Raw genomic sequence first — 51,396 nt, forward strand, 5'->3', positions numbered from 1 at the left:
CGGTGGGGCCGTGCGCCGGGCCGGCGGTGGGGCCGTGCGCCGGGCCGGCGGTGGGGCCGTGCGCGGGGTCGGCGGCGCGCCCGGCGGGGGTTCCGGAGGCGCCGGCGGCGGGTCCCGAGGGGGGCTCGGCGGCTTCGGCGAGGGCCGCGCCGGAGATCCCGTACAGGGTGAAGGCGCAGGCCAGCGCGGGGGCGAGGGCGGTCCTCCGGATCCTCCGGAGTGCGGGGCCGGACCGGGCGGCCCGTGCCGCCCGCGTCCGCGCCCGTGCGCGGCGGTGTCCGCCACCGCCACCGCCGCTACCGCTGCCGCGCCTGCCGGTCCCGCCGCGTGTGGGAGTCACCGGGAATCCCTCCCCTGCCGTGCCGCCGAGGTGTCCGACTCAGCGTCACATAACGGGACAGGCCCGGCATCCGGGGCGGCTACTTCTGGGGGTCGCCGGTGGAGATCTCCAGGGTGAATTCGGCGTCGGCGTCGCTGATGTCCGTACCGGCCGGCGGGTACTGGGCCAGGATCGTGTCCTCGCCGTAGGTGTTCTCGTCCACCGGGGTCTGCTTCTTGATCTTCCACCCGGCGGCGTGCAGGCAGTCCTTCACCGAGGTGAGGTTCTTGTAGGTGAAGTCGGGCGCCTCGAACTTCTCGGGGTCGTCGCTCGACTCCCGCGGCTCGGTGCACTCCTTCGTGTCGATGGTCTTCGACAGGTCCGGGCCCTTGTGGCCGGGGCCGTCGGTCTCGGTCTGTCCCCCGCCCGTGGGGGCGCCGGTGGTGCCGGTGGTGCCGGTGGCGCCGGTGGTGCCGCCGGGCTCCTCCTTCATGTTGATGGCGGTGATCACGCCGCCGACCGCGATCAGGGCGACGAGGACCGCGCCGACGATCACCGGCATGTTCCGGCGCGGGGCGGCGGCCGGGGCCGGGGTGGGCGCGTAGGAGGCGGGCTGCGGGGTCGGGTAGCCGGGGGCGGGCGTGTGGGGCTGCTGCGGGTAGCCGTACGCGGGATTGGGCACCGGCGCGGGGGCCGGCGTCGGCGGCCCGTACGGGCCGGGCTGCGGGGTGTGCGCCGGGTACGGCTGCTGCACCTGCGAGGGGTGCGGCGGCGGGGTCTGGCCGACGGGCGGGAAGACGGCCGAGCCGACGCCCGCGCCGCTGCCGACCGGGGCGCCGGGGACGATCACCGGGGCCGCGGACTGGCCGGCCGCGAGCACCCGCAGGCACTCGTCGCGCATCGCGGCGGCGCTCGGGAAGCGCTCGTTCGGGTTCTTCCGCAGCGCGCGGGCGACCAGCGCGTCCATCGCGGGCGTCACCGACCGGTTCACGGAGGACGGGGCGACCGGCTCCTCCTGCACGTGCGCGTAGGCGATGGCGAGCGGCGAGTCCGCGTCGAAGGGCAGCCGGCCCGTCAGCAGCTGGAAGAGCATGATGCCGACCGAATAAAGGTCGGAGCGGGCGTCCACGGCCCGGCCCAGGGCCTGCTCGGGGGAGAGGTACTGCGGGGTGCCGACGACCATGCCGGTCTGGGTCATGGAGGTCACGCCGGACTGCATGGCGCGGGCGATGCCGAAGTCCATGACCTTCACGACGCCGCGCTTGGTCATCATCACGTTGCCGGGCTTGATGTCGCGGTGGACCAGCCCCATCTCGTGGCTGACCTCCAGGGCGGCGAGCACGTCCGCCGTCACCTTCAGCGCCTTGTCGGCGGGCATCGCCCCGTACTGGCGGACGTCGGAGGCGAGCACCGAGCCGAGCGGCTGCCCCTCCACGTACTCCATGACGATGTACGGCATGAGCCCGCCGTCGAGGGTGTCCTCGCCGGTGTCGAAGACCGAGACGATGTTGGTGTGCGAGAGCTTCGCCACGGCCTGCGCCTCGCGGCGGAACCGCTCGCGGAAGGACGCCTCGCGGCCCAGCTCGGTGTGCAGCGTCTTGATGGCGACCTGACGGTCCAGCGCGCTGTCGTACGCGAGGTAGACCGAGGCCATGCCGCCCTCGCCGAGGAGGTCGCGCAGCTGGTAGCGGCCGTTCGCGACCGAACCGCCCGCGTAGCGGCCGCCCTGAGCGCCGTCGTGGCTCATGTGTGCTGTCCCCCTGCGCCCCGCGGCGTCGGTCCGTCGTCTGCGGCCGGACCTCGAAATCCCGCCGATTTTCTGGGCCAAGTCTGCCCGAGGCCCCTGACACGTCAAGCCGGGTGCCCGTTCCGTGACCCTCCGTACCGGTGGAGCCGCGCGGGGGCGGGGCGAAACCCGAGGAATTTGCACAGGCGTACACGAGAAGGGTTGGATGGCCGGTCATCGCGAACCGTGATGTCGCACGAAGCCTGTAGCGTGACGACTGACCCACGGCACGGACAGACGACGGCGAGGACTCATGGAACCCGGATCCGACGCAGGTGGCGGTGTGCCCGGCGCTGCCGCGGAGTCATGGGGAGTCGGCCGCGTCGTCGGCGACGGCCGCTACCGTCTGACGCACCGTCTGGGCCGCGGCGGCATGGCCGAGGTCTTCGCGGCCGAGGACGTGCGGCTCGGCCGCACCGTCGCGGTGAAGCTGCTGCGCTCCGACCTCGCCGAGGACCCGGTCTCCAAGGCCCGGTTCACGCGTGAGGCGCAGTCGGTCGCCGGCCTCAACCACCACGCGATCGTGGCGGTGTACGACTCCGGCGAGGACATCGTCGACGGCCGCCCGGTGCCGTACATCGTGATGGAGCTCGTCGAGGGCCGCACCATCCGCGACCTGCTGGTCAGCGCGGAGGCCCCGGGGCCCGAGCAGGCACTGGTGATCGTCTCCGGCGTCCTGGAGGCGCTGGCCTACTCGCACCAGCACGGCATCGTGCACCGCGACATCAAGCCGGCCAACGTGATCATCACGAACACCGGCGCCGTGAAGGTCATGGACTTCGGCATCGCCCGCGCGCTGCACGGGGCGCAGGCGACGATGACGCAGACCGGCATGGTCATGGGCACGCCCCAGTACCTCTCCCCGGAGCAGGCGCTCGGCAAGGCCGTCGACCACCGCTCCGACCTGTACGCGACGGGCTGCCTGCTCTACGAACTCCTCGCGCTGCGGCCCCCCTTCACCGGCGAGACGCCGCTGTCGGTGGTCTACCAGCACGTGCAGGACATCCCGGTCCCGCCGTCCGAGGTCCGCGGCTCGACGCCGCCCGAGCTGGACGGCCTGGTGATGCGCTCGCTCGCGAAGGAGCCGGACGACCGCTTCCAGAGCGCCGAGGAGATGCGCGGGCTGATCCAGTACAGCCTGGAGATGCTCGGCCAGCAGGGCGGTCACACCGGCACCTGGAACACCGGCCCGGTGACCGTCCACGACGGCGGGCACACGCCCGTGAACGGCATGGCCGCGACGACGGCCATGGGCCACCCGCCGCTCGGCGAGACCGCGCAGGGCCGGATCGTCCCGCTGCCCAACCCCGACGACGGCGGTTACGGCGGCTACAACGGCTACGACGACGGCACGGGCGGCACCGGCGGCTACGGCCAGAACGGCGGCTACGGTGGCCACGACGACGGCCGGGGCCGGCGGACCAGGATGGTGCTGTTCGCGGCGCTCGCGCTGGTCGCGATCGTCGCCGGCGTGGTCTTCGCGGTGAAGATGGCGGGCGACGGCGAGAAGGAGAAGGACCCGATCACGACGCCGACCACGGTGTCGCAGTCGCCGTCCACGGCCTCCGAGGAGCCCACCCCGTCCGAGGAGCCGTCCGAGGACCCGCACACCGAGCAGCCGAGCGACTCCAACGGCGGCGGCAACGGCGGCACCACGCAGCAGCCGTGGAACCCGGACCCGACGACGGCCCCGACGACGGCTCCGACGACGACGCCGCCGACCACCGAGCCGACGCCCACCGAGGAGCCGACGACGGCCCCGACGGAGACCGGCGAGCCGACCACCGAGCCGACGGCCACCGAGGAGCCGACGGACCAGCCCACGGACGGCGGCGACGCCGGCGGCCAGACCGACCCGACCGGCGGCGGCAACGGCGACCCGAACACGCCGCCCACCGACGACTCGGGCGGCGGCGACACCGGCGCCACGACCCCGTAAGCCGGGCTCACGCGGAGAAGGCGTCGCGGACGGCGTCGTACTCCCGGGTCCACCACACGGCCAGGGCCGACACCGCGGGAAACTGCGGGTCGGCCCTGCGGTCGTTCAGCTGGTAGCGCCAGCGCAGCGTCCAGAAGTCGTTCAGCCGCTCCCACCACACCCGGTGCACCGCCGCCGCCAGCTCCGTGCCGTCCGCGCCGGTGGCCCGCCGGTACGCGCGCGCGTAGGCCCGCACCTTCTCCAGGTCCAGCTCGCCCCCCGGCCGTACGAAGAAGATCGCGGCGGCCCGGACGGCCTCCTCGGCCCGGGGGCGGACGCCGAGGCGGTCCCAGTCGACGATCGCGGCCGGTTCGGCGCCCCGGTAGAGCAGGTTCAGCGGGTGGAAGTCGCCGTGCACCCAGCCGGCCGTGGCGGGCGCCGGAGGGCGCCGGTGGGCGTGCTGGGCGATCAGCCGGCGGCGCTCCCGCAGCCGGTGCTCGGCGAGCGCGTCGAAGCCGCCGTACGGGCGGTGGGCGCGGGCCAGCCGGATCAGCTCGGCGATGTCGCGGAAGGTGTCCTCGGGGCGGGCGCTGTCGTGCCGGTCGCCGGCCGGCGGGGGCTCCATGACCCGGTCCAGGGTGGTGTGGACGCGGCCGAGGAGGGCGCCGAGGCGGCGGGAGCCTCCCGTGGTGAGCTGGGCGCCGTCGCGGTGCCGGCCCTCGACCCAGGGGTGCAGGGCGTAGCAGCGGCCGTCGATGACGGCGACCGTGCGGCCGCGGCTGTCGGGCAGCGGCGGGGCCACCGGCAGGCCCAGCGCGTGCAGCCGCTGGGTGGCGCGGTGCTGGCGGGCGATGGTGGCCCGGTCGGCGGTGGGGGCGTCCAGGTGCTGCTTGAGGAAGTAGCGGCCGCGGGTGGTGGAGAGGCGGTAGCCGCGGTTGAGCAGGCCCTCGGTGACGGGGACGCAGGACAGCGGCTCGCCGGCGTGCGGATGGCGGCGCAGCAGGGCGCCGACCGGAGGTGCGGGGTGTTCAGATGAGCGCGGCACTCCGCAGATGTTAGATCACGCTGCGTGGTGAAGTCGGCGCGGTGCGGAACCGGCCGCGGAGCCGTAGTCGATGCTGTGCACCGTGACGAACTGGGGTTCGATCCGCAGGTAGACGGGGGCGAACGGCTCGCCGTCCACGCTCAGCGGTTCCGGGCCGAAGGCGGCCAGCTCCGCCGGGGTCGGCTCGACGATCTCGGCGGTGCCGGTGAACTGCACCGACCACAGCACGCCGGAGACCGGATCGAGGTCGTCCGCCCCGTAGGCGACGACGCTGCCGCTGCACGCCTGGTGGTAGCCGAGGCCCTCGTGCATCCGGATCACGACGGCGCCGCCGTCGGAGACGATGTGCCGGGCGGGCGCGACGAAGGGCATCGCCCGCATGCTCGTGGCGACCCGGCCGTACGACGCGCGGCCGAGCAGTTCGATGGCGCGGATCTCCTCGGTGGACATGGTTCCACTCTCCGCCACCGGCACCCCGTCGGGAAAGGGGCGCCGGCCCCGTGTCCCCGGGGACGTAGGTCCCGAGAACCGGCGACGGGCCCGCGCTGCTCCCTCCGGGTGAGACCGGCGGAGGGGACGGCACGGGCCCGGCGGGGACCGGCGGCTCAGTGACGCTCGGCCTGCATCCGCGCGACGTACGCGGCGGCCTGCGAACGGCGCTCCATGCCCAGCTTCGACAGCAGGCTGGACACATAGTTCTTGATGGTCTTCTCCGCGAGGTGGAGGCGCTCGCCGATGGCCCGGTTGGTCAGGCCCTCGCCGATCAGATCGAGGATCCTGCGCTCCTGCTCGGTGAGGTTGGCGAGCTTGTCGTCACCCTTCGGATTGTTTCCGTCCCGCAGCCGCTCCAGGACCCGCGCCGTCGCCACCGGATCGAGCAGCGACTTGCCGGCCGCCACGTCCCGGACCGCGTTCAGCAGTTCGTTTCCCCGAATGGCCTTGAGGACGTATCCCGAGGCCCCGGCCATGATCGCGTCGAAAAGCGCTTCGTCGTCCGCGTACGAGGTGAGCATCAGGCACTTGATCGACTCGTCCTGGGAGCGGACCTCGCGGCAGACCTCCACCCCGCTGCCGTCGGGCAGCCGGACGTCGAGCACCGCCACGTCGGGGCGGGTCGCCGGAATTCTGACCAGGGCGTCGGCCGCGGTTCCGGCCTCGCCGACCACCTCGATGTCGTCCTCCACGGAAAGCAACTCGTGGACGCCGCGCCGGACGACTTCATGGTCATCCAGCAGAAATACCCGGATTTTTCCTTCTTCGCGCACGCAGCCAGTCTCACATATTGGCTCTTCCGGTGCCCGGGGTGTGCGGGTTACGGTGCCGGATGTTCCGACGACGGCGTCGGGCCGCTGCTCAGCGCGCTGACCTGGGTGAGCTCCCGCTTTTCTCGATTTACTTGGAAATCCAAGCAAAATCGCAGGTCAAGTGGGGTTTCGCAGGAATGCCGCGCTATGGGTAACGTGCCTTACGACGGCGCTCGCCGGGACACCTGTCACGCCGACCCCGGCCGCGTCGCACCCACCCCGTGCGCAGGGTACGGATAAGGCGGAGAGCCGCACTGGCCTTACCGGCGAACCCGGGGGCCGGACCGACGGAGGAGCACGCACGTGACCGTGGAGAGCACTGCCGCGCGCAAGACGACGCGACGCAGCAGCGGCGCCAAGCGCACCACCGGCGCCAGCGCCGGAGCCAAGAAGGCCGACCAGGCCCCGGCCGGGGAGCCCGAGCTCGTTCAGCTGCTGACGCCCGAGGGCGAGCGCGTCCAGCACCCCGACTACGACATCGACCTGAGCGCCGAGGAGCTGCGCGGTCTCTACCGCGACATGGTCCTCACCCGCCGCTTCGACGCCGAGGCGACCGCCCTGCAGCGCCAGGGCGAGCTGGGCCTGTGGGCCTCGCTGCTCGGCCAGGAGGCCGCCCAGATCGGTTCCGGCCGGGCGCTGCGCGACGACGACTACGTCTTCCCGACGTACCGGGAGCACGGCGTGGCCTGGTGCCGCGGCGTCGACCCCACCAACCTGCTGGGCATGTTCCGCGGCGTGAACAACGGCGGCTGGGACCCCAACAGCAACAACTTCCACCTGTACACGATCGTCCTCGGCTCGCAGACCCTGCACGCCACCGGCTACGCCATGGGCATCGCCAAGGACGGCGCGGACTCCGCGGTGCTCGCCTACTTCGGCGACGGCGCCTCCAGCCAGGGCGACGTCAACGAGTCGTTCGTCTTCTCCGCGGTCTACAACGCCCCGGTCGTCTTCTTCTGCCAGAACAACCAGTGGGCGATCTCGGAGCCCATCGAGAAGCAGACCCGCGTCCCGCTCTACCAGCGCGCCCGCGGCTTCGGCTTCCCCGGCGTCCGCGTCGACGGCAACGACGTCCTCGCGTGCCTGGCCGTCACCCGGTCGGCCCTGGAGCGCGCCCGCCGCGGCGAGGGCCCGACCCTGATCGAGGCGTTCACCTACCGGATGGCCGCCCACACCACCTCCGACGACCCGACCCGCTACCGCCGCGACGCGGAGCGCGAGGCGTGGGAGGCGAAGGACCCGATCCTGCGCCTGCGCGCGTACCTGGAGAACGAGGGCCACGCCGACGCGGCCTTCTTCGAGGAGCTGGAGGCCGAGAGCGAGGCCCTCGGCAAGCAGGTGCGCGAGGTCGTCCGCGCCATGCCCGTCCCGGACCACATGGCGATGTTCGACCACACGTACGCGGACGGGCACGCGCTCGTCGACGAGGAGCGCGCGCAGTTCGCCGCCTACCAGGCGTCCTTCGCGGACGGAGAGGCCGAGTAATCATGGCTGTTCAGAAGCTTCCCCTCGCGAAGGCGCTCAACGAGTCGCTGCGCAAGGCCCTGGAGACCGACCCCAAGGTCGTCGTCATGGGCCTGGACGTCGGCAAGCTCGGCGGCGTCTTCCGGATCACCGACGGCCTGCAGAAGGACTTCGGCGAGGACCGGGTCATCGACACCCCGCTCGCCGAGTCCGGCATCGTCGGCACCGCGATCGGCCTCGCCCTGCGCGGCTACCGCCCCGTCGTGGAGATCCAGTTCGACGGCTTCGTCTTCCCGGCGTACGACCAGATCGTCACCCAGCTGGCGAAGATGCGGGCCCGCTCGCTCGGCACCGTGAAGATGCCGGTCGTCATCCGCATCCCGTACGGCGGCGGCATCGGCGCCGTCGAGCACCACTCCGAGTCCCCCGAGTCGCTCTTCGCGCACGTCGCGGGCCTCAAGGTCGTCACCCCGGCGAACTCCTCCGACGCCTACTGGATGCTCCAGCAGGCGATCCAGAGCGACGACCCGGTCATCTTCTTCGAGCCCAAGCGCCGCTACTGGGACAAGGGCGAGCTCGACACCGAGGCCATCCCCGGCGAGCTCCACAAGGCCCGGGTCGCCCGCGAGGGCACCGACCTCACGCTGGTCGCCTACGGCCCCATGGTGAAGACCTGTCTGGAGGCGGCCGCGGCCGCCGCCGAGGAGGGCCGCTCGGTCGAGGTCGTCGACCTGCGCTCGATCTCCCCGCTGGACTTCGACACCATCCAGGCGTCGGTCGAGAAGACCGGCCGGCTGGTCGTCGTCCACGAGGCCCCGGTGTTCTTCGGCTCCGGCGCGGAGATCGCCGCCCGGATCACCGAGCGCTGCTTCTACCACCTGGAGGCCCCCGTCCTGCGGGTCGGCGGCTACCACGCGCCGTACCCGCCGGCGCGCCTGGAGGAGGAGTACCTGCCGGGCCTGGACCGCGTGCTCGACGCCGTCGACCGCTCGCTGGCGTACTGAGGAGAGCACGACCATGACGATCCGCGAATTCAAGATGCCCGACGTGGGCGAGGGCCTCACCGAGGCCGAGATCCTCAAGTGGTACGTCCAGCCCGGTGACACCGTCACCGACGGGCAGGTCGTCTGCGAGGTCGAGACGGCCAAGGCCGCCGTCGAGCTGCCGATCCCCTTCGACGGCACCGTCCACGAGCTGGTCTTCCCCGAGGGCACCACGGTCGACGTCGGCCAGGTCATCATCTCGGTGAACGTCGGCGGCGGCGCCCCCGCCGAGGCCCCGGCCCCGGCCGCGCCGGCCCCCGCCGAGGCCCCGGCCCCCGCGCCCGCGGCCGAGGAGCCGCAGGGCCGCCAGCCGGTCCTCGTCGGCTACGGCGTGGCCGCGAGCTCCACCAAGCGCCGCGCCCGCAAGACCGCGCCCGCCGCGCCCGCCGCGCCCGTCGCGGTGGTCCCCGAGCAGCTGAACGGGCACGGCACCGTGACCGCCGCGCCCAAGCCGCTGGCCAAGCCGCCGGTGCGCAAGCTCGCCAAGGACCTCGGCGTGGACCTCGCGGCGGTCGTCGCGACCGGCCCGGACGGGATCATCACCCGCGAGGACGTGCACCGCGCCGCCGCCCCGGCCGCCCCCGCGGCCCCGGTGCAGGCGCCGGCGGCCCCGCAGGCCCCGGCTCCGGCCCCCGCCGCCCCGGTCCAGGCGCCCGTCGCCGTCGCCGCGGGCGACGCGCGGGAGACCCGGGTCCCGATCAAGGGCGTCCGCAAGGCCACGGCGGCGGCGATGGTCGGCTCGGCGTTCACCGCCCCGCACGTCACCGAGTTCGTGACCTTCGACATCACGCGCACGATGAAGCTGGTCGAGGAGCTCAAGTCCGACAAGGACATGGCGGGCCTGCGGGTCAACCCGCTCCTCCTCATCGCCAAGGCCGTCCTGGTCGCCGTCAAGCGCAACCCGGAGATCAACGCGGCCTGGGACGAGGCGGCACAGGAGATCGTCCTCAAGCACTACGTGAACCTGGGCATCGCCGCGGCCACCCCGCGCGGTCTGATCGTGCCGAACATCAAGGACGCGCACGCCCAGACCCTGCCCCAGCTCTCGCAGTCCCTGAGCGAGCTGGTCGCCACCGCCCGCGAGGGGAAGACGACCCCGGCGGCGATGCAGGGCGGCACCTTCACCATCACCAACGTCGGCGTCTTCGGCGTCGACACCGGTACGCCGATCCTCAACCCCGGCGAGTCCGCGATCCTCGCGGTCGGCGCGATCAAGCTCCAGCCGTGGGTCCACAAGGGCAAGGTGAAGCCGCGTCAGGTCACGACGCTGGCGCTCTCCTTCGACCACCGCCTGGTCGACGGCGAGCTCGGCTCCAAGTTCCTGGCCGACGTGGCCGCGATCCTGGAGCAGCCGAAGCGGCTCATCACCTGGGCGTAGTCGTCCGGTTGGCGCGTTTCACGTGAAACATCCGGTGGTGGCGTCCGTCCACCACCGGATGTTCTGCTTTCCGTCATGGAACACACGCCGCTGGATCTGCACCTCGAACCGCCGCACGGCGCCGGGCCCGTGAGGCTCGGCATGACCTTCGACGAGGCCGTGGCCGCCGTCGCGCCGTGGGGCGAGCCCCGGACCCGGGTCCGGCCGGGCCCGCGCCCGGACACCGTCTCCGCGTCCTGCGCCGGCATCGGCGTCGAGGTGCTGCTGGAGGAGGACGACCGGGTCACCGCCGTCGAGTTCTGGCGGCCGGGCGAGGGGCGGAGCAGTGCCGCCCGCGTCCTGCTCGGTGGGCGGGACGTCTTCACCACCCCGGCCGACGAGCTGCTCGCCGCTCTGGCGGGGGTGCGGGACGGGGACACGGAGGACCCGTTCGTCCCGGGGCTCTCGCTCGGGTTCACGCGGCGGACCTCGCAGGAGGTGCCGCGACGGGCCGACGGGCTGCCCGTCCACTTCACCTCGGTCCTCGTCGGCGGGGCGGAGTACTACGACTTCCGGTTGTAAGGAGTCCAGGATGCGGACGGGGCTGTCAGACGGATACCTGATGTATCTATGCTGTGCGCATGCCATCAGCGCCAGCCGGTCCCGCCCCCCTGCCCACGAAGCAGCCGCCCGCCGCCGAACGGGTCTACAGCCACGTCAAGAAGGCCGTCCTCGACCGCCGTTACGAAGGCGGCACCCTCCTCACCGAGGGGGAGCTGGCCCAGGCCGTCGGGGTGTCCCGCACCCCCGTCCGCGAGGCGCTGCTCAAGCTGGAGATGGAAGGGCTGCTGAAGCTCTACCCGAAGAAGGGCGCCCTCGTCCTCGCCGTCTCCGCCCAGGAGATCGCCGACGTCGTCGAGACCCGGCTCCTCGTCGAGGAGTTCGCCGTCCGCAAGGCCGTCCCCGCGCCGCCCGCGCTCCTCGGCCGCCTCGAAGAACTCCTGGAGGAGCAGCAGCGGCAGGCCGGCGCCGGAGACCTCGCCGACGTCGCCGTCACCGACCGCTGCTTCCACGCCGAGATCGTCCGGCACGCCGGCAACCAGATCCTGGCCCGCCTCTACGACCAGCTCCGCGACCGTCAGCTCCGCATGGGCGTCGCCGTCATGCAGGCCCACCCCGACCGGGTCGCCCAGAACATCACCGAGCACGCCGAGATCCTCGACCACCTGCGCGCCGGGGACGCGGAGGGCGCCGCCGCCGCCGTCCGCCGCCACCTCGGCCGCGTCGGCAGCCTGGTCCGGGGTGAGGGCCGGTGAGCGGCCGCAACGGCTACGGCTCCGCCGTCACCCTCCCCGGCGACCCGCCCGGCGGCCGCCGCGCCGCCCTCGTCTGGGGCGTCGGCGTCGGCGTCTACTTCGTCGCCGTCATCTTCCGCACCTCGCTCGGCGTCGCCGGCCTCGACGCCGCCGACCGCTTCCACGTGGGCGCCTCCGCGCTCTCCACCTTCTCCATACTCCAGCTGCTGGTCTACGCCGGCATGCAGATACCCGTCGGCCTGATGGTCGACCGGCTCGGCACCAAGAAGGTCCTCGCCCTCGGCGTCGTCCTCTTCACCCTGGGCCAGCTGGGCTTCGCGCTCTCCCCCACCTACCCCATGGCGCTGGCCTCCCGCGCCCTCCTCGGCTGCGGTGACGCCATGACGTTCATCAGCGTCCTGCGGCTCGGCGGCCGCTGGTTCCCGGCCCGCCGCGGCCCCCTCATCGCCCAGCTCGCCGGCCTCATCGGCATGGCCGGCAACCTGATCTCGACGGTCGTCCTCTCCCGCGCCCTGCACGGCCTCGGCTGGACCACCACCTTCGTCGGCAGCTCCCTCGCCGGCGTCCTCGTCCTGGTCCTGCTGCTGCTCTTCCTCAAGGACCACCCGGAGGGCCACGAGCCCGCCCCCGTCCGCCACGCCGGCGCCGCCTACGTCCGCCGGCAGATCGCCGAGTCCTGGCGCGAGCCCGGCACCCGGCTCGGCCTCTGGGTGCACTTCACCACCCAGTTCCCCGCCATGGTGTTCCTGCTGCTGTGGGGGCTGCCGTTCCTCGTCGAGGCGCAGGGCCTGTCCCGCGGCACCGCCGGCGAGCTGCTGACCCTCGTCGTGCTCTCCAACATGGCCGTCGGCCTCGCGTACGGGCAGATCATCGCCCGCCACGGCGGCGCCCGCGCCCCGCTCGCCCTCGGCACGGTCGCCGCCACCGCCCTGCTGTGGGCGGCCACGATCGCGTACCCCGGCGACCACGCCCCGATGTGGCTGCTCGTCACCCTCTGCGTGGTCCTCGGGGCCTGCGGACCGGCCTCCATGATCGGCTTCGACTTCGCCCGCCCGGCCAACCCGCCGGAGCGTCAGGGCACCGCCTCCGGCATCGTCAACATGGGTGGTTTCGTCGCCTCGATGACGACGCTGCTCGCCGTCGGCGTGCTGCTCGACGCCACCGGCGACGACTACCGGATCGCCTTCTCCTCGGTCTTCGTCCTCGAAGCCCTCGGCGTCGTCCAGATCCTCCGCCTCAAGTCCCGCACCCACCGGCGCGAGCGCGAGCGGCTCGTCGCCAGCCGCGTGGAGGCCGTCCACGTGCCCGTGTAGGGCTCAGTTCGGCGTCACCGCGAAGTGGTCGAGGATCGCGGCCGCCAGGTCCGGGTCGCCCTCGGTCTTGATCCGGTCGGCCACCTCGGCCGGCCGGACCCGGCCGCAGGCCAGCCGCACGTACGTCTCCCAGTCCGTCGTCAGCGTCACCGCCGGGCCCAGCGACGGCGCCCCGTCGATCGAACCCCGCCCCTCCGCGTCCACCCGCACCGTCCGCAGGAACTCCACCGGCCCCGTCACGTCCACCACGACCGCCGAACCCGCCGGCGCGCCCGCGTCCTTCGCGACCACCTTCGGCAGCGCCTCCAGGAGCAGGTCCCGCACCACGGTCGCGCCCGGCGAGTCCAGGTTCCCCGGCACCCCGAGCGCGACCCGCAGGTCCTGCTCGTGCACCCACGTGTCGAACGCCCGCAGCCGGTAGCCCTGCTCCAGGGTCTGCTCCGCGCCCAGCGGCGCCCGGATGACGTGCTCGGGCGAGCGGTTCTCGTTGCGGAGCTGCCGCGCCCGGCGGATCAGGATGTACTCCAGCTCCGAGGTCATCTCCGGCGCCGTGTGGTGCCGCCGGACGTCGACCTGCACCTCCATGTAGCGGGCGAAGTCACTGCGCACGTGGTACAGGTCGCGGGGGAGCGAGTGGATCGGCCGCGGGTCGCCGAGCATCTCCGTCTCCATGCCGATCACATGGGACACGATGTCGCGCACCGACCAGCCGGGGCACGGGGTCGCCCGGTTCCACTCGCCCTCCACGAGCGGCTGCACCAGCTCGGCTATCGCTTCGATGGAATGGGTCCAGGCGTCGGCGTAGTTCTGCAGGCTGGGATGGACGGTCACGGGACCCCTCGACGTTCTTCGGTACGGGCTGAAAACACGACTGGGCGACAGTGGAATGGGAGGCTCGGACGCTAAGTTACGCTCCCCGGGAGCACCCCGGCAGTGCTTTCGTGTGACGATCGTAGGCCGGTGTTGACGGCTTCAACGCCAGGACGGTGGTAGTGTGCGCGCCTCGCTGATCCAGATCGCGGTAGACCCGGACGAACCGGTCGCCGACCGGCGGGCCCGCGCGGCCCGCCTCGTACGGGAGGAGCGCGGGGCCGCGGACCTCGTCGTCCTCCCCGAACTGTGGCCCGTGGGCGCCTTCGCCGCCGACCTCTTCCAGCCCGAGTCCGAGCCCCTCCACGGCCCCACCTACCGGGCGATGGCCGCCGCCGCGAAGGACGCCGAGGTCTGGCTGCACGCCGGCTCCTTCGTCGAGGCCGCCGGCGGCGCCCTCTACAACACCTCGCTCGTCTTCTCCCCCGACGGCGAACTCGCCGCCTCCTACCGCAAGATCCACCGCTTCGGCTTCGACAAGGGCGAGGCCGTCCTCATGGCCGCCGGCGAGGACCTGGTCACCTTCGACCTGCCGCACCTCACCGTCGGCGTCGGCACCTGCTACGACCTCCGCTTCCCGGAGCTCTTCCGCGGTCTCGTCGACGCCGGCGCCGAGGCGTTCGTCGTCCCCGCCGGCTGGCCCGCCCGCCGCCGTGCCCACTGGCGGCTCCTCGCCCGGGCCCGGGCCGTCGAGAACCAGGCGTACGTCCTCGCCTGCGGCACCGCCGGCACCCACGCGGGCGTCGAGCAGGCCGGGCACTCGCTGGTCGTCGACCCCTGGGGCGAGATCCTCGCGGAGGCCGGACCCGGCGAGGAGGTCCTGCGGGCCGTCCTCGACCCGGCGAAGCCCGCCGCGATCCGCGAGGAGTTCCCGGCGCTCAAGGACCGGGTCCTCGGCGTCGCCGCGCCGCGCCGGGCCCGGGTCCGATGAGCGGCACCGCCCCGGACGGCGCCGTCGCCGCCTTCGCCGGGCTCTTCGGGCCGCCGCCCGAGGGGCCCGCGATCCCCGTCGACTGGGCGGCCGTCGAGGAGTGGCTCGGCCTGCCGCTGCCGGCCGACTACAAGGCGATCGCCGACGTCTACGGCCCCCTCGACCTCGGCGAACGGCTCTGGATCCAGACGCCCTTCGCCGGCGAGTACCTCGACTACGGCACGTTCGTCGAGGAGTCCCGCCGGATGGCCCCCGGCGTCCTCCCCTTCGGCGCCACCCGCACCTCCGGCACCCTCTTCTGGGACACCGCCGCCGGCGACGACCCCGATGCCTGGACCGTCCTCCTCCACGACCCGCACGCCGAGCGCGCCGGCGGCGACCCCTGGCGCCGCCTCGGCGTCACCCTGCTGCCCGCCCTCGCCCTGCTCGTGGACGAGGGCCTGACCCGGTCCCTCGCCCGCAGCGGCCTCGCCGGCGACACCGCCGGCCCCTGGACCCCGCCGCCCCGCCGCCCGGCGCCCACCCCCGCGCAGCGCGCCGCGTTCACCGGCGGCGGCACCGGCCTCGACACCCTCACCGCCCTCGTCCCGCCGCCCCCGGAGCCGTACCTCGGGGAACGTGACTGGGCCTGGACGCACGAACGCCTCGGCACCCGCCTGCCCACGGAGTACGTCCGGTTCACGGAGACGTACGGCGGCGGCACCTGGCGCGACTGGCTGCGCGTCAAGCTGCCGCTGGGCACCGGGGAGTACGACCTCGTGGCCTGGGCCCACTGGTGCACCGACAACTACCGCGACCTGCGCGCGAGCTTCCCCGACCGGCACCCGCTGGCCGCCTGGCCCGAGCCCGGCGGCCTGCTGCCCTTCGCGAGCTCCATCGACGGCGACCAGCTGTGCTGGCTCACCGAGGGCGACGACCCCGACGCCTGGCCCCTGATCGTCTTCCCCCGCCACGACCGCCAGGGCCCGCCGCTCACCGGCACCCTCACCGAGGTCCTGCTCGCCTGGCTGCGCGGCGAACTCGCCGTCGAGGGCCTGCCCCGCCTCACGTACCCGCACGAGGACCCGCTCGACCGGATCACGTACGAGCCCCGGACGGACCCCCGCACCCGATGACTCAGGCCGACAGCTCGGCCGCGTCCGGAAGGAGGTCCGTCAGGGACTGCCACAGCCGCTTCGGTGCGACCCGGCGCAGCCGGAACGCGCTCTCCGGCGTGACACCGCCCTCGGCCACCGGCTCCGCCGGCAGCTCCCGCAGCCAGTAGCCCAGCGGCCCGCAGTCCCAGGCCGCCACGGCCCGCGCCACCACACCCGGCTGCCCGCCCCGGCTCCCCTGCCAGGCGGCGGTGGCACGCCACTGCGAGCGCAGCTCGACGATCAGGTCCGCGAGCGGTCCGGCGGGGCCGCCCGCCGCCTCCAGCGCCGCCGCCACCAGCGCCCGCTCGTCCGCGCCCGGCGTCGACGCCGCCTTCTCCAGCGCGGCCAGGCCCGCCTCCAGGGCGCCGACCGTCGTCTCCACGACCGCCTCGTCCCCCGGCACGTCACCGGACTGGCGGAGCGCGACGAGGTCCGCCAGCGTCCACACCACCGTGCGCGGCTCGACGAGCCGGTAGACGGCCTCGGCCTCGCCCGGCCAGCTCTCGTGGCAGACGACGCTCTCCTCGCCGATCAGGAGACCGTGGAACAGGGTGCCCTGCCGGCCGCCGGCCTCCAGGGAGACGATCACGGTCGGCTGGACGACGGTCCGCATCACCGGCAGCAGCAGGGCCGACAGCTCCCCGGCACCGTTGATCAGCCCGGCCTCCCGCAGCTCCGCCCGCGCGCCCGCCAGGGACTCCGGCACCGGCTGCCCGGTCGCCATCTGGGCCAGGACGAAGACGTGGTCGTCGGCGAGACGGAAACGGGACCGGGTCACATCGAAGGAAGGCATCTTGTCGCTCATTCGCTTGAAAGAAGAGAAAAGGTCAGGGTCGGCGGGGGCGGTCAGTACTGGGACTCGGCGAACAGGTGCGTCACCCGTGACACCCCCGCCTTCACGGCGCCCAGCCGCGTCAGCGCCGACCGGTCCACCCCCGCGAAGATCAGCGCCAGGGACAGGTCGCCGCCCTCCGCCCGGCCGGCCACCCGCACCGTGAGGCGGTGTTTCTTCCCGCGGCCGGTCTCCCGCACGGTGACGGTGACGCCCGGGTCCTCGTCGTCCGGCAGCCGGCTGAGGACGTAGCCGGTCTTGTCGAGGGCGGAGAGCCGGTAGTCGTCGCCCGCGAACCGCAGGTGCAGGGCGCGCTGGTCCAGGGTGAAGCCCGCGCGGTTGCGCGACATGGGGACGACCCGGTCGCCGACGCGGAGGGTCGACCGGTTGAGAGTGGGCAGCTTCACGACGTCGGTGTGGATCCCCCGCGCCTCGAACGAGGCCGTCGGGAGCAGGCCGCCGCGCAGCTCGGAGACGACGGCCGCCTCCTGGTTGCTCCGCGGCAGCGGCGCGGTGAGGACGATCTCGCCGAACTCCGGCGAGACCCCCCTGAAGCCGGCCCGGTGGTCGTACCGGCCGCCCTCCTTCCAGCGGTGCAGCTCGAAGGGGGTGACGTCGGTGTGCATGATCCCTGTTTCCCTCTCGGTCGAATCCCGGCCGCGGCTCAGTCGAACGGGTTCAGCGCGCTGCCCAGCTTCTTCGCGCCGTCCTTGATCCCGTCGCCGATGTCGGACGCCTTGTCGCCGACCCAGTCGCCGGCCTGCTCCAGGCCCTTGCCGATGGCCTCGTGGTTGTCCCAGATGAGGGCGGCGCCGTACGCCACGCCCGTACCGACGGCCAGGCCGAGGGTGACCGGGTTCGGGGCGACGGTCAGCGCCGTCATCGACGCGCTGAAGGCCGTGCCGGTCAGGTCCGTGGCGAACTTCGCCGGATCCGCCTTGATCATGGCGGTGTCGTACGTGGCCAGGTTGGCCACCCCGTACGCGGTGGACGCGACACCGCCGACGACACCCGCGCCGCGCAGCCAGCCGGCCGCCTTCGCCGCGTTGGCGAGACCCCCGTTCTGGGCGACCTTGACCAGGTTGGCCTCGGCGGCGGTCGGCATGAAGAAGGCGCCGTTCCGCATGAACCCGCCCCACATGGCGGCCTCGTCGGAGCCGGTGAGCGCGGTCGCCAGACCCGGCGGCACCTTGCTGAGCAGACTGCCCGGCGCGGCGCCCGCCAGCCGCATGTTGAAGTGCTTGGAGAGGAAGGTGCCGGGCGCGGTCGGGTGCACGAACGGCGGCCGCAGCGCCTTGGACAGCTTGTACGAGTACATGCCGGCCGCCGTCAGCGCACCGGCGAACGCGCCCGCCGTGATCGTGCCGTTGGTGAACTTGGTGACCAGCTCGGCCAGCTGCGGATTGCCCGTCAGCCTGGTGAGGCCGTCGCGCTGGAGACGCTTGATGTAGTCGTCCAGCGTCTCGTTGTCCTTCATCTCCAGCCAGGCCAGGTCCATCCGCTGGTCCTTGGCCTTGTCGTCGGCCGCCGCGACCTTGTCCGCGCCGCCGTTGAAGCCGGTGCCGCGCGTCTCGTCGTTCTTGTCGCCGCCGCCGTCCTTCACCACGGCCTCCAGGTCCTTCTTCAGGTCCTGGTCGGCGAGGTCGAACGCCTTCACGCAGTCGTCGAGCTGCTGGGCCCAGGAGGTCTCCGCCTCCCGGATGCTCCTGGCGTAGTCCGGGTCGTGCCTGACGGCCTGCTGCTCGCCGGGGGTGAGCCGCCCGTAGTCGTAGGCGACCCTGCCCTCCTCGGAGACCTTCATGCCGGCCTTCACGGCATCGGCGCGGGCCGACTCCAGCTGCCTCTTCAGCTCCACGAACTGCTGGTGCCCGTTGCGCAGCAGCGTCGCCGTGGCCTTCGCCTGGGTCTGCGCCGCCTGGTACTCGTACCGGGTCGCGGCGAAGTTGGTCCGCGCGGCGTTGGCACTCAGGCCGATCCAGGCCGGCGAGTCGGGCAGCGTCTGCACACTGTCGCGGTAGCGGCCCTCGACCCGGTGCAGCTCCTTCGCCATCTCGTCCCACTTGTCGGCGGCGGCGGAGAGCTTGCCCAGGTCGGTGGTCATGATCTCGGAGTAGGTGAGCATGCCGGCACCCTCTTCAGTAACCGGAGATCGAGGAGACCGGCGCCTGCACGCCCTTGATCTGCGTGCGGACGCCCACGTCCGTCCCCGAGAGGGTGACGATCGTGCCACGCAGCGCGCCCTTCTCGTGCGCGAGCCGCGCCATCAACGCCTTGACCTGGTTGTTCCACGTGGAGTCGACCGTCTTCAGACCGGCGGCGACGGCCCAGCCGCCGAACGCGGACACGGCGCTCGTGGTGGCCTCGTCCGCCCACGCCGCGGCCTTGGCGGTACTGGGCTCCAGCTCGGTCTCGATGGTGTTCGCCGCCGCCCTCTTCTTCTCCGGCGAGGCATTCAGGTCCGGAGCGCCCCCGACGCCGCCGCGGCCGCCCGTGCCGTCGTCCAGCTGGTTCAGCCGCATGGCCGCCGGCTCCTGCGCCGGTGCGGTGGACCGCAGACCGGCCCCCTCCTCGTCAAAACCCATCTCGCGAAGCCCCCATGGCAGTACGACGACGAACAACAGTTTGCAAGTGCACCGTATGGTTCCCTGTCACGGGCCCGGACACAAGGCGGGTCGGCCGGACCTCACACGACCCTCACCCGCCCCAGGGCCGCGCCCGGAGCGCCAATTCCCCGGGATTGGACCTGGGAACGCCCCCCGCCGGTTCCCACACTGGGGCCATGATCACCGAGAGCCCCGCCACCACGGACCACGGTGTCCGCCCCGAGACCCTCGCCGTCCACCCGCCCCGGGTCGAGATCACCGGCAGCGTGCCGCTCGGCGTCCCCCTCCACCAGGGCCACGTCTTCGCCTTCGAATCCGCCGACGCCCTCGCCGACTCCATGCACTCCGGCGACTCCTTCCTCTACAGCCGCATGGGCAACCCCACCGTCCGCACCCTGGAGGACGCCGTCGCCCGCCTGGAGGGCGCGGCAGGCGCGCTCTCCTTCGCCTCCGGCATGGGCGCCATCAACACCGTCCTCCTCGGGCTGCTCTCCGGCGGCGGCCACGTCATCGCCCAGCGCTGCCTGTACGGCGGCACGTACGCGATGCTCACCGACCTCGCCGCCCGCTGGGGCGTCGAGATCAGCTACGTCTCCGGCACGGACCCGGCGGAGGTCGCCGCCGCGCTCCGGCCCACCACCCGCCTCCTCTACCTGGAGACCATCGCCAACCCCACCACCCGCGTCTCCGACATCCCGGCCCTCGCCGCCGTCGCCCGCGAGGCCGGCGTCCCCGTCGCCGTCGACAACACCTTCGCCTCCCCCCTGCTCTGCCGCCCGCTCGCCCTCGGCGCCGACCTCGCGATCCACTCGGCCACCAAGTACCTCGCCGGCCACGCCGACGTCCTCGGCGGCGTCGTCGCCGTCGGCGACCCCGAGCTCCTCGCCCGGCTGCGCCACTTCGCCGTCGAACTGGGCGCCACCACCGACCCGTTCGCCGCCTGGCTGACCCTGCGCGGCATGCAGACCCTGCCGCTGCGGATGGAACGCCACTGCGCCTCCGCCGCCGACCTCGCCGCCCGGCTCGCGCGGCACCCGGCCGTCTCCGCCGTCCGCTACCCCGGCCTGGACGGCCACCCCGACCGGGAGATCGCCGAGCGGCTGCTCCCGGACGGCGCGGGCGGGGTGATCTCGCTGGACCTCGCGGGCGGCCGGGACGCCGGCCGGGCCTTCGTCGAGGCGGTCCGGCTGGCCTCCCTCTCGGTCTCCCTCGGCGACGTGAAGACCCTGGTCATGCACCCGGCCTCCACCTCGCACCGGCAGCTCGACGCCGCCGCCCTGGAGGCGGCCGGCATCGGCCCCGGCACGGTCCGCCTCGCGGTCGGCATCGAGCACGTCGAGGACCTGTGGACGGACCTGGAACAGGCCCTGGCGAAGGCGCTCTAGTCCCCCCGCTCGGCCATCCGGATCACGCACACCGCCACCGCGATCAGCAGCGCCGCGTCGGCGTCCTCGCGGACCACGTCCACGGCGTACGTGTCGCGGACGCGCAGCCACCGGCGGGAGACGTGGGCGAGGGGGTGGGGGGGGGGGCAGCGCGCGGGCGAGCGAGCCCCCCCACCCCCCCCGCGCGGCGCGCGGGGGGGCGGGGCGCGGGGGGGCCCGCCCCCCCCCGGGGGGTTCGGGGGGGCGCGGTGTCCGCGTCCTAACCCGCGGCGCAACTCCCGGTCCAGGATCCGCCCGCTGACGTCCAGTTCGGTCCCGTCGACGAGCGTCACCCGGTAGTGGTTGCGCAGCAGCGAGAGCCGCTTGCGGCGCACGGTCGCGAGGGGCCGCCCGTCCCGCTCCACCGTCATCGCGTCCCGCAGCGCGAAGAACTTCTCCCGCAGGGTGACGAGCACCCGCCCGTCGGGGTCCTTCAGCTCCAGCGTGTCCCGCAGCCGCAGCGCCTTGCCGTCGACGAGGAAGGCGTGCCGGCCGTCCTCGTCCTCGATCCAGTAGTCGTCGCCGATCGCGAAGATCTTGTCCCGTACGAGGTATTTCATGACGACATGTCTCCCGCCCGCTGTTTCACGTGAAACAACGGGCCGTCACTCGAAGTAGCGCGTGAACGCCTCCGGGCCCGTCCCCAGCGTCGCGCCGAAGGGCTCGTCGAGCTGATGGACCAGCAGCGCGGTGAAGGCGATGAAGCCGGCCAGGCCCATCACCATCACCACATGGGTGCGGGTGTGGTGGATCCCGAAGATGAACATGAAGGCCAGGGTGAGGAAGCCGCCGATGACCAGCCCGGCCCACAGCACCGGCGACAACCGCTCCTCCGCCGCCGCCTCCCGGCTGCGCCGCGCGTCGTCCACGTACCCGAGCTGGGCGAGCACCTCCTGCGCGGCGATCTGCTGCGAGACGGTGGCGGTGTCGCCGACCTCGCCGGCCCGCCGGAGCTGTTCGAGCAGCCGCCAGCCCTCGGGGGCGAGCGGCTGCCGGGCGGCCATCAACGGCCACTCCACGTCCACGACATGGTCGGCGTACGTCCGGGCCGCCGCCCGCAGCGGCTCGCGCCGCTCCTCGGGGAGGGCGTCCGCGAGCAGATACGTCTGGTGCAGGGCGCTCGCCTCGGCCTGGGCGTGGTCGGAGGCGGCGGACCGGGTGTCCCAGACGGAGACCAGGCAGAGGCCGAGGACGATCGCGTAGAGGACCGACACCATCATGGCGATGTACTCGGCCACGTCCTCGCGCGGCTCCTCGCTCTCGGGGATCGGGAAGAGCCGTGTCTTGACGACGACGGCGAGCGCGCCGAGCAGGGCGACCCCGAAGACGACGACGAGCGTTTCGATCAGGGCCACGGGTCAGGACCTCCGGTTGCCGAAGAGCGCGGCGGCGAGGGCCGCCGGCACGAGGAGGAGCAGCAGCATCACGACGACCCCCATCTCGTCCGCCTCCCGCCCGCGCCGCCGCAGCCGCCCGAGGAACCCCTCGTCGTCGAGCCCGGCGGCCCGCGGCGCGGTGTCCACGGGCGGCGCGTCGGGGCGTGGCACGTCGGGTCGCGGTGAGTCCGGGCGCGGCGCGTCGGGACGCGGCGCGGCGGGCACCGCACCCCCTTCCCGTACGCCCTCCGGCCCGGCGGGAGCCGCCCCGACCAGCCCCTCACCCCCGACGCCTCCATCAGCCCCGGGCACGGGTCCCGCGACCGCACCCCCACCCACAACCGCCCCCGCCTCCGCGCCCTCGGCCCCGGCCGCCGGCGGCGCGTCCGGCGCGGGGGGCCCGACGGGCATCGCGCCCGAGGGCGGAGGCACGGCCGCGGCAGCACGTCCGGGAGCCCCGCCCGCACCCGGCACGGCCCCGGCCCGCCCCGGCCCACCGGGCGCCCCGACACCCACCGAAGTCTCTTCCTCCCCCTTCTCCTCCGCCACGGTGAAGGAGGCCCCGGCGCGCGCCGTGAGCAGCGGCGCCGGGACCACGCGCCCTGCGCCGTCGTAGGTCCTGACCCGGTCGGTCGCGGTGGCGACACCGGTGCTGCGGTGCGTGCCGGCCGGCCGCCGGACGGTCGCGGTGCAGCGCGCGGAGGCGCCGGGCGCGAGCACGGGGACGAGGCCGGGCCGCCCGCCGCAGTCCAGCCCCGCGGCGGAGAGCCGGAGCGCGGGATCGGCGAGGCGCACGTCGTACAGCGCCCGGTTGCCCCGGTTGGCGACGGTGTACGTGACGGCGGCCTCGCCCGCCGCGCCCGCCACGCGCACCCGCTCGCCGAGGACGAGGGACCCGAGGACACCGGTGTACCCGGCGCGGGCGGTCGCGCGGGCGGTCAGCCCGAGGGAGGGGACGCGCCCCTCGGCACGGACGGTGGCGGTACGGGCCCCGGGCACGGCTCGGAAGCGGGCGACGCACTCCATGGAGGTGAGCCCCACGAGCACCCGGCGCGGACAGCGCACGACGACCCCCGGAGGGTTCCCGGAATCCCGCACCCGCACCCCGTACAGATCGGCCCCGCCCCGGTTCACCAGCCGGTACCGCTTCACCACCTGGCCCCCGGCCCGCACCGCGACCGGCCGCTCCCCGCCGGACGCCCGGTCGTTGACCGTGACACCCAGCCGCAGCGCCCGGTCCCCGGCCCCACCGGCCCGCGCCGCCCCCGACCCGGCGAGCACGAGACAGGGCAGCACGAGCACCCCGGTGAGAAGCCAGGCCCCGACCCGAACAACCGGACGCCCCCGGAAGCGGGAATAGTCCGATGATCTGCCCGCACACGTCATACGCCCACCCCACCGTCCCCCCGCCCCACCCCCCACCCAGGGACACGCCCACACCCCCCACCCGGCCCCACCGATCCACCCGTACGCACCGCCCGTACGCATCCCGTCCGCACCGCGCCCCGCACCGCGGTGACAGGCCCGTCACCGCCCCTTCACGGACGGATGGCAAGCTTGAAGAATGAACGATGCCGCTCCGGCGCCCACCCCCGCGCCCGCCCCCCGTTCCCGCGCCCGTGTCCGTGCCCCCGAGCTGATCGGCAAGGGCGGCTGGCTGAACACCGGCGGCGACGACCTCACCCTCGCCGACCTGCGAGGAAAGGTCGTTCTGCTCGATTTTTGGACGTTCTGCTGCATCAACTGCCTCCATGTCCTCGACGAGCTTCGGGAGCTGGAGGAGAAGCACCGGGACACGCTCGTCATCGTCGGGGTGCACTCGCCGAAGTTCGTGCACGAGGCCGAGCACCAGGCCGTCGTGGACGCCGTGGAGCGGTACGAGGTGCACCACCCGGTGCTCGACGACCCGGAGCTGGCGACCTGGAAGCAGTACGCCGTGCGGGCCTGGCCGACGCTCGTCGTGATCGACCCGGAGGGGTACGTCGTCGCGCAGCACGCGGGCGAGGGGCATGCCAACGCGATCCGGACGCTCGTCGAGGAGCTGGAGGCGGAGCACGAGGCGAAGGGGACGCTGCGGCGCGGGGACGGGCCGTACGTGCCGCCGGAGCCCGTCGCCACCGATCTGCGCTTCCCGGGGAAGGCGGTCGTCCTGGCGGACGGGAACTTCCTCGTCTCGGACACCACCCGGCACCAGCTGGTCGAGCTGGCGGCCGACGGGGAGACCGTGGTGCGCCGGATCGGCGGCGAGGGCGTGTTCCGCGAGCCGCAGGGTCTCGCGCTGCTGCCGGACGGGAGCGTCGTCGTCGCGGACACCGTGCACCACGCGCTCCAGCGGTTCGACCCGGCGACGGGCGCGGTGGAGCGGATCGCGGGCACCGGCCGCCAGTGGTGGCAGGGCTCGCCGACCTCCGGGCCGGCGCTCGACGTGGACCTGTCCTCGCCGTGGGACGTCGCCTGGTGGCGGGGCAAGGTGTGGATCGCCATGGCCGGCGTGCACCAGATCTGGACGTACGACCCCGAGTCCGGGACCGTCGAGGTCGCGGCCGGCACGACGAACGAGGGGCTCGTCGACGGGCCCGGCGCCGAGGCGTGGTTCGCCCAGCCGTCCGGGCTCGCCGCCACCGAGGACCGGCTGTGGATCGCCGACTCGGAGACCAGCGCCCTGCGGTACGTCGACACCGACGGCACCGTCCACACCGCCGTCGGCACCGGCCTCTTCGACTTCGGGCACCGGGACGGCGCCGCCGAGCAGGCCCTCCTGCAGCACCCGCTCGGCGTGACGGCCCTGCCCGACGGCTCGGTCGCGGTCTCCGACACGTACAACCACGCCCTGCGCCGCTACGACCCGGCCACCGGCGAGGTCACCACCCTCGCCACGGATCTGCGCGAGCCCAGCGACGCGGTCCTGGTCGGCGAGGACATCGTCGTCGTCGAGTCGGCGCGCCACCGCCTCACCCGGCTGCGGCTCCCCGAGGAGGCCGTGAAGGTGGAGGCGGTCGCGCACCGCACCCGGCGCGAGGCCACCGAGGTCGCGCCCGGCGCCTTCCGCCTGGACGTCGTCTTCACGGCCCCGACGGGCCAGAAGCTGGACGAGCGGTACGGCCCCTCGACCCGCCTCCTGGTCTCCTCCACCCCGCCGGAGCTGCTGCTCTCCGGCGAGGGCACCGGCACGGACCTCTTCCGCGACCTGGAGCTGAACCCGGCCCTGACCGAGGGCGTCCTGCACGTCTCCGCGATGGCCGCGTCCTGCGACGACGACCCGGCCAACGAGTACCCGGCCTGCCACGTCCACCAGCAGGACTGGGGCGTCCCGGTGAAGCTCACGGAAGGCGGCGCGAGCCGCCTCCCGCTGATCCTCGCCGGCCTGGACGCCTAGCCGGAGCTCAGCCCTCCAGGAAGGCGACCAGGGCGTTGGCGAGGAGGTAGGGGTCCTCGGCGCCGCAGAGCTCGCGGGCGCTGTGCATGGAGAGGATCGCCACGCCGATGTCGACGGTGGTGATGCCGTGGCGGGCGGCCGTGATGGGGCCGATGGTGGTCCCGCAGGGCATGTCGTTGTTGGAGACGAACGACTGCCACGGCACGCCCGCCTTCTCGCACGCGGCGGCGAAGACGGCGCGGCCGGTGCCGTCGGTGGCGTACCGCTGGTTGACGTTGACCTTGAGGATCGGGCCGCCGTTGACGCGCGGGTGGTGCGTCGGGTCGTGCCGCTCCGCGTAGTTGGGGTGGACGGCGTGGCCGGTGTCGGAGGAGAGGCAGATCGTGCCGGCGAAGGCGCGGGCGCGGTCCTCGTAGCCGCCGCCGCGGGCGTAGACGGAGCGCTCCAGGACGGTGCCGAGGAGGGGGCCCTGGGCGCCGGTGTCGGCCTCGGAGCCGTTCTCCTCGTGGTCGAAGGCGGCGAGGACCGGGATGTACGGGAGGTCGTCGCGGCCCGCGAGGGCGGTGAGCGCGGCGACGCCGGCGTGGACGGAGATCAGGTTGTCCATGCGCGGTCCGGCGACGAGTTCGCGGTCGCGGCCGAGGTAGGCGGGGGCGTCGACGGCGTGCACCATCAGGTCCCAGCCGGCCACGTCCTCGGCGTCCACGCCGGCCTCGCCGGCGACGAACTCGATCAGGTCGCCCTCGTGGACGTCACCGGTGCCCCAGACCGGCTGCATGTGGCGCTGGCGGTCGAGCTTCAGCCCGTCGTTGGCGCTGCGGTCGAGGTGGATGGCGAGCTGCGGGACGCGCAGCAGCGGCCGGTCGACGTTGACGAGGCGGTGGCTGCCGTCGCGGAGGGTGAGGCGGCCGGCGAGGCCGAGGTCGCGGTCGAGCCAGGTGTTGAGGAGGGTGCCGCCGTAGATCTCGACGGCGATCTGCCGCCAGCCCTGGGTGCCCATGTCGGGGCGGGGCTTCACCCGCAGGTTGGGGGAGTCGGTGTGGGCGCCGACGATCCGGTACGGGGTGTGCGGGTCGGCGCCCGCGGGCACGTACCAGGCGATGATCGCGCCGCCGCGGGTGACGAACTTCCCGCCGCTGGTCCCGTCCCACGCCGCGGTCTCCTCGACCCGGCGGAAGCCCGCCTTCTCCAGCCGCTCGGCGGTGTTGGCCACCGCGTGGTACGGCGACGGGGACGCCGAGAGGAAGGTCATCAGGTCATCGGTGTGGCCGGGGCCGAAGGGTGCGGACGCCGGTCGGGAAGCTGCGCTGCTCATGCGCCCCACCTTACGGGGGCGTTTCGGCGGTGCCGGGCGGGGTGAGCCGGGCCGCTTCTCGGCGGCTCCCGCCAAGGCGGAACGGCCCGCCCCCCTCCCCGGGGACGGGCCGTTCCAGTAAGGATCGAGGCGTGTTCCTGTGGGGTGGGGTACGAGTACCCCACCCCACGTACCGAGGTACTAGAACGCCGCCTCGTCCAGGTCCATCAGGCCGCCGTCCACGCCGTCGGCGAGGAGGCGCTCGGTGGAGACGCCGGGCAGGACGTTGGCGGCGAAGAACTTCGCGGCCGCGATCTTGCCCTGGTAGAAGGCGACATCCTTGCCGGTGGCGCCGGCCGCGAGCTTCTCGGCGGCGACGGCCGCGCCGCGCAGCAGCAGGTAGCCGACGACGACGTCGCCGGAGGCCATGAGGAGGCGGGTGGTGTTGAGGCCGACCTTGTAGATGTTCTTGACGTCCTCGCCGGTGGCGGTGAGGTCGGTGATCATCTTGCCGACGATCGCCTCCAGGTCGACGGCCGCCTTGGCGAGCGCGTCGCGGGCGCCGGCCAGCTCCTCGCCGCCGGTGCCGACCGCGAGGAACTTCTTGATCTCCTCGGAGAGGGTGTTCAGGGAGGCGCCCTGGTCGCGGACGATCTTCCGGAAGAAGAAGTCCTGGCCCTGGATGGCGGTGGTGCCCTCGTAGAGGGTGTCGATCTTGGAGTCCCGGATGTACTGCTCGATCGGGTACTCCTGGAGGAAGCCGGAGCCGCCGAAGATCTGGAGCGACTGCGCGAGCTGCTCGTAGCCCTTCTCGGAGCCGTAGCCCTTCACGATCGGGAGCAGGAGGTCGTTGAGGCCGTGCAGGGCCTTGGCGTCCTCGCCGGCCGCTTCCTTGACCTGGATGGCGTCCTGGACGGAGGCCGTGTAGAGGACGAGGGAGCGCATGCCCTCGGCGTACGCCTTCTGCGTCATCAGCGAGCGGCGGACGTCGGGGTGGTGGGTGATGGTGACCTTGGGCGCGGCCTTGTCCATGAAGTTGGCCAGGTCGGTGCCCTGGACGCGCTCCTTGGCGTACTCCAGGGCGTTGAGGTAGCCCGTGGAGAGGGTGGAGATCGCCTTCGTGCCGACCATCATGCGGGCGAACTCGATGATGAGGAACATCTGGCGGATGCCGTCGTGCTTGTCGCCGATGAGCCAGCCCTTGGCGGGGTGCTGGTCGCCGAAGGTCATCTCGCAGGTGTTGGAGGCCTTGAGGCCCATCTTGTGCTCGACGTTGGTGGCGTAGACGCCGTTGCGGGCGCCCAGCTCGCCGGTCTCCCAGTCGAACTCGTACTTGGGGACGAGGAAGAGGGAGAGGCCCTTGGTGCCGGGGCCGGCGCCCTCGGGGCGGGCGAGGACGTAGTGGAGGATGTTCTCCTCCATGTCGTGCTCACCGCTGGTGATGAAGCGCTTGACGCCCTCGATGTGCCAGGAGCCGTCCTCCTGCTGGATGGCCTTGGTGCGGCCGGCGCCGACGTCGGAGCCCGCGTCGGGCTCGGTGAGGACCATGGTGGAGCCCCAGCGCTTCTCGACGGCGATCTGGGCGACCTTCTTCTGCGCCTCGTTGCCCTCGTTGTAGAGGACGCCGGCGAAGGCCGGGCCGGAGGAGTACATCCAGACGGCCGGGTTCGAGCCGAGCAGCAGCTCCGCGTAGGCCCAGACGAGGGAGCGCGGGGAGACGGTGCCGCCGATGCCCTCGGGGATGCCGAGGCGCCAGTACTCGGACTCCATGAAGGCGTCGTAGGACGCCTTGAAGGTGGCCGGGACCGGGGCGGTGTTGGTCTCCGGGTCGAAGACCGGCGGGTTGCGGTCGGCGTCGGCGAAGGATTCGGCCAGCTCGTTCTCGGCGAGGCGGCGGATCTCGTCGAGGATGCTCTTGGCGGTGTCGACGTCCATCTCCTCGAACGGACCGGTGCCGTACACCTTGTCGCGGCCGAGCACCTCGAAGAGGTTGAACTCGATGTCGCGGAGATTCGACTTGTAGTGCCCCATGGCGACGGCTCCGTAAAGACTCGGGGAGGGATTCCTCGTGCGCGCGCCACCCAGGTCCTACTCACGAGTAGCGCACTCTTCTCTCCGATGATGCTACCCACCGGTAATAAGAGCAACCCCTTCCGGGCGATCTGTGACGCAGTAGGCTCAGGGCCCATGTACGGCTACGAGCAGAATCCGGGCGCGCAGCAGCAGTACGGACCGCCTCCGCAGGGGCAGTACGCGCCGCAGGCGGGCATGCAGGGGGGCGTGCCCGGCGGGTACGGGCAGCAGCAGGCCCCGCTGTACCCCGAGCCCTCGCCGCCCTCCCTCGCCGACGCCGTACGCGCCTTCACCACCGGCACCCTCGCCGCCGAGGACTTCCAGCAGATCTTCGCGACCTCGAAGGTCTACTGCCCGCGCGGGGACAACCCCGGCTTCCTGGCCCTGCACAACACCCAGCAGCCGGTGATCCCGATGTTCACCTCGCTGAAGGAGCTGCGGCGGTACGCGGGCAAGGAGTCGAAGTACTTCGTGATCACCGGCGCCGAGGTGATCGACCTGCTGCCGACCGGCTACGGCTTCGTCCTCGACATGGAGGGCGACCACCGGATGGTCTTCGACGCGAAGGCCGTGGAGCAGATGGTCGACTTCGCGATGCGGCGGATGTACGGCTGACGCACGCTGGACGTGACGAAGAGCAGAGAGCGCCCGGGAGGAATTCCTCCCGGGCGTTCCGCGTTCCGGGTGGCAGGAAGTTCAGCATTCAACTAAAGTGGTCGTACGAGGACAGGCCGAGCCGGCCACCGTGCCCTCAGGCCGTACGAAGGAGGTCCCGCCATGCCCGCCGTGACTGTCGAGAACCCGCTCAACCTGCCGCGCGTCGTCGCCGCGGCCGACGCCACCCCGCGCCCCGTGCTCGCCGTCACCACGGCCCCCCAGGGCTTCGAGGGCGAGGGCTTCCCGGTCCGCCGCGCGTTCGCGGGCATCAACTACCAGTACCTCGACCCGTTCATCATGATGGACCAGATGGGCGAGGTGGAGTACGCGCCGGGCGAGCCCAAGGGCACCCCCTGGCACCCCCACCGCGGCTTCGAGACCGTCACCTACATCATCGACGGCACCTTCGACCACCAGGACTCCAACGGCGGCGGCGGCACCATCACCAACGGCGACACCCAGTGGATGACCGCCGGCTCCGGCCTCCTCCACATCGAGGCCCCGCCGGAGTCCCTCGTCGTCAGCGGCGGCCTCTTCCACGGCCTCCAGCTGTGGGTCAACCTGCCCGCGAGCGACAAGATGATGGCCCCCCGCTACCAGGACATCCGCGGCGGCCAGGTCCAGCTCCTCACCTCCCCCGACGGCGGCGCGCTGCTCCGCGTCATCGCCGGCGAGCTGGACGGGCACCAGGGCCCCGGCATCACCCACACCCCGATCACGATGATCCACGCCACGCTCCGCCCCGGCGCCGAGATCACCCTGCCCTGGCGCGAGGACTTCAACGGCCTCGCCTACGTCATGGCCGGCCGCGGCACCGTCGGCGCCGAGCGCCGTCCGATCCACCTCGGCCAGACCGCCGTCTTCGGACAGGGCGGCTCGCTGACCGTCCGCGCGGACGAGAAGCAGGACTCGCACACCCCGGACCTGGAGGTCGTCCTCCTCGGCGGACAGCCCATCCGCGAGCCCATGGCCCACTACGGCCCGTTCGTCATGAACACCCAGGCCGAACTCCGGCAGGCCTTCGAGGACTTCCAGGCCGGCCGCCTCGGCACCATCCCGGCCGTGCACGGCATGGGCGAGTAGGCGGCCCGCGCCGATGTGACGGGTCGTCGCCCGGACGGCCCGTCATGTCCGCATTCGGCGGACATCGGTGTGATCTTATGGACGGGTGGAGACGAGTCGAACACCCCTGCTTCCCGAGCCCGCCCGCAAGCTCGCCGCCTGGTGCGCCGTGCTGCTCCTGGTGGCCGGGGTGGCCGCCGTCTTCATCTGGCTCTGCGTGGTCTTCAAGACGGCCGTGACCCCGGTGCTGCTCGCCATCCTCGGGACGGCGCTGCTCGGCCCGCTCTACCGCCGGCTGCTGCGGATGAAGGTCAGCGCGTCCCTCTCCGCCGCCATCACCGTCGCCGCCGTCCTCGTGGTCGTCGGCGGCGCCACGTACATCGTCGTCGCCGCGCTCATCGAGACCGGCGACCAGATCCTCGCCTCGCTCCGCCAGGCCGCCGTCGACATCGCCGAGCACTTCGGCGCCGCCGGGACCTCGCTGGAGGACCTGGCCGCCAACGCCAAGAAGCTCCTGGAGCGGTTCGGCGGGACCGCCGCCTCCGGCGTGATCTCCGGGCTCAGCGTCGTCGGGCAGATGCTCGCCACCGCCGTCCTCGCCCTGCTGCTGATCTTCTTCTTCCTCCGCGACTCCGACAAGGCCGTCGGCGCCCTGCGCGCCTTCGTCCCGTCCGGCACCTCCGACACCGCCGAGGCCATGGCCCGCCGCGCCTTCGAGGCCGTCGAGGGCTTCATGCGCGGCACCACCCTCGTCGCCTTCGTCGACGCCGTCCTCATCGGCGTCGGCCTGCTGATCCTCCAGGTGCCCGGCGCGATCGGCCTCGCCGCCCTCGTCTTCGTCACCGCCTACATCCCCTACCTGGGCGCCTTCCTCTCCGGCGCGGTCGCCGTCCTCGTCGCCCTCGCCGACCGCGGCTTCGCCATCGCCCTGTGGGTGCTCGGCATCGTCCTCGCCGTCCAGGTCATCGAGGGCAACGTCCTGCAGCCGATGGTCCAGAGCCGCACCGTCCAGATGCACCCCGCCGCCGTGATGCTGGCCATCACCGCCGGCGCCTCCGTGGCGGGCATCCTCGGCATGCTCCTCGCCGTCCCCCTCACCGCCGCCGCCACCGGCATCCTCGGCGAGCTCCGCGCCCGGTACGGCTCCGCCGCGGCCCCCGAGAAGACCGCGTAGAAGACCGCGTAGAAGACCGCAGAAGACCGCCTAGACCGGCGCCCCGCCCGGTTCGAAGGACTTCAGCATGGCCTCCAGGGCCGCCTGGTCGGGGCCCACCCACGGGTCCGCGTCCGGCGCGGCCGCCAGCGTCCCCAGCATCCGGTCCGTCATCCGCACGGCCGGCGGCAGATGGGTGCAGAGCACGATCTCCGGGGCCGCCTCGCGCAGCGGGGCCAGCGTCGCCCGGTACCTCTCCGGGTCCACCACGTGCACCCACGGGCTGTCGATCGTCGCCCACAGCAGCTGCGCGTCCCGCAGCTCCTCCGGCTTCAGATCGCTCGCGTGCCCGCTCTCGGCGAGTTCGGCGCTCGGCATCGGGGCGCCGAAGCAGTCCGAGCTGAAGCAGATCCGGGTCCGGTCGTCGTAGAACCCGACGGTCGCCGGACTGTCGAAGAGCGGCGGACGGAAGGCGTGCAGGGCCCGGTCGCCGACGTCCAGGGACTGCCCCGGGTTGAGGAAGTACACCCGGTCCAGCGGCAGCGGCCGCTCGGTGGTCATGATCCCGAACCCGAGGAAGGTGGTCACCACGCGCGCGCGTGGCGCCGCGTCGAGCAGGTCGAAGATCCCGCCCGTGTGGTCGCGGTCCGGGTGGGTGAGCCAGATCCACCGCACCTCGGCCGGGTCGATCACCCCGGCGAGCACGGCGAGGAAGTCCCGGTCCTCCAGCGACAGACCGGTGTCCACGACGACGGGTTCGGCGGCGGTCAGCACATAGGCGTTGACGGGGATGTGGCCGATCCCCGGAATCTCCAGGCTGTCGGCGATGACGGTGGTGTCGCTGCCGACCTTGTGGGTGTCCATGACGAGCTCCGTGGTCCCCCCGGCGGCCGTACGACACCAGTCTCCGCCGCCTCCCCGCCCACCGCGCGGCGGGGAGACGGGCGCACGCGCGCGTGCGGAGGCGCCTCGCACGTCGCCGGAGGCCGTACCCGTGTCGCCGGAGGCCGTACGCGCGCCGGCCGGTGGTCGTACGAGCGCCGGCCGGTGGTCGTACGAGCGCCGGCGCCGTGCCCGTACGGCCGCCGCCAGCCCTACGGGCAGCAGCCCTCCGGGTCCGCCGGTTCGCGGAGTTCGAACCAGATCGTCTTGCCCTCGCCGCGTGGTGCGACGCCCCACGCGTCCGCCAGCATCTCCATCAGGACGAGGCCGCGGCCGCTGGAGGCCATCTCGCCGGGGTGGCGCATGTGCGGGAGTTCGTCGCTGGCGTCGGAGACCTCGACCCGCAGGCGGCGGGACTTCCCCCCGCAGGCGACCTCGGCGGTGAGGAGGGCGTCGCCGTCCGTGTGGACGAGCACGTTGGTGACCATCTCCGAGACCATCAGGACCGCCGCGTCGAGCTGGTCCTCGTCCGTCCAGTCGTGCAGCAGCTGCCGCACCTGCTCGCGCGCCTCCGCGATCCGCTCCGGCTCCGCCTGGGCGATCGTCATCAGGGTGCGGCGCGGGGTCTCCCGTACCGTCGTCGCCGGCCGCCGCGAGAGCAGCAGCACCGCGATGTCGTCCTCGCGCCGGTCCGCCAGCGGGCCGGTGGTGTGGTGGGAACCCGGGCCGTGCACCGCCTCCACGAGGGTGTCGGCCAGCTCCTCCAGGTCGTCGCCCCGGTGCTCCTCCAGGAGCCGCCTGACCCGCTCCCAGCCGCTGTCGAGGTCGTGCCCGCCGGTCTCCAGCAGCCCGTCGGTGCAGATCATCAGCGTCTCGCCGGGATCGAGGGTGAGCCGGGTGGTGGGGTAGTCGGTGTCCGCGTCGATGCCGAGCGGCAGCCCGCCCGCCGTCGGCCTCAGCAGGACCGTCCCGTCGACCATCCGCACCGCCGGGTCCGGGTGACCCGCCCGCGCGATGTCCACCGTCCCCGTCTCCAGGTCCACCTCCAGGTACAGGCAGGTCGCGAAGCGCGGCCCGCCGCCGGGACCCTCCGCCTCCGCCCCGTACCCGTCGTTCACCCCGTACAGGAACCGCGAGGCCCGCGACAGCACCGCGTCCGGCCGGTGCCCCTCGGAGGCGTACGCCCGCAGCGCGATCCGCAGCTGGCCCATCAGCGCCGCCGCCCGCACGTCGTGCCCCTGGACGTCCCCGATGACCAGCGCGATCCGGCCCGCGCCGCCGCTCCGGCCGCCGGGCAGCCGGATCATGTCGTACCAGTCGCCGCCCACCTGGAGCCCGCCGCCGGTCGGCACGTACCGCGCCGCCACCTGGATCCCCGGGATCCCCGGGCCGAGCACCGGCATCATCGTCCGCTGGAGCCCCAGCGACAGCTCCCGCTCCGACTCCGCCACCCCGGCCCGGGCCAGCGCCTGCGCCAGCATCCGCGCCACCGTCGTCAGCACCGACCGCTCGTCCGGCGTGAACGCCACCTGGTGCTTGAAGGCCGCCATCCAGGCGCCCATCGTCCGCCCCGCCACCACCAGCGGCACGAACGCCCACGACTGCCGCTCGAACCGCTCCGCCAGCGGCCACGTCATCGGGAAGCGGCGCCGGTACTCCTCCGGCGACGGCAGATAGATCGCCCGCCCGGTCCGCACCACCTCCGCCGCCGGATAGTCCGTCGCCAGCGACATCGACGTGAAGGGGCCCTCGTCGCCGTCCCGCTGCCCGTGGTGCCCGATCACCGTCAGCCGCTCGCCCGACATCCCGAAGACCGCGAGCCCGTCCGGCGAGAACCCCGGCATCGACAGCGAGGCCGCCACCCGCAGCACCTCCGCCGTCGACCGCGCCTCCGCGAGCGCCCGCCCCGCGTCCAGCAGGAACGCCTCCCGCGACCGCCGCCAGTCGCCCGTGATCGGCGTGTGCGGCCCGGCCGTCCCCGGCTGCGGCTCGGCCACCTCCTGGATCGTGCCGACCAGCTGGTAGTCGCCGCCCTCGACCAGCGGCTTGGACCGGCTCCGTACCGTACGGACCACCCGGCCGCTCTCGTCCATGATCCGCAGCCGCGCCTCGGCCAGCGTCCCCTCCGCCACCGCCAGGTTGACCACGCCGTCGATCTCGTTCCAGTCCACCGGATGGAAACGCGACCGCACCGCCGCCTCGGTCAGCCGCACCGGCTCCGCGGGCAGCCCGAGCAGCCGGGCGGCCTCGGCGTCGAGCGAGACGATCCCGGAAGCGTTGTCCCAGCGCCACAGGCCCGTGGCGATCGCGGCCAGGACGTCCTCGGTGCGCATTGCCCCACTTTATGAATATCGGACTGCGTGTCGCCACCGAGAGTATTCGAATCGCGATCTTGGGTGTCCCGGTAGGCTTGGGGCGGCCCCGGCACTGCCCGGGCCGAGGTCTCACGCTTTCTCTCCGATCCCGAAGACTGGATGAACGACGATGCATCGGTACAGGTCCCACACCTGCGGCGAGCTCCGCGCCTCTGACGTCGGCACCGACGTCCGGCTCAGCGGCTGGCTGCACAACCGTCGAGACCTGGGCGGCATCCTCTTCATCGATCTGCGCGACCACTACGGCATCACGCAGCTCGTCGCCCGCCCCGGCACCCCCGCCTACGAGGCCCTCGACAAGCTGACGAAGGAGTCCGTCGTCCGCGTCGACGGCAAGGTCGTCTCCCGCGGCACGGAGAACGTCAACCCCGAGCTGCCCACCGGCGAGGTCGAGGTCGAGGTCGGCGAGGTCGAGGTCCTCGGCGCCGCCAAGCAGATCCCCTTCACCATCAACGCCGACGACGGCGTCAACGAGGAGCGGCGCCTGGAGTACCGCTTCCTCGACCTGCGCCGCGAGCGCATGCACCGCAACATCATGCTGCGCTCCGCCGTCATCGCCGCCATCCGCTCCAAGATGGTGGCCCTCGGCTTCAACGAGATGGCGACCCCGATCCTCACCGCGACCTCCCCCGAGGGCGCCCGTGACTTCGTCGTCCCGTCCCGCCTCAACCCGGGCAAGTTCTACGCGCTCCCGCAGGCCCCGCAGCAGTTCAAGCAGCTGTTCATGATCTCGGGCTTCGACCGCTACTTCCAGATCGCGCCCTGCTTCCGCGACGAGGACGCCCGCGCCGACCGCTCGCCCGGCGAGTTCTACCAGCTCGACGTCGAGATGAGCTTCGTCGAGCAGGAGGACGTCTTCCAGCCGATCGAGAAGCTCATGACCGAGCTCTTCGAGGAGTTCGGCGGCGGCCGCCACGTCACCTCGCCGTTCCCGCGGATCCCGTTCCGCGAGTCGATGCTCAAGTACGGCAACGACAAGCCCGACCTGCGCACCTCGCTCGAACTCGTCGACATCACCGACGTCTTCGAGAAGTCGGAGTTCAAGGCGTTCGCCGGCAAGCACGTCCGCGCCCTCGCCGTCCCGGACACCGGCGACCAGCCGCGCAAGTTCTTCGACGGCCTCGGCGACTTCGCCGTCTCCCTCGGCGCGAAGGGCCTGGCCTGGGTCCGCGTCGGCGAGGAGAACGCCCTCACCGGCCCGATCGCCAAGTTCCTCACCGAGGAGAACGTCAAGGTCCTCACCGAGCGCCTGGGCCTCAAGCCCGGCCACGCGGTGTTCTTCGGCGCCGGCGACTTCGACGAGGTCTCCAAGATCATGGGCCCGGTCCGGGTCGAGGCCGCCAAGCGCGCGGGCCAGTTCGAGGAGAACGTCTTCCGCTTCGCCTGGATCGTCGACTTCCCGATGTACGAGAAGGACGAGGAGACCGGCAAGATCGACTTCTCGCACAACCCCTTCTCCATGCCGCAGGGCGGCCTCGAGGCCCTGGAGACGAAGGACCCGCTGGACATCCTCGGCTGGCAGTACGACATCGTCTGCAACGGCATCGAGCTGTCCTCCGGCGCCATCCGGAACCACGAGCCCGACATCATGTTCAAGGCCTTCGAGATCGCCGGCTACAGCCGCGAGACCGTCGAGACCGAGTTCGCCGGCATGCTCCGCGCCTTCCAGTACGGCGCCCCGCCGCACGGCGGCATCGCCCCCGGCGTCGACCGCATCGTCATGCTCCTCGCGGACGAGCCCAACATCCGCGAGACCATCGCGTTCCCGCTGAACGGCAACGCGCAGGACCTCATGATGGGCGCCCCGACCGAGCTCGACGAGACCCGCCTGCGCGAGCTGAACATCCAGCTCCGCAAGCCGGTCGAGAAGAAGGTCACGGAGGACCGCCCGGTCACGGAGTCGGTCCACCCGGACGCGGCCCGCTGACGCTGACGCGCGGGTGAAGGGCCCGGGATCCGCGAGCAGCGGATGCCGGGCCCTTCGTCATGCCTCAGGCCGCAGCCGATCCCAGGACGTCCCTCGCGTCTCCAGGAACTCACTCAGATACAACTCCGTGCCCACCCCGGGATCCTGCCCCTCCAGCCACAGCGAATCGCACTCCGGACACAGCAGGAACCACTCCCCGCTCTCCTCGGCCCGATACCCCCGCAACCAGTCCTGCCCACAGTGCACACAGGCCACCCGAGCCCGGCGGCGAGAGGGGGACCGAGGCGCGAGCCGCGTACAGGTCAGTCGCTCCTCGTGATCCAGCACGAGGACGAGGAACTCCCCCGAGGCCGCCGTCGCCACCACGATCAGCTCGTCCATGGACGGGTACCAGAGGTCATCGAGGGTGGCAAGCAGAGCCGACGCCCGCATCTCGACAGCCACGCGATCCGCCGGCCAGGCGACGAACACGGAAGGGCCGTCGTCGGCGAGCCAAGGCGCCAGAAGGGCCCGCAACGCTTCTGAGTCGGTATCCTCCGACACATCCACGTCGTACCGCGCGTCGCCGCGGAGCAGAGGCAGCCTGCTCCAGCTACCACCGATCACCTCCACAACCCGCGCCAGGGCCTGCGCGTCGGGCCGCAGCCCGAGTGCGCTCAGCGTGCTCGAGAGGCCAGGCGGCATGGTGTCTCCTCAGTGGCTTTCGCGGTACCGGTCCCCACGGTGCGGACGAAGGCGAACGGAGCGTCGCCGCCCCGTTCGCGCGCCGCCCTCATCCCGCGACCCACCGCACCTCCCCGTCGTGCACCTCACCGGTCGGTACGAGCCCGGCGGCGCGGGCGACGGCGGCCGAGGCGGCGTGGTCGGGGTGGACGTGGGCGACGACGGTACGGACCCGGGGCCGCAGCCACCCGACGAGCGCGCGGGCGGCCTCGGAGGCGTAACCGCGCCCCTGCCAGGCGGTCCCGACGACCCAGGCGACCTCGGCGACACCGCCGGCCACGGTGGCCTGCACGGTCCCGACGAGCCGCCCGCCGTCCCGCTCCCGCACGACCCAGTTGCACCAGCTGGTCCCCGGCTCCGGCGCCCCGGCCGCCCACCGCACATACCGCGCCCGCAACTCCTCAAGCCCCTCCGGCGCCCCTCCGATGAACCGGTGCAGCGCCGGATCCCCCAGCACCCCCACCATCTCCTCGGCGTGCGAGACCTCCAACGGCACCAACTCCAGCCGCTCCCCGGCAGGGATCACCTCGACGACCACGCCGCCCCCTCGCACCCTCACCCAACTCCTCCAGCGCCTCTCTCGGGCGCGGTCGCACCCGAGACGGTCAGGCCCGTCGCTTCCTTGCGATTCACCGGTGTGGCCGCCCCTCCTCGAGATCGATTCCGTGCAAGCTCCGCAGAATCGCATCGAGGTCCATGAGGGCGTGACGGCAGAGTTCCTGATCACGCAGCAACGTGGCCTCCCGATCACGAAAGCCCTCCGAGGCGACGAAGCCATCAACTCCCACCAGCAGACGGGACGGACCAAGGACCCAGTTCCGCCGTGAGGCGTCGATACGCCATTCCATCAAGGTCGACGCCGCTTCGACGGCCCGCGTGGCGATCCGCAGCCGCTCCGCGCTCGGTTCCACGAACCCCCATCCCAAAAAGGGGACTTGCAGGTACGCGTACTGGGGATGCGGACCGCCGCTGAGCCGGATCCACCGCAAAGCCCCCACCCGCCCGAGCGCCTTCAGCGCCAGCTCGAACCGCTCACTCATCCCACCGCTCCCGCTCCGCCCACAGCGGCGGCCTGCCGAGTGCCTCCAGGTACTGCTCGAGGATCACGAAGGGCGGAGCGCCGGACGGTTCCTCGTGCTCCCACACCGTGTCGCACTCCCTGCACACCTGGAGCACCACCGTCGTGTCGACGACTCGGCACAGCACGATCCACCCTGCTCGCATTTCGGACACCAAAACCACACAGACCTCCGCGTCTCCCGTGCTCCCCGACTGGAGCCGGAATGTCTTGGAGCGTGGCTCAGTCAGCCGCCAAGGCGTAGGCAGAAAGTCGGCGGATGTATGCCATATCTGCCGTCGCGCGCAACTGGACTGCAGTGGAACTGATTTCGAGGGTGATCCCGTCCTGGGGGTGTAGGGAGATGTCTGCCAAGGGGTTCGATGTGAACCCGTTGAACGAGATGGTTCCCAGTCCAGTCAGGCTCAGAGTCACCTGGACTGTATTGAATCCTTGTGTCGTCCACTTCGTCGGAGGTCGCCTCGGGAAGGACGGCATATCGAACCGGAGGTTCAACGCCGGCCCTTCACGGGACAGTTCGATGTCATGGAGGGAGACGCCTCTGAGGTCCGGAACATCGCCCCCGTAAACACCCTCAATTCCTTTGGGGTCGGCGAGGAGAGAGGTCCATTTCATGTGTCAGTCCAGTCAGTAATCACATATGTATGGGCGAGTCATGACGTAGTCGTGATTGTCATCCAAGATCCGATCGCCGTCTCGATCGGTCATGGGAACTCTCTCGATCTCCATCGGATGCTGAGACATGGGGATTCCCAAATGGGCCGGATTCGGGGTCGTAGTACCGGCCCGGGAAGCGGAGGGGGTGTAGGTGGTGGCGGACTTGTTCCAGGTGGTGGTGCCCCAGAGGGTGGCGCGGGTGTGCCAGGCCAACTCACGGGATTCGTCGACCAGTTCCGTGGGGGTGCCCTCCGCATGGGCCAGGTCGATGCCCTTCGCCATCGCCGCCAACGCCGCCGCCGGCGCGGCGAGATCAGGCTCGTTGCCGCTCACTGCTCCCCCGTTCCCCCTGCTTCTGCCAGATCGACCGCCACCAGTACCGAGGTCCGTCGGAATTCGCCGAGCAAATGGGCAAACTCACGCTGTGCCGCGGCAGCCGGGTCGGTCGCTTTCCGCTCCGGGGCGGGAATCCGGCTGGCCGCAGAGGGGCAGAGTCTGTCAAGTCGGCGAATCTGGAGTGCTGCTGAGGTACTGCTGTCTTCTCCCCGTGGTCCTTCACCTCGGCCATGCTGTCATGCGGCGGTTTCCGTCAGCAACGGGGGACGGGGCTGGTGGAGGGGGTGGCGTCAGCGGTGCCGCAGGAGGGGCAGGTCGGGGTCAGGGCCTTGAAGGTGACGTCGCAGGCGTCGCAGAGCCAGATGAGGTCGGGTGGGGGGAGTGGGGGGTGGGCTTGGAGGGGTGGGGGTGCTGGGGGGAGGTGGGTGGTCAGGCGGTGGGCGAGGAGGGCGGCGGGGTGGGTGAGGGGGCCCTGGGGGAGGTTGGCCGTCAGGGCGTGGTGGATGGTCTCGGGTGCGGCGTCGCGTTCCAGCCAGGCCGCGACGCCTGGGGCGAGGTGGTCGGCGTCGGCCTCGGAGACGTACAGGCGGGGGTCCGCCTTTCGTAGGTCGAGGAGGACGTGGAGGGCGCTGCGGAGGAGTTCGCGGGCCGGGAAGCCGGGGCGGGGGACGGGTGGGAGGGGGCGGCGGCCCGCGGGTTTGGGGGTGGGGGGAGTGGGGGGAGTGGGGGGTGCGGTCGGCTTCGGGGGTTTCCTGTGTGGAGGCTTCCGGGGCGGTGCCTCGTCCTGCGACGGCTTGTGGCAGAAGACCGTGTGGGTGCGGACGCGGCCGTCGGGGGTGCGGACCACCGTGCGGCGCAGGTAGCCATGGGCTTCCAGGGCGTTCAGGGCCCTCGACACGGTCGTCCTGCCGAAGTGGAGCTTGTCGGCGAGGGTCCGGATGTCCACCCGGGTGCCCTCGGGCTGCGAGGCGATGTAGCAGGCGATGGCGATGGCCGCGCCGCCCAGCGTCGCGTGCTGGATGAGGGCGTTGTCCAGGACCGTGAAGTTGCGGGTGAGGCGGACCCGCTCGTGGCACACTCCGCCGGAAGTACGCTGGGAAGAGTGGTTCTTGGCGGATGGGCGGGACGTGGGGGGCCGGCGCCGACTACGCTGCTGGGTATCCATCGGGAAGGTGTTGCTTCCTGGTTGGTAGGCCCTCGCACTGGGACGGCAATCCCGGCGGGGGCCGACGCATTTCTGCGCTCGGTTGGGATGTCGCTGAGCGTAGTCCCTCCAACCTGCCGCGAAACGCCATCAGTTGGCATATTCACTCTCGTGAGTGACCGCGCTCCCACGCCCGCGCGAGGGTGGGTGGGTGGGAGTTCTTGCGCCCGGTTCTTTGGCTTTTTGCCACCCGCGCCACAGGCGTCCGGTCCACCGGAGCCCGGTCGGCCGGGCTCCGGGGGGGAGGGGGAAACGTCCAGGTCAGGGCGGTGGTCGGTGCTTCGGCGGGCCGTGGGGTCTCACATGTGGGAGCGCAGTACGTCGACCTCGCAGCCCGATGCGAAGGGGTCGAAGCCGTGGTCGGTCAGCCAGCGGACCGCCAGCAGGCTTCGCAGTGACCACCAGGCGCGGATCACGTCGAGGTCGACGCCGGTGCCATAGCCGGCGAGGACGTCGTCGAGGTGCTCCTCGTGTCCGAGCGTGAAGGTGGCGAGGTCGTACAGGGCATCGCCCCGGCCCGCCTCGGACCAGTCGATGACGCCCGTCACCTCGTCGCCGTCGACGAAGACATGCGCGATCTGCAGGTCGCCGTGTGTGAACGCCGGGGTCCACGGCCGGAGCGCGGCCTGGGCCACCTGGCGGTTGCGGGCGACCAGGTCGGCGGGCAGGAGACCTCTCGCCACGAGCAACGCGCACTCCTCGTCGAGTTCCGCCGCCAGCGCGACGGTGCTCCGGCCGGACCGGCCGGGCCAGGCGGGCGGCGGCGCGTCGTGCAGCTTGCGGATGGCCGCGCCCGCCGCTGCCCATGCCGCCGGCGACCCGGTCGCCGGACCGCCGAGGCGTCCGAGCGCCGCCCCCGGGAGTGCGGCGATCGCGAGCACGGGCGGCTTGCGCCACAGGACCGCCGGGGTGGGGACCGGCGCGCGGGACATCGCCTCGACCTCGACGTCGATACGCGCCTGGTCGGCGTCCACCTTCAGAAACACGTCGCCGACGCGCAGGGTCGCGCGTTCGGAGTGGGCGACGACGACCTGGACCTCATCCATGGGCGACCGGTCTTCCAGAGGGGGCGCCGACGGCACCGGGGCCAACGGGGAGACCTGCAGCGGGATCTGGCCGTACGTCAGAGCCAGCCGCGCTGGGCCGCTTTGAGGCCCGCCTCGAAGCGGCTCGTCGCGTCGAGGCGTTCCATCAGGGCGGCCATCTGGCGGCGTACCGTCCGCAGGGAGACGCCGAGGCGCTTGCCCGCGGCCTCGTCGGTCATGCCGGAGGCCAGGAGCTTCAGGAGGCCGCGTTCGGTGGGGGAGAGGCCGTCGGGGCCGTCGTGGTCGGCGCGGTGGTCGGCGCCGAGCGGGACGGCCATCTCCCAGGTCTGCTCGAAGAGGGCGAGGAGCGGCGTGACGATGCCGGGGGCGCTGGTGCAGAGCGCGCCGAGGCGGGTGTTGGCCGGGTCGATGGGGACGACGGCGACGCGGCGGTCGAAGACGAGCATCCGCGGCGGGGTCTCCGGACAGGTGCGGATCTGGCCGCCGTTCTCGGTGTGCCAGCGGGCGTACGCGAAGGTCGCCGGGTCGTTGCGGGCGCTGTCCTGGTAGATCGTCCGCAGGGTCACGCCCCGGGCGAGGGCGCGCTCGTCCAGGGGGCGGGCCGCGGCGAGGCTCGCCGGGGACTGGGCGCCACCGGGTTCGATGGAGCAGCACTCGTCGGTGAGGTCGCGGGCGAGGCTCTCCAGGCGGGACTGGATGGCGTCGAGGCCGACGAGCCGTTCGGCGCCGTCCAGGCCGGTGGTGGGCCGGTCGGCGGCGTACGCGGCGACGGTACGGGCGACCGCCTCCTTGCTGCGGGCCAGTTCCTGCTGGCGGCGCAGGAGTTCGGCCTCCTGGCGGCGCAGGATCGAGTCGAAGCCGGTCTCCGGGCTGACCGCGCGGAGCATGCCGGGCGTGTCCCGCGAGGGCCGCAGCAGCTCCAGGTCGACCAGGTCGTCCAGGCACTCCCGTACCCGGCTCTCCGTGATGCCGAGCCGTGCGGCCAGCCGGTCGACGCCGTACGCGCCGCCGTCCGGACCGTGGTCGGAAGCGCCGTTCAGCAGACTCCGGTAGACCGCTTCCTGGTCCGATCCGAGTCCGAGCAGCTCAAGGCCATGTGTGTCCTGCATGCTCCACCCCCCAGTGGCACCCCAAGGAGCCTCATTTTAGGGCGTGGCGGGCTTCGGATCAGCTGTCCGACCGGGGGGAACGGGCCCCGGGAGGGCAAGTACGTCACCTCGGCGCCATGTCGCGGCCACCCGGTGGGCGGCGGGGTGCGGCACCTTGGTGCCAGGCACTTTGGTGACGCCGGGAAGCCCTTCTCCCGGGCCTGGCGGGCGAACAGGATGGTGTCACCGAAAGGGAGCCGCCCGGAGACGACGGACCGACTCCCCCAGGAGTAGCTCCGCTTCGATCCCGCGCCGCCCGTGGTGCCCCGCCCGAGAGGAAACCCCGTGTTCACGACCGCCCGTCGCTCCCTCGCCGCCGCCGCTCTCGTCCTCGCCCTCGCCGGCTTCGCCACCGGGGAGACCATCGGCTGGGACTCCGCCCCCGCCGGCGGGACGGTCGCGGCTCCCTCCGACACCATCGGCTGGGACGCGGCGCCGACGGGCGGGACGCTGCTCGCGGACTCCTCCGACACCATCGGCTGGGACTGACCCGGACGACGCCCCGCCCCTCCCCCCACCGCTGTCCTGAGAGCCTCCCATGCGCATGGTCCGTGTCCTGCTGACAGGACAGGCGGGAGTCCCCGGTCTCGCCGCGCTCCCCAGCCTGATCCACGACCTGCTGTGGGCGCACGCCGTCCCCGCCGACGGTCTGGAGCACGTCCGGATCCGCCCCCTTCCCGGCGGCCTGGACGTCGTCCTCTTCCTGAAGGCGGCCACGGACGAGACCGCCCTCCGGTCCGCCGAAGCGCTGCTGGAGCGCGTCAGGGAGCCGTTCGCCCGGCACGGATTCAGCGGCGGCATCGCCCGCTAGAGCCACCAGAGCCACCAGAGCCACCAGAGCCACCAGAGCCACCAGAGCCACCAGAGCCGCCCGCGCTGTCGGTGCTGCCGTAACCCCCGGACCTTTCTCTCCCCCGGTGCATGCCGACCCCTGCGCTGTCATGCCCACTTCAAGTTTCTTTCTCTTCCCACCCCCAGGAGCCCTGATGAACACCCGTGCCCGCGTCCTCTCCGTCGCCTCCGCCGCCGCGCTCGCCGCCGTCGTCCTCGGCGTCACCACGCCCGCCCAGGCCGCCGCCCCGGCCGGCCTCGCCGCCACGACGGCGGTCACCACGACCCTGGCCGAGTCCTCGGTCGGCGGCTCGATCACCCGCGAAGAAGTCATCGAGCGCGCCAAGTACTGGCTCGGCAAGTCCATCCCGTACAACCAGGGCGGCTCGTACCCCGACTCCGACGGCAAGTACTACCGCACCGACTGCTCCGGGTACGTGTCGATGGCCTGGCACCTGACGACCAGCCTCAGCACGCAGGGCTTCGGCAACAGTTCGGACGTGTACGAGATCCCGCGCAGCGACCTCAAGCCGGGCGACATCCTCAACAGCTACTACGACCACGTCATCCTCTTCGACCGGTGGGAGGACACGGCCAAGACCAAGTTCTCCTACTACTCCTTCGGTTCGACCCCGGTGAAGCACGTCACCGGCATGTCCATCAACGCCGCCACCTTCGACTCACACCCGAACGGCGACTACAAGGCGCTGCGTTACAAGCGGATCGTGGACGCCCCGGTCGACAAGGGCATGACCAACCTGACCGCCGTGGGCGACCTCACCGGCGACGGCGTCACCGACATCATCGCCGTCGAGTCCTCGACCGGTGACCTCTACCGCTACAACGGCCCCGGCTACGTCGGCATGGCCGCCCGCACGAAGATCGGCAACGGCTGGAACACCATGTCCACCATCGTCGGGACCGGGGACGTGACCGGCGACGGCGTCGCCGACATCATCGCCGTCGAGAAGGCCACCGGCGACCTCTACCGCTACCCCGGCCCGAACTACAACGGCGGCTCCCGGGTGAAGATCGGCTCCAACTGGGACTCCATGAACACCCTCACCGGCGTCGGCGACCTCACCGGCGACGGGATCCCGGAGATCATCGCGGTCGAGAAGGCCACCGGCGACCTCTACCGCTACTCGGGGCCCAACTACAACGGCGGCAGCCGCGTGCAGATCGGCAACGCCTGGAACGGGATGTCCACCCTCGTCGGCGTCGGCGACCTCACCGGCGACGGCATCGCGGAGATCGTCGCGGTCGAGCGCTCCACCGGCAACCTCTACCGCTACTCCGGCCCCAACTACAACGGCGGCACCCGCATCCAGATCGGCACCAACTGGGACGCGATGACCAACATCACCGCCGTCGGCGACATCACGGGCGACAGCGTGCCGGACCTCATCGCCGTCCGCTCCGACACGCAGAAGCTCTACCGCTACTCGGGCCCGTCCTTCAACGGCGGCTCGGCCGTCGAGATCGGCTCCGGCTGGTAGACCGCGCGCCCGGCCGGCGGCCCCGTACGCCGCCGGCCGGGCCGACCTCCTCCCTCCCTCCCGCACCGCCCCCAGAGGAACCCCATGAGCCCCCGCAAGCGCCGCCGCCCGTCCCCGCGCACCGCCCTCGCCGCCCTCCCGCTCGCCGCCCTCGCCCTCGGGCTGCTCGCCGCCCCGCCCGCCTCGGCCGCCTCCGTCGCCACCTGGGACGAGGTCGCGCAGTGCGAGGCCGGCGGCGACTGGAGCTACTACCGGTCCGGCCACCCGTACTACGGCGGCCTGCAGTTCCTGAAGTCCACCTGGGACGCCTTCGGCGGCCGGCAGTACGCCGAGTACCCCCACCAGGCGACCAAGGAGCAGCAGATCCGCATCGGCGAGAAGGTCCTCGCCACCCAAGGCGAGGGCGCCTGGCCCGTCTGCGGTCCCCGGGCCGGACTCGGCTCCGACCCGGCCGAGCCGTACCCCTCCGAACCGGCCGCCCCGCAGACGAAGATGGCCCACCTCACCTCCGTCGGCGACCTCAGCGGCGACGGCGTCCCCGACATCGTCGCCGTCGAGGTCAAGACCGGCGACCTCTACCGCTACGACGGACCCGGCTACGTCGGCATGGGCGCCCGGACCAAGCTCGGCTTCGGCTGGAACGGCATGAGCGACCTCGTCGGCGTCGGCGACCAGACCGGCGACGGCAAGGCCGACATCCTCGCCGTCGAGGCCACCACCGGCGACCTGTACCGCTACTCCGGCCCGACCTACAACGGCGGCTCGCGGGTCAAGGTCGGCACCAACTGGGACGCGATGGCCAACGTCACCGGCGTCGGCGACCAGACCGGCGACGGCGTCCCCGACCTCGTCGCCGTCGAGAAGGCCACCGGCGACCTCTACCGGTACGCCGGCCCGCACTTCACCGGCGGCGCCGCCCGCGTGAAGATCGGCGTCGCCTGGAACTCGATGTCCGCCCTCGCCTCCGTCGGCGACCTCACCGGCGACGGCGTCACCGACCTCCTCGCGGTCGAGAAGTCCACCGGCGACCTCTACCGCTACTCCGGCCCGAACTACAACGGCGGTTCGCGCGTGAAGCTCGGCGTCAACTGGGACGCCATGTCGAACGTCACCGGCGTCGGCGACGTCACCGGCGACGGCGTCCCGGACCTCCTCGCCGTCGAGACCGCGACCGGCAACCTCTACCGCTACGCCGGCCCGAACTACAACGGCGGCTCCCGCACCCAGATCGGCACCAGCTGGTGACCGGCCGGCCCCCGACCACCCTTCCCACCAGGAGTCAACGATGAGACTGCGCAAGGCACTCGGCGCGGCCGGGGCCCTCCTCGGCAGCGCGGCCGCCGCCCTCGCCCTCGGCACCCCGACCGCCCAGGCCGACACCGTCACCGCCGGCACCGCGCCCGCCCTCCGCTTCGTCAGCTACAACATGTGCGGCAGCGGCAGCCCCTGCACCGACGCGCTCGGCTACACGGACGCGGCGAAGTACGCGACCATCCTCGACCAGACCAACGCCTCCGTCTGGGGCGCCGACCAGATCTTCCTCCAGGAGGTCTGCCGCTACCAGTACGACAAGCTCGCGGCCGACCTCGCGCCCAAGGGCTTCGAGGGGCTCTACACCACCACCGTCCAGCTCAACACCGGCTCCGGGCTGTGCGCCAAGGGCCCGGCCGGCACCGTGGGCGACTACGGCATGGCCCTCTTCGTCAAGGGGACCGTCACCGAGCGCAAGGTCCTCGACCTCACCGCCGGAATCGAGGGCGGACCCGTCGAGAAGGAACCCATCAAGTCCCCCTGCATCAAGAGCTACACCCAGGGGCGCGCCAACTGGGCCTGCTCCGTGCACCTCTACTGGGACACCGACCCCACCCTCCGCAACCGGGAGGCCGAGATCCTCGCCTCCCAGGCCGCCGCCTGGCAGGAGCAGGGCCTCCCCGTCGTCCTCGGCGGCGACTTCAACGACACCCCCGGCTCCACCATGGCCGGAACCTTCTACCAGCCCGGCAACGGCGGGACCGGCAGCTTCCTGGAGGCCGACGAGACCGACAAGGACTACTTCACGTCCGCCTGCACCACCGCCGGCGCGACCCGCTGCCGCAGCGGCGAGACCACCTTCGGCACCAGCCGCCGGAAGATCGACTACATCTTCCTGTCCGGCGCCCACTTCAAGAACGTCAAGGGCGACGTCCTGCCCCGGGTCGTCGACGCCTCCGACCACGACATGATCCGCGCCGCCGCCACCTGGGCCGACTGCGGCCCCGCCGGCGCCACCGACGGCCTCTTCCGCCGCGACGCGAGCGGCGCCCTCTACCGCTACGCCGGGCGCACCGACGGCAAGCTCGCCGCGCCCTGCAAGGTCGGCGTCGGCTGGGGCATGATGAGCAAGGTCGCCCAGGACGGCACCACCGTCGTCGCCGTCGACGGCTCCGGCACCCTGTGGCGCTACCCGGCCGACCCGGCCACCGGCAGCTACTCCGGCTCCACCCGCGTCCAGGCCGGCACCGGCTGGCAGGGCAACGACGTGCTCCTCGCCCCCGGCGACTTCGACGGCGACGGCAAGCGCGACCTGATCGGCCGCGACACCGCCGGCGCGCTCTGGCTGTACCCGGGCGACGGCGCCCACGGCTACGGAGCCCGCAAGCAGATCGGCTCCGGCTGGCAGATGTTCGACAGCCTGCTCGCCCCCGGCGACTTCGACGGCGACGGCAAGGCCGACCTGATCGGCCGCGACGCCACCGGCGGCCTGTGGTTCTACAAGGGCGACGGCGCCGGCTCCTACGCCCCCCGCACCCAGATCGGCACCGGCTGGCAGATCTACACCGCGCTCGTCGCCCCCGGCGACACCAACGGCGACGGCAAGGCCGACCTGATCGGCCGCGACGCCACCGGCGGCCTCTGGTACTACAAGGGCGACGGCGCCGCGTACTACGCGCCGCGCGTCCAGGTCGGCTACAGCTACCCCGACGGCGAGCTGCTCTTCTGACCTCCCCCCTCGGCCCCGTCACCACGTGGTCCCCGCCCGCCCCGTCACATCGACGGGGCGGGCTCCGTCATGGGGGTGTACGGCCCCTCCCGGGGCCCGCAGCCGGAGGAGTCCCGATGTCCACCACCGCCACCGTCGTCACCGCCCTCGCCGCCTTCATGGCCGGCTTCTCGGGAGCCTCGGTGCTCCTCCGGGCGAAGTTCGTCGTCGAGCCGCTGGCCGCGTACGGGGTGCCGCGCGCGTGGTGGAACACGCTCGGGCTGCTGAAGCTGGCCGGGGCCGCGGGGCTCGTCGTCGGGTTCTGGGTGCCGGTGATCGGGACCCTCGCGGCGATCGGGCTCGTGCTGTACTTCGCGGGCGCGGCGATCACCGTCGTACGGGCGCGGGCGTACGGACACGTGGGCTTCCCGCTGATGTACCTGGCGCCCGCGGCCGCCGCGCTCGTCATGGTGTGAGGCGTACGGCGAAGGCCGCCGGCCCCTGTTCTGCCAGGGGCGGCGGCCTTCGGTCGCGTACGGGCTCGCGTACGGGCGGACGTCAGTCCTTCTTCGGGTCCTCCAGGCGCGGGAAGAGCACCGCGCCCTTCGTCACCGTCGCGCCGGCCGGGAGCTGGCCCCAGCGGGCCGCGTCCTGCACCGGCTGGGCGGCCAGCGCGCCGAGCACGGGCTCGGCGCCGAGGGAGTCCCACAGCTTCTGGGACGACTCCGGCATGACCGGGTTGAGCAGGACGGCGGCGGCGCGCAGCGACTCGGCGGCCGTGTAGAGGATCGTCGCCAGGCGGGCCCGGCCCTCCTCCGACTCGTCCTTGGCCACCTTCCACGGCTCCTGCTCCGTGATGTAGCCGTTGACCTGCTTCACGAAGTCGAAGACCGCCAGGATGCCGCCCTGGAAGTCCAGCTCCTCGCCGATCTTGGCGTCGGCGGTCGCGACCGCCTTCGCCAGGCCCTCCTGGACCGCCTTCTCGGCGTCGCCGTCGGCCGTCGAGGCCGGCAGCTCGCCGCCGAAGTACTTGCCGACCATCGCCGCCACGCGGGAGGCGAGGTTGCCGTAGTCGTTGGCCAGCTCGGAGGTGTAGCGGGCGGAGAAGTCCTCCCACGAGAACGAGCCGTCCTGGCCGAACGCGATCGCGCGCAGGAAGTACCAGCGGTAGGCGTCCACGCCGAAGTGCGAGGTCAGGTCCTGCGGCTTGATGCCGGTCAGGTTCGACTTCGACATCTTCTCGCCGCCGACCATCAGCCAGCCGTTGGCCGCGACCTTCCCGGGCACCGGGAGGCCCTGCGCCATCAGCATGGCCGGCCAGATCACCGCGTGGAAGCGGAGGATGTCCTTGCCGATCAGGTGGACGTTCGCCGGGAAGGTCTCGTCGAACTTCTCCGGGTTCTCGTTGTAGCCGACCGCCGTCGCGTAGTTCAGCAGCGCGTCGATCCACACGTAGATCACGTGCTCGCTGTCCCACGGGACCGGGATGCCCCAGTCGAAGGTCGAGCGCGAGATGGAGAGGTCCTCCAGGCCCTGCTTCACGAAGTTCACGACCTCGTTGCGGGCCGACTCCGGCTGGATGAAGCCCGGGTTCGCCTCGTAGAACTCCAGCAGCTTCGGGCCGTACTCGCTCAGCTTGAAGAAGTAGTTCTCCTCCTTGAGGATCTCCACCGGCTTCTTGTGGACGGAGCACAGCTTGGTGCCGTCCTCGGCCTCGATGAGATCGCCCGGGAGCTTGAACTCCTCACAGCCGACGCAGTACGGGCCCTCGTAGCCGCCCTTGTAGATCTCGTCCTTGTCGTACAGGTCCTGCACGAACTCCTGGACGCGGTCCGTGTGACGCTTCTGCGTGGTGCGGATGAAGTCGTCGTTCGCGATGTCGAGGTGCTCCCAGAGGGGCTTCCACGCCTCCTCGACGAGCTTGTCGCACCAGGCCTGGGGCGTGACGTTGTTCGCCTCGGCCGTGCGCATGATCTTCTGACCGTGCTCGTCCGTGCCGGTGAGGAACCACACCTTCTCGCCGCGCTGACGGTGCCAGCGCGTGAGCACGTCGCCTGCGACGGTCGTGTAGGCGTGGCCCAGGTGAGGAGCGTCGTTGACGTAGTAGATGGGGGTCGTGACGTAGAACGCCTTCGCCCCCTGCTTCTCGGATCCAGTGGCCGCCATGGTCGAAATCCTAACGGCCTTACGAAGATCCACTCACATCGATAAGCAGGGGGCGGAAGGTCGGGTTCAGAGTGCTCAGAGTGTGAGACCGGTGAGGATCCCCCGGTAGAACTCCTCGTGCGGCGTCTCGACCGGCGTCGGGCCCGCGAAGTGGGTGGCCGTACGGTCGGCGGTGAGCTTCCGCAGGTAGTCGAAGCCCTTGCCGTCCTCCTCGCCCCAGGCGGTGAAGCGCCAGTGGACCGGCCGGCCGGCCGCCTCGGCCAGGGCCTGGTTCGCGGCGGTACGGGACTCGGGCGGGCCGTCCGTCTGGAAGATCACCAGCGCGGGGCGGGCCTCGTCCGCCTTCTCGTGCTTCTCGTGGTGGGCCAGGACCTCCTCGACGGCACGGTGGTAGTTCGTGCGGCCGAGGCGGCCGAGACCGGCGTTGATCTCCTCGACGCGGGTGGGGGTGAGGTCGGCGGGGGTCAGGTCGACGACCCCGTCGACGTCGGTCGAGAAGAACACGGTCGTGACCGTCGCGTCCTCGTCCAGGTGCGCGGCCAGCGCCACGGCCTGCTCGGCGAGCCGCTGCACGGACCCGTCCTTGAAGTACCCGCGCATCGACCCGGACCGGTCGACCACGAGATACACCCGAGCCCGCGCCCCGTCCAGCCCCTCGCCCCGCAGCACCTCCCCGGCAGCCCGGTACGCCCCGAGGAGATGCGACGCGAGGCCGCCACGGACGCCGACGTCGCTGGTCGCCTCGGCGTCCGCCGGTGCCGCCTCGGCGGCGGGGGCGGGCTCGGTGTCGGCGTCCGATGCGTCGGTGTCGGCGTCGGTGAACAAGGTGATGCCTTCGTGGTCGGTCGGGCGCCAGGCGTGGTCGTGGGTGCGGAGTCACATCAGGGGCATGAGACCGAAAAAGATGGCAAGC

At 72.3% G+C, this 51,396-nt stretch carries 48 protein-coding genes and 1 pseudogene; 21 read left to right on the forward strand and 28 right to left on the reverse strand.

The genetic code is table 11. The features are described from left to right. A pseudogene (locus ACFW1I_RS20445) lies at positions 1-340 on the reverse strand (hypothetical protein); the annotation flags it as partial. A gap of 79 nt (positions 341-419) precedes the next feature. Beyond that, a complete protein-coding gene (locus ACFW1I_RS20450) occupies positions 420-2,066 on the reverse strand; it encodes a protein kinase (RefSeq protein ID WP_384671809.1) in 1,647 nt (548 codons plus the stop codon). A gap of 292 nt (positions 2,067-2,358) precedes the next feature. Between ACFW1I_RS20450 and ACFW1I_RS20455 the strand changes: the two genes are divergently transcribed. Beyond that, positions 2,359-4,044 carry a protein kinase gene (locus ACFW1I_RS20455; RefSeq protein ID WP_384671811.1) on the forward strand — a complete coding sequence of 562 codons (1,686 nt, stop codon included), beginning with the start codon at positions 2,359-2,361 and terminating at the stop codon, positions 4,042-4,044. Positions 4,045-4,051: 7 nt separating this feature from the next. Here ACFW1I_RS20455 and ACFW1I_RS20460 read toward each other — a convergent pair whose 3' ends face one another. The 3 genes from ACFW1I_RS20460 to ACFW1I_RS20470 all read right to left on the reverse strand — a co-directional run bounded on the left by ACFW1I_RS20460 (position 4,052) and on the right by ACFW1I_RS20470 (position 6,333). Further along, on the reverse strand, positions 4,052-5,068 hold the full coding sequence (locus ACFW1I_RS20460) for a phosphotransferase (RefSeq protein ID WP_384671814.1): 1,017 nt from the start codon (positions 5,066-5,068) through the stop codon (positions 4,052-4,054). 15 nt (positions 5,069-5,083) lie between these two features. Next, the gene (locus tag ACFW1I_RS20465) at positions 5,084-5,518 is read right to left on the reverse strand and encodes a pyridoxamine 5'-phosphate oxidase family protein (protein ID WP_384671816.1); all 435 of its coding nucleotides are present in this window, start codon (positions 5,516-5,518) and stop codon (positions 5,084-5,086) included. A 155-nt stretch (positions 5,519-5,673) separates the two neighbouring features. Beyond that, entirely contained in the window at positions 5,674-6,333 is a 660-nt protein-coding gene (locus ACFW1I_RS20470; RefSeq protein WP_319011473.1) for a response regulator transcription factor, read from the reverse strand. A gap of 342 nt (positions 6,334-6,675) precedes the next feature. On the opposite strand from ACFW1I_RS20470, the gene pdhA reads away from it, so the two are divergent. From pdhA to ACFW1I_RS20500, 6 genes are all read left to right on the forward strand, one after another. After that, positions 6,676-7,857, forward strand: a complete 1,182-nt coding sequence (gene pdhA, locus ACFW1I_RS20475; protein WP_384671819.1) for a pyruvate dehydrogenase (acetyl-transferring) E1 component subunit alpha — start codon at positions 6,676-6,678, stop codon at positions 7,855-7,857. A 2-nt stretch (positions 7,858-7,859) separates the two neighbouring features. Continuing rightward, positions 7,860-8,840, forward strand: a complete 981-nt coding sequence (locus ACFW1I_RS20480) for an alpha-ketoacid dehydrogenase subunit beta (protein WP_384671822.1) — start codon at positions 7,860-7,862, stop codon at positions 8,838-8,840. 13 nt (positions 8,841-8,853) lie between these two features. After that, on the forward strand, positions 8,854-10,257 hold the full coding sequence (locus tag ACFW1I_RS20485) for a dihydrolipoamide acetyltransferase family protein (protein WP_384671824.1): 1,404 nt from the start codon (positions 8,854-8,856) through the stop codon (positions 10,255-10,257). A gap of 75 nt (positions 10,258-10,332) precedes the next feature. Next, entirely contained in the window at positions 10,333-10,818 is a 486-nt protein-coding gene (locus ACFW1I_RS20490) for a hypothetical protein (RefSeq protein ID WP_384671827.1), read from the forward strand. Between the two features lie 59 nt (positions 10,819-10,877). Further along, positions 10,878-11,552, forward strand: a complete 675-nt coding sequence (locus ACFW1I_RS20495) for a GntR family transcriptional regulator (RefSeq protein ID WP_384671829.1) — start codon at positions 10,878-10,880, stop codon at positions 11,550-11,552. Then, entirely contained in the window at positions 11,549-12,865 is a 1,317-nt protein-coding gene (locus ACFW1I_RS20500; RefSeq protein WP_384671831.1) for a nitrate/nitrite transporter, read from the forward strand. Before ACFW1I_RS20495 ends, ACFW1I_RS20500 begins: the two co-directional genes overlap by 4 nt. Before the next feature lie 3 nt (positions 12,866-12,868). Here the strand turns inward: ACFW1I_RS20500 and ACFW1I_RS20505 are convergent, their stop codons facing one another. Then, positions 12,869-13,696, reverse strand: a complete 828-nt coding sequence (locus tag ACFW1I_RS20505; protein WP_384671834.1) for a maleylpyruvate isomerase family mycothiol-dependent enzyme — start codon at positions 13,694-13,696, stop codon at positions 12,869-12,871. A gap of 163 nt (positions 13,697-13,859) precedes the next feature. Here ACFW1I_RS20505 and ACFW1I_RS20510 point away from each other — a divergent pair, with 163 nt between their 5' ends. Beyond that, complete coding sequence (locus tag ACFW1I_RS20510) at positions 13,860-14,666, forward strand: carbon-nitrogen family hydrolase (RefSeq protein WP_384671836.1); 807 nt, start codon at positions 13,860-13,862, stop codon at positions 14,664-14,666. Beyond that, complete coding sequence (locus ACFW1I_RS20515) at positions 14,663-15,781, forward strand: SMI1/KNR4 family protein (RefSeq protein ID WP_384671837.1); 1,119 nt, start codon at positions 14,663-14,665, stop codon at positions 15,779-15,781. Before ACFW1I_RS20510 ends, ACFW1I_RS20515 begins: the two co-directional genes overlap by 4 nt. A gap of 1 nt (position 15,782) precedes the next feature. On the opposite strand, the gene ACFW1I_RS20520 is transcribed toward ACFW1I_RS20515, so the two are convergent. From ACFW1I_RS20520 to ACFW1I_RS20535, 4 genes are read right to left on the reverse strand one after another with little or no spacing between them, the layout of a single operon-like run. Further along, a complete protein-coding gene (locus ACFW1I_RS20520) occupies positions 15,783-16,595 on the reverse strand; it encodes a histidine kinase (RefSeq protein ID WP_384671839.1) in 813 nt (270 codons plus the stop codon). A 53-nt stretch (positions 16,596-16,648) separates the two neighbouring features. Beyond that, on the reverse strand, positions 16,649-17,260 hold the full coding sequence (locus ACFW1I_RS20525) for a hypothetical protein (protein ID WP_384671841.1): 612 nt from the start codon (positions 17,258-17,260) through the stop codon (positions 16,649-16,651). Between the two features lie 38 nt (positions 17,261-17,298). Next, positions 17,299-18,756: a hypothetical protein gene (locus ACFW1I_RS20530; protein ID WP_384671843.1), complete on the reverse strand. Its 1,458-nt coding sequence runs from the start codon at positions 18,754-18,756 to the stop codon at positions 17,299-17,301. A gap of 13 nt (positions 18,757-18,769) precedes the next feature. Continuing rightward, positions 18,770-19,216 (reverse strand): hypothetical protein, encoded by a 447-nt coding sequence (locus ACFW1I_RS20535; protein ID WP_384671845.1) that lies wholly within the window; start codon positions 19,214-19,216, stop codon positions 18,770-18,772. Positions 19,217-19,413: 197 nt separating this feature from the next. Between ACFW1I_RS20535 and ACFW1I_RS20540 the strand changes: the two genes are divergently transcribed. Further along, positions 19,414-20,622 (forward strand): trans-sulfuration enzyme family protein, encoded by a 1,209-nt coding sequence (locus ACFW1I_RS20540; RefSeq protein WP_384671847.1) that lies wholly within the window; start codon positions 19,414-19,416, stop codon positions 20,620-20,622. On the opposite strand, the gene ACFW1I_RS20545 is transcribed toward ACFW1I_RS20540, so the two are convergent. The 3 genes from ACFW1I_RS20545 to ACFW1I_RS20555 are packed head-to-tail and all read right to left on the reverse strand — an operon-like array spanning position 20,619 to position 23,333. Then, on the reverse strand, positions 20,619-21,221 hold the full coding sequence (locus tag ACFW1I_RS20545; protein ID WP_384671848.1) for an LURP-one-related/scramblase family protein: 603 nt from the start codon (positions 21,219-21,221) through the stop codon (positions 20,619-20,621). The two genes, ACFW1I_RS20540 and ACFW1I_RS20545, sit on opposite strands and share 4 nt — an antisense overlap. Positions 21,222-21,266: 45 nt before the next feature. Continuing rightward, complete coding sequence (locus ACFW1I_RS20550; protein ID WP_384671851.1) at positions 21,267-22,016, reverse strand: hypothetical protein; 750 nt, start codon at positions 22,014-22,016, stop codon at positions 21,267-21,269. A gap of 3 nt (positions 22,017-22,019) precedes the next feature. Further along, positions 22,020-23,333 (reverse strand): hypothetical protein, encoded by a 1,314-nt coding sequence (locus tag ACFW1I_RS20555; RefSeq protein WP_384671854.1) that lies wholly within the window; start codon positions 23,331-23,333, stop codon positions 22,020-22,022. Between the two features lie 268 nt (positions 23,334-23,601). On the opposite strand from ACFW1I_RS20555, the gene ACFW1I_RS20560 reads away from it, so the two are divergent. Beyond that, on the forward strand, positions 23,602-25,413 hold the full coding sequence (locus ACFW1I_RS20560) for an NHL domain-containing thioredoxin family protein (protein WP_384671856.1): 1,812 nt from the start codon (positions 23,602-23,604) through the stop codon (positions 25,411-25,413). A gap of 7 nt (positions 25,414-25,420) precedes the next feature. Here ACFW1I_RS20560 and ACFW1I_RS20565 read toward each other — a convergent pair whose 3' ends face one another. Together ACFW1I_RS20565 and ACFW1I_RS20570 are read right to left on the reverse strand one after the other, a co-directional pair. Further along, entirely contained in the window at positions 25,421-26,728 is a 1,308-nt protein-coding gene (locus ACFW1I_RS20565) for a M18 family aminopeptidase (RefSeq protein ID WP_384671859.1), read from the reverse strand. Between the two features lie 180 nt (positions 26,729-26,908). Continuing rightward, positions 26,909-28,738 carry an acyl-CoA dehydrogenase gene (locus ACFW1I_RS20570; protein ID WP_384671861.1) on the reverse strand — a complete coding sequence of 610 codons (1,830 nt, stop codon included), beginning with the start codon at positions 28,736-28,738 and terminating at the stop codon, positions 26,909-26,911. A 156-nt stretch (positions 28,739-28,894) separates the two neighbouring features. Here ACFW1I_RS20570 and ACFW1I_RS20575 point away from each other — a divergent pair, with 156 nt between their 5' ends. The 3 genes from ACFW1I_RS20575 to ACFW1I_RS20585 all read left to right on the forward strand — a co-directional run bounded on the left by ACFW1I_RS20575 (position 28,895) and on the right by ACFW1I_RS20585 (position 31,673). After that, positions 28,895-29,395, forward strand: coding sequence for an SseB family protein (locus tag ACFW1I_RS20575; RefSeq protein WP_384671866.1), 501 nt, complete (start codon positions 28,895-28,897; stop codon positions 29,393-29,395). A 162-nt stretch (positions 29,396-29,557) separates the two neighbouring features. Continuing rightward, positions 29,558-30,520: a pirin family protein gene (locus ACFW1I_RS20580; protein ID WP_384671869.1), complete on the forward strand. Its 963-nt coding sequence runs from the start codon at positions 29,558-29,560 to the stop codon at positions 30,518-30,520. Between the two features lie 85 nt (positions 30,521-30,605). Continuing rightward, on the forward strand, positions 30,606-31,673 hold the full coding sequence (locus ACFW1I_RS20585; protein ID WP_384671871.1) for an AI-2E family transporter: 1,068 nt from the start codon (positions 30,606-30,608) through the stop codon (positions 31,671-31,673). Positions 31,674-31,703: 30 nt separating this feature from the next. Here ACFW1I_RS20585 and ACFW1I_RS20590 read toward each other — a convergent pair whose 3' ends face one another. Together ACFW1I_RS20590 and ACFW1I_RS20595 are read right to left on the reverse strand one after the other, a co-directional pair. Further along, a complete protein-coding gene (locus tag ACFW1I_RS20590) occupies positions 31,704-32,516 on the reverse strand; it encodes an MBL fold metallo-hydrolase (RefSeq protein WP_384671873.1) in 813 nt (270 codons plus the stop codon). A gap of 230 nt (positions 32,517-32,746) precedes the next feature. Continuing rightward, positions 32,747-34,867, reverse strand: coding sequence for a SpoIIE family protein phosphatase (locus ACFW1I_RS20595; protein ID WP_384671875.1), 2,121 nt, complete (start codon positions 34,865-34,867; stop codon positions 32,747-32,749). Between the two features lie 151 nt (positions 34,868-35,018). On the opposite strand from ACFW1I_RS20595, the gene aspS reads away from it, so the two are divergent. Continuing rightward, positions 35,019-36,836: an aspartate--tRNA ligase gene (gene aspS / locus ACFW1I_RS20600; RefSeq protein WP_384671877.1), complete on the forward strand. Its 1,818-nt coding sequence runs from the start codon at positions 35,019-35,021 to the stop codon at positions 36,834-36,836. Between the two features lie 57 nt (positions 36,837-36,893). On the opposite strand, the gene ACFW1I_RS20605 is transcribed toward aspS, so the two are convergent. The 9 genes from ACFW1I_RS20605 to ACFW1I_RS20645 form a co-directional block, all read right to left on the reverse strand. After that, positions 36,894-37,520, reverse strand: coding sequence for a hypothetical protein (locus ACFW1I_RS20605; RefSeq protein ID WP_384671880.1), 627 nt, complete (start codon positions 37,518-37,520; stop codon positions 36,894-36,896). Positions 37,521-37,608: 88 nt separating this feature from the next. Next, entirely contained in the window at positions 37,609-38,118 is a 510-nt protein-coding gene (locus tag ACFW1I_RS20610) for a GNAT family N-acetyltransferase (RefSeq protein WP_384671883.1), read from the reverse strand. A gap of 70 nt (positions 38,119-38,188) precedes the next feature. Next, positions 38,189-38,599, reverse strand: a complete 411-nt coding sequence (locus ACFW1I_RS20615; RefSeq protein ID WP_384671885.1) for a hypothetical protein — start codon at positions 38,597-38,599, stop codon at positions 38,189-38,191. Further along, positions 38,592-38,783 (reverse strand): hypothetical protein, encoded by a 192-nt coding sequence (locus ACFW1I_RS20620; protein WP_384671888.1) that lies wholly within the window; start codon positions 38,781-38,783, stop codon positions 38,592-38,594. The genes ACFW1I_RS20615 and ACFW1I_RS20620 overlap by 8 nt, the downstream gene beginning before the upstream one ends. A 76-nt stretch (positions 38,784-38,859) precedes the next feature. Then, the gene (locus tag ACFW1I_RS20625; RefSeq protein WP_384671890.1) at positions 38,860-39,252 is read right to left on the reverse strand and encodes an Imm50 family immunity protein; all 393 of its coding nucleotides are present in this window, start codon (positions 39,250-39,252) and stop codon (positions 38,860-38,862) included. Positions 39,253-39,264: 12 nt separating this feature from the next. Next, complete coding sequence (locus tag ACFW1I_RS20630) at positions 39,265-39,627, reverse strand: hypothetical protein (protein ID WP_384671915.1); 363 nt, start codon at positions 39,625-39,627, stop codon at positions 39,265-39,267. 256 nt (positions 39,628-39,883) lie between these two features. Further along, positions 39,884-40,708 (reverse strand): MarR family transcriptional regulator, encoded by an 825-nt coding sequence (locus ACFW1I_RS20635; protein WP_384671891.1) that lies wholly within the window; start codon positions 40,706-40,708, stop codon positions 39,884-39,886. Between the two features lie 425 nt (positions 40,709-41,133). After that, a complete protein-coding gene (locus ACFW1I_RS20640) occupies positions 41,134-41,880 on the reverse strand; it encodes a phosphotransferase family protein (protein ID WP_384671893.1) in 747 nt (248 codons plus the stop codon). Between the two features lie 77 nt (positions 41,881-41,957). Beyond that, positions 41,958-42,989 carry a LuxR C-terminal-related transcriptional regulator gene (locus ACFW1I_RS20645; RefSeq protein ID WP_384671895.1) on the reverse strand — a complete coding sequence of 344 codons (1,032 nt, stop codon included), beginning with the start codon at positions 42,987-42,989 and terminating at the stop codon, positions 41,958-41,960. A 324-nt stretch (positions 42,990-43,313) separates the two neighbouring features. Here ACFW1I_RS20645 and ACFW1I_RS20650 point away from each other — a divergent pair, with 324 nt between their 5' ends. The 6 genes from ACFW1I_RS20650 (at position 43,314) to ACFW1I_RS20675 (ending at position 48,793) form a co-directional block, all read left to right on the forward strand. Then, positions 43,314-43,517 (forward strand): hypothetical protein, encoded by a 204-nt coding sequence (locus ACFW1I_RS20650; protein WP_384671898.1) that lies wholly within the window; start codon positions 43,314-43,316, stop codon positions 43,515-43,517. A gap of 49 nt (positions 43,518-43,566) precedes the next feature. Continuing rightward, positions 43,567-43,839, forward strand: a complete 273-nt coding sequence (locus ACFW1I_RS20655; protein ID WP_384671900.1) for a hypothetical protein — start codon at positions 43,567-43,569, stop codon at positions 43,837-43,839. A gap of 175 nt (positions 43,840-44,014) precedes the next feature. Further along, positions 44,015-45,358, forward strand: coding sequence for an FG-GAP-like repeat-containing protein (locus ACFW1I_RS20660; protein ID WP_384671902.1), 1,344 nt, complete (start codon positions 44,015-44,017; stop codon positions 45,356-45,358). A gap of 84 nt (positions 45,359-45,442) precedes the next feature. After that, on the forward strand, positions 45,443-46,603 hold the full coding sequence (locus tag ACFW1I_RS20665) for a transglycosylase family protein (protein ID WP_384671904.1): 1,161 nt from the start codon (positions 45,443-45,445) through the stop codon (positions 46,601-46,603). Positions 46,604-46,643: 40 nt separating this feature from the next. Beyond that, entirely contained in the window at positions 46,644-48,338 is a 1,695-nt protein-coding gene (locus ACFW1I_RS20670) for an FG-GAP-like repeat-containing protein (protein ID WP_384671906.1), read from the forward strand. A 116-nt stretch (positions 48,339-48,454) separates the two neighbouring features. Continuing rightward, complete coding sequence (locus ACFW1I_RS20675) at positions 48,455-48,793, forward strand: DoxX family protein (RefSeq protein ID WP_384671908.1); 339 nt, start codon at positions 48,455-48,457, stop codon at positions 48,791-48,793. A gap of 82 nt (positions 48,794-48,875) precedes the next feature. Here ACFW1I_RS20675 and metG read toward each other — a convergent pair whose 3' ends face one another. Further along, positions 48,876-50,483, reverse strand: a complete 1,608-nt coding sequence (gene metG, locus ACFW1I_RS20680) for a methionine--tRNA ligase (protein WP_384671911.1) — start codon at positions 50,481-50,483, stop codon at positions 48,876-48,878. 75 nt (positions 50,484-50,558) lie between these two features. After that, on the reverse strand, positions 50,559-51,308 hold the full coding sequence (locus tag ACFW1I_RS20685; RefSeq protein ID WP_384671913.1) for a VWA domain-containing protein: 750 nt from the start codon (positions 51,306-51,308) through the stop codon (positions 50,559-50,561). Positions 51,309-51,396: the final 88 nt, after the last annotated feature.

Origin of the sequence: Streptomyces sp. NPDC058955 (assembly GCF_042741435.1) — a bacterium.
Taxonomy (GTDB): Bacteria; Actinomycetota; Actinomycetes; order Streptomycetales; family Streptomycetaceae; genus Streptomyces.

What these genes read in the sequence shown, in the direction of transcription:
- ACFW1I_RS20575 (WP_384671866.1), top strand. Translation starts at nt 28,895, where the DNA reads ATGTACGGCTACGAGCAGAATCCGGGCGCGCAGCAGCAGTACGGACCG.
- ACFW1I_RS20605 (WP_384671880.1), bottom strand. Translation starts at nt 37,520, where the DNA reads ATGCCGCCTGGCCTCTCGAGCACGCTGAGCGCACTCGGGCTGCGGCCC.
- ACFW1I_RS20570 (WP_384671861.1), bottom strand. Translation starts at nt 28,738, where the DNA reads ATGGGGCACTACAAGTCGAATCTCCGCGACATCGAGTTCAACCTCTTC.
- ACFW1I_RS20665 (WP_384671904.1), top strand. Translation starts at nt 45,443, where the DNA reads ATGAGCCCCCGCAAGCGCCGCCGCCCGTCCCCGCGCACCGCCCTCGCC.
- ACFW1I_RS20625 (WP_384671890.1), bottom strand. Translation starts at nt 39,252, where the DNA reads ATGAAATGGACCTCTCTCCTCGCCGACCCCAAAGGAATTGAGGGTGTT.
- ACFW1I_RS20455 (WP_384671811.1), top strand. Translation starts at nt 2,359, where the DNA reads ATGGAACCCGGATCCGACGCAGGTGGCGGTGTGCCCGGCGCTGCCGCG.
- metG (WP_384671911.1), bottom strand. Translation starts at nt 50,483, where the DNA reads ATGGCGGCCACTGGATCCGAGAAGCAGGGGGCGAAGGCGTTCTACGTC.
- ACFW1I_RS20620 (WP_384671888.1), bottom strand. Translation starts at nt 38,783, where the DNA reads ATGCGAGCAGGGTGGATCGTGCTGTGCCGAGTCGTCGACACGACGGTG.
- ACFW1I_RS20645 (WP_384671895.1), bottom strand. Translation starts at nt 42,989, where the DNA reads ATGCAGGACACACATGGCCTTGAGCTGCTCGGACTCGGATCGGACCAG.
- ACFW1I_RS20640 (WP_384671893.1), bottom strand. Translation starts at nt 41,880, where the DNA reads ATGGATGAGGTCCAGGTCGTCGTCGCCCACTCCGAACGCGCGACCCTG.
- ACFW1I_RS20485 (WP_384671824.1), top strand. Translation starts at nt 8,854, where the DNA reads ATGACGATCCGCGAATTCAAGATGCCCGACGTGGGCGAGGGCCTCACC.
- ACFW1I_RS20590 (WP_384671873.1), bottom strand. Translation starts at nt 32,516, where the DNA reads ATGGACACCCACAAGGTCGGCAGCGACACCACCGTCATCGCCGACAGC.
- ACFW1I_RS20490 (WP_384671827.1), top strand. Translation starts at nt 10,333, where the DNA reads ATGGAACACACGCCGCTGGATCTGCACCTCGAACCGCCGCACGGCGCC.
- ACFW1I_RS20595 (WP_384671875.1), bottom strand. Translation starts at nt 34,867, where the DNA reads ATGCGCACCGAGGACGTCCTGGCCGCGATCGCCACGGGCCTGTGGCGC.
- ACFW1I_RS20515 (WP_384671837.1), top strand. Translation starts at nt 14,663, where the DNA reads ATGAGCGGCACCGCCCCGGACGGCGCCGTCGCCGCCTTCGCCGGGCTC.
- aspS (WP_384671877.1), top strand. Translation starts at nt 35,019, where the DNA reads ATGCATCGGTACAGGTCCCACACCTGCGGCGAGCTCCGCGCCTCTGAC.
- ACFW1I_RS20655 (WP_384671900.1), top strand. Translation starts at nt 43,567, where the DNA reads ATGCGCATGGTCCGTGTCCTGCTGACAGGACAGGCGGGAGTCCCCGGT.
- ACFW1I_RS20450 (WP_384671809.1), bottom strand. Translation starts at nt 2,066, where the DNA reads ATGAGCCACGACGGCGCTCAGGGCGGCCGCTACGCGGGCGGTTCGGTC.
- ACFW1I_RS20525 (WP_384671841.1), bottom strand. Translation starts at nt 17,260, where the DNA reads ATGCACACCGACGTCACCCCCTTCGAGCTGCACCGCTGGAAGGAGGGC.
- ACFW1I_RS20465 (WP_384671816.1), bottom strand. Translation starts at nt 5,518, where the DNA reads ATGTCCACCGAGGAGATCCGCGCCATCGAACTGCTCGGCCGCGCGTCG.
- ACFW1I_RS20670 (WP_384671906.1), top strand. Translation starts at nt 46,644, where the DNA reads ATGAGACTGCGCAAGGCACTCGGCGCGGCCGGGGCCCTCCTCGGCAGC.
- ACFW1I_RS20560 (WP_384671856.1), top strand. Translation starts at nt 23,602, where the DNA reads ATGAACGATGCCGCTCCGGCGCCCACCCCCGCGCCCGCCCCCCGTTCC.
- ACFW1I_RS20535 (WP_384671845.1), bottom strand. Translation starts at nt 19,216, where the DNA reads ATGGGTTTTGACGAGGAGGGGGCCGGTCTGCGGTCCACCGCACCGGCG.
- ACFW1I_RS20480 (WP_384671822.1), top strand. Translation starts at nt 7,860, where the DNA reads ATGGCTGTTCAGAAGCTTCCCCTCGCGAAGGCGCTCAACGAGTCGCTG.
- ACFW1I_RS20615 (WP_384671885.1), bottom strand. Translation starts at nt 38,599, where the DNA reads ATGAGTGAGCGGTTCGAGCTGGCGCTGAAGGCGCTCGGGCGGGTGGGG.
- ACFW1I_RS20565 (WP_384671859.1), bottom strand. Translation starts at nt 26,728, where the DNA reads ATGAGCAGCGCAGCTTCCCGACCGGCGTCCGCACCCTTCGGCCCCGGC.
- ACFW1I_RS20530 (WP_384671843.1), bottom strand. Translation starts at nt 18,756, where the DNA reads ATGCTCACCTACTCCGAGATCATGACCACCGACCTGGGCAAGCTCTCC.
- ACFW1I_RS20675 (WP_384671908.1), top strand. Translation starts at nt 48,455, where the DNA reads ATGTCCACCACCGCCACCGTCGTCACCGCCCTCGCCGCCTTCATGGCC.
- ACFW1I_RS20495 (WP_384671829.1), top strand. Translation starts at nt 10,878, where the DNA reads ATGCCATCAGCGCCAGCCGGTCCCGCCCCCCTGCCCACGAAGCAGCCG.
- ACFW1I_RS20520 (WP_384671839.1), bottom strand. Translation starts at nt 16,595, where the DNA reads ATGCCTTCCTTCGATGTGACCCGGTCCCGTTTCCGTCTCGCCGACGAC.
- ACFW1I_RS20660 (WP_384671902.1), top strand. Translation starts at nt 44,015, where the DNA reads ATGAACACCCGTGCCCGCGTCCTCTCCGTCGCCTCCGCCGCCGCGCTC.
- ACFW1I_RS20545 (WP_384671848.1), bottom strand. Translation starts at nt 21,221, where the DNA reads ATGAAATACCTCGTACGGGACAAGATCTTCGCGATCGGCGACGACTAC.
- ACFW1I_RS20580 (WP_384671869.1), top strand. Translation starts at nt 29,558, where the DNA reads ATGCCCGCCGTGACTGTCGAGAACCCGCTCAACCTGCCGCGCGTCGTC.
- ACFW1I_RS20540 (WP_384671847.1), top strand. Translation starts at nt 19,414, where the DNA reads ATGATCACCGAGAGCCCCGCCACCACGGACCACGGTGTCCGCCCCGAG.